The following is a 57339-nucleotide window of genomic DNA, read 5'->3' as shown; positions in this document are numbered from 1 at the left end:
CGGGGTGCCCTCCTCGGCGCGCCGCCGCGGCTCCTCGGTTTGTTCAGAGTTCACGCACTCATTCGAACACCATCGGGGCGTGCTCGGCCACGGAATCCGGCGGCCGTAAGGAATCCACAACCTCTTCTCATGATCCTCCCCTCAGCCTCCCAGCGTCCGCTCCCGGGCCGCCCGGAACGCCTCGCACGGGTCGCGGTCCGGATACGACCAGGGTGCCGGGGTGACATGGCCGCCGATCCGCTGGAAGAGGGCCGCGGCCTCGGCGTACCGGCCGGCGCCGAAGGTGGCGTGGGCGAGGTGGTTGAGGTCGACGTACCGGCGGGGATGCTCCTCGATCCCCCACTCCAGCCACCAGTCGAACGCGGCGCCCAGGGCGCGCAGCGCGGACGGCTCGGCCCAGTGCCCGGCGGCGGCCGGGTCGGCGGGGGCCCGGCCGCCGGCGGCGAGCACCCGGTGGCGTTCGGTGTACGCGACGACCGGCAGGACGGCGAGCGGGGAGTCGGCCGGGGCCTCGGCCGCGGCGCGTTCCGCGAAGGCGCACAGCTCGTACGTCCCCCGGGTCTCGGTCTCCGCGATCCGGGCCGCCATCAGGTGGTGGGCGTGGTGGTGCTCGGGATGGCGGCGTCGCACCTCGCCGAAGACGCCGCGCGTCTCCCCGTCGGTGCCCAGGTGACGGGCGAGCAGCAGGAGGCCGAGCCACGGGGTGGGGTCCGCGGGGGCGAGCGCGGCGGCGTGGGCGCAGGCCTCGCGGGCACGCTCGGGCGCCTCCTTGCCCCGCAGGGCGCGCCGGACCAGGGTCAGGGCGTACAGGGTGGCGGCGCCGGCGGAGCCGGGCTCGGCGAGCAGCCACTCGCGGGCCCAGGCGATGGCGTAGGGCTCGCCGGCGAGGACGGTCGCCCGGTGGCCGCGGCGGTCCCAGTCGTCACCCGTGTGGAGCAACAGCGAGCGGGCGGACTGCCAGCGGCCCTGGGCCAACGCGGCTCGCGCGGAGATGAGTTCGACGTCGTCGAGGGCGTCGTCGGGACAGTGCTCGCACCGGGGATGCGCCGGCGTGCGGCTCGCACCGGGACCTTCGGCGACGGCCGGGCCCGGGCCTGCGACGGCCGGGCCTGGGCCTAAGAGGGGCGGGGTTGGGGGCACCGCGGGACTTCCTGGTTGTCGGGCTGCCATCGGCCGATCACGCACAGCAAACCCCCAGCCAAGACTTTGCGTCAAGCCGAACAGGGCTGGTACTCCGTTCAACTACCCAGTGCGAAGCGGAACTTGACGCGCGCCGCGGCCCGTTGGCGTACGGTGTCGATGGGGCTCCGGGTTCCGGCTGTGGCGTACGCCATGGCGCGGGCAGCCCGGGCGGCGCAGCATGGCCATAGGGTCGCGTTTGCCGCCCCGATCCGCCCGCCGGTGTGGCCCGGGCGGCGTGACCGAGTCAACCGCCCGGTTCCGGGTACTCCCGGAGCAATCCCTTTCCGGGAGCGCTACAGTCGGCCACTACGCACTCCGTAACCCGGCCGCAGATCGAGGTACGCAGCGTGTCCGTTCTGGTACTGATTCTCGCCGTGAGCGCGGCCTGTTGCCTGGGCTTCGGGTTCGTGCTCCAGCAGAACGTCGCCCAGAAGGCACCGCTCAGCGACTTCCTCTCGCCCCGCCTGCTGCTCGACCTGATGCGGGTGCCGCGCTGGCTCGGCGGCATCGGCCTGATGGCGGCCGGCATGATCCTCGGCGCCGTCGCCCTCGGCAAGGGCGAGATCTCCCTCGTCGAACCACTGCTCGCGACGAACCTGCTGTTCGCCCTCGCGCTCTCCCGGTACCAGACCAGGCATCGCCTCAGCCACCAGGGCTGGGCCGGCCTGATCCTGCTCGCGGGCGGGGTGACGTCGTTCATCCTGGCGGGCCAGCCACGCGGCGGCGACGCCGTCACCAACCCGCTGCGCCACTGGCTGATCATCGGCCTGATGGTGGGCATAGCCCTGCTGCTCACCACCTACGCCAAACGGTCCCGCCTCAGCGCGGGACCCACGCTGCTCGCGCTCGCCGCCGGCCTGCTCTACGGCGTCCAGGACGCCCTGACCCGGGTCACCAGCACCCGCTTCTCCGAGGGCGGCATCATGGAGGTGCTGACCGGCTGGCAGCCGTACGGCGTGCTGGTGCTCGGGGTCACCGGGCTGATCCTGGTGCAGAGCGCGTTCGAGACGGCGGAGCTGCGCAACTCGCTGCCCGCGCTCACCGCGGCCCAGCCGCTCGCCGGGATCCTGTGCGGGGTCGGCTTCCTCGGGGACCGGCTGCGCACCGACACCGGGGCGCTGGCCTGGGAGGCGGCGGGGCTCGCGGCGATCGTGGCGGGCATCGTGCTGCTCGGGCTGCACCCGGCGATGCCGCGCGGTACGGCGCCGAAGGAGCCGTCGCTGGACCTCCAGCCGCGCTGACGCCCGCGGCCGTCCACCTGCTTGGATGACGGCATGAGCGCTGCTGACGAAATCCTCGACATCGTCGACGAGAACGACCAGGTGACCGGTACCTCCCCGCGCGGCGAGGCGTACGCCCGGGGCCTGCGCCACCGCTGCGTCTTCATCCAGGCCCGCGACGCCGCCGGCCGCGTCTTCGTCCACCGCCGCACCGCGACCAAGCTGGTCTTCCCCTCCCTGTACGACATGTTCGTCGGCGGTGTGGTCGGCGCGGGCGAGTCCTACGACGACGCGGCGCTGCGGGAGGCCGAGGAGGAGCTGGGCGTGAGCGGGCTCCCCCGGCCGACGTTCCTCTTCAAGTTCCTGTACGACGACGGCGCCGGGAAGAGCTGGTGGTCGGCGGTGTACGAGGTGCGCTGCGAGCTGCCGGTGCGGCCACAGGTGGAGGAGGTGGCGTGGCACGACTTCCTGACCGACGAGGAGTTGTCCGCTCGCCTCGGGGAGTGGGAATGGGTGCCGGACGGGTTGGCGGCGTGGGAGCGGCTGCGGGGGTGGCGGGACTGAGCCGGGGGAAGCTCACCGGCACCGGCGGGGGTGCCTCCCCCGGCTGACGCGACTGCGAGGCCCCGCCAGGGGCGCTGGGGGTGCCCCCGGCCGAAGGCTGGGGGAGGAACTGCGCGGCCAGCCCTCACGCACCCGCGGCCGAACGATCACGGCGGCCCCCCGGTAGGCTGCTGGCACGTGATCGAATTCGCGCGGAACGTCCGTCTGTGGTTCGCCCCCGAAGAGGTGCGGCGGGAAGGAACGACCCCCGACTACCGCTTCTCCCTCGCCAACGAGCGGACCTTCCTCGCCTGGCTGCGGACCGCCCTCGCCCTCATCGGCGGCGGATTCGCCGTGGACCAGTTCCTGCCCGACCTCGGCCGCGGCTGGCGCGTCGGCCTCGCCCTCGCGCTCCTCGCCGCAGGCGTCCTGTGCTCGCTGCGCGCCGTGAACCACTGGATGCGCTGCGAGCGCGCGATGCGGCGCGGCGAGGACCTCCCGGTGTCCCGGTTCCCGGCACTGCTCAGCGTGGTCGTCGCGGTGGTCGCCGTCGCGATGGTCGTCGTCGTGCTCGTCGGGTGGGAGGGATGACGGAGCCGGAGCAGGCCCGCGACCCCGGGCTGCAGCCGGAGCGGACCCGGCTGGCCTGGCGCCGTACGACCCTGTCGGCGACCGTCGCCGCCGTACTCGCGGCGAAGACCGCCCTGCACGGCGGTGCCTCGGCCGCCGGGGTCGTCGCCTGCGCCGCCTGCTGCGTGTGCTGGCTCGGCTTCCTGCTGGTCGCCCACCGCCGGATCCGCGCCCTCGCGGCCGGCGGCCGCCCCGCGGCGCTGACGCCCCGGCAGGCGGCCGGAGCGGTGCTCTGCACCATCGCGATCGCCCTGTGCGCCGCCGCACTGGCGGTGTAGCCCCCTCTCGGAGCCTTCTTCTCAGAGCCCGCTCTCAGTCCCCTCTCAGCCCCCTCTCCCCCCTGTCAGCCTTCCTCGCCCTCCTCCGGCCAGTCCACGGTGACGACCAGCTTGCCCCGGGTCCGCCCCTCCTGGCTGCGGCGCTGCGCGTCGGCCGCGGCCTTCAGCGGAAACGTCTCGGTGACATGGACGGTGAGCGCACCCTGCTCCGCGAGCGCGGTGAGCCGGGTCAGGTCCCCGGCGTCGGGGCGGGTCCAGCAGTAGCGGCCGCCGAAGTCGACGACGTCCGGGTCGGCGATCGAGGCCATGCGACCCTCGGGGGCGAGCAGGTTGGCCGAGACGGTCAGGGCCTCCCCGCCGATGGTGTCGAAGACGGCGGCGACGCCCTCGGGCGCCAGTCCCCGCACGCGTTCGGCCAGGCCCGCGCCATAGCTCACCGGCTCGCCGCCGAGGCCGCGGACGAAGTCGTGGTTGCGCTCGCTCGCCGTGCCGATGACCCGGGCGCCGAGGTGGGCCGCGATCTGGACGGCGAGCGAGCCGACCCCGCCGGCGGCGGCGTGCACCAGGACCGTCTCGCCGCGCTTGACCTCCAGGGCGTGGACCAGCACCTGGTAGGCGGTGAGGCCGGCCAGCGGCAGCCCGGAGGCCTGCTCGAAGGTGAGGTTGCGCGGCTTGCGGGCGAGGGTGCGCACCGGGGCGGCGACGTACTCGGCGAACGTGCCCCGGGAGAGGAAGTCCTCGCGGACGTAACCGATCACCTCGTCGCCGACCGCGAACTCGGTGACGGCGGGGCCCGGCTGGACGACGACGCCGGAGACGTCCCAGCCGGGGATCACCGGGAAGACGGCGTCCAGGATGCCGTGCAGGTGGCCCTCGCGGCACTTCCAGTCGACCGGGTTGACGGCCGCCGCCCGGACCTTCACCAGCACCGAGTCGGGGCCGACCTTCGGGTCCTTGACCTCGCCGTACTCCAGTACCTCGGGGCCGCCGTACCGGCTGTAGCTGATGCCTTTCATGCAACCGACCCTCAGGGGTACTCGGACGCCACGCAACCGGGATGCCCGCATATGCGCGGTTTGCGTGACAGCCTGTCCGTCGGCATCAGGCCACACTCCTGACCGCCTCGTCCTGCACCCTTGCACACCCCGCACCCCCTGAAGGCGAGCACCATGACCACCACCCTTCATCAGGAACACACCGCGCACGGCCACAGCCACGGTCCGGACTGCGGGCACGACCAGGTGCCGCACGGCGACCACGTCGACTACGCGCACAACGGGCATCTGCACCGCGAGCACGGCGGCCACTGGGACGAGTGCGAGCCGGACGGTCACATCACCCACGAGGCGCACGAGCACCGGCACGGCGACGGCTGCGGGCACACCGGCGTGCTGCACGGCGACCACATCGACTACCTGCACGACGGCCACCGGCACGCCGAGCACGACGGCCACTGGGACGACCACTGAGCCGCCCCCGGCCGTGACGGCCCCCCGCGCCGCGCGCGCGGGGAGCCGTCTCCCGCCGTTCGGGCCGTAGGGTGGTCCCGGTCACGTTTGGCTCACGCGCTGGACGACATACCGACTGGTCGGCATCATGAGTCGGGTCCTGTTCGTTCGTTCGTAGGAGCGATGCATGAGCCCCGACCACCCGCCCGGACTCGATCTCGACCGGCTGCGCGGCCTGCTGGACCGCGAGCACCCCGGCCTGGTGACCGGTCCGCTCACCGGAAGGCTGATCGAGGGCGGACGGTCGAACCTCACCTACGCGGTCTCCGACTCCGCGTCGAAGTGGGTCGTACGGCGGCCGCCGCTCGGCCATGTCCTGGCCACCGCGCACGACATGCGGCGCGAGCACCGGGTGATCAGCGCGCTCTACCCGACCGAGGTCCCGGTGCCGCGCCCGGTGCTGCTGTGCGAGGACGAGGACGTCCTCGGGGCGCCGTTCTACGTGATGGAGTTCGTGGACGGCACTCCGTACCGCACCTCCGAGCAGCTCGCCCCGCTCGGCCCCGAGCGCACCCGCAACGCCGTGCTGTCCCTGGTGGACACGCTCGTCGAACTGCACGCCGTGGACCCCGCGGAGGTCGGCCTCGCCGACTTCGGCCGCCCGGAGGGCTTCCTGGACCGCCAGCTGCGCCGCTGGGGCAAGCAGCTGGACGCCTCCCGCAACCGTGAGCTGGCCGGCATCGACGAGCTGCACGCGACCCTGGGCCGCCGCCTGCCCGAGTCCCCCGCGCCCACGGTGATCCACGGCGACTACCGCCTCGACAACGTCCTGATCGGCGACGACGACCGGATCAGGGCGATCCTCGACTGGGAGATGTCCACGCTCGGCGACCCGCTGACCGACCTGGGCCTGCTGGTGATGTACAGCCTGCCGCTGGGCGCGCCGGACTCGCCGGTGTCGACGACCGCCGAGGCGCCGGGCCATCCGGAGCCGCGGGAACTGGTGGAGCGGTACGCGGCCCGCTCGGGGCGGGACGTCTCGAACATCTCCTGGTACACGGCGTTCGCCTGGTTCAAGCTCGCCGTGATCCTGGAGGGCATCCACTACCGGTACACGCAGGGCCAGACGCTCGGGCAGGGCTTCGACCGGATCGGCGATCTCGTCCCCGTCTTCATCGACCACGGACTGACCACTCTTCAGGAAGGCTGACCGGCCATGGACTTCGCGTTCGACGCGCGCACCGAGGAACTGCGCGCCAAGCTGCTCGCCTTCATGGACGAGTACGTCTACCCGGCCGAGGCGGTCGCCGAGGAGCAGCGCGCGGCGCTGGACTCGCCGTGGGACACCCCGGCGGTGGTCGAGGAGCTGAAGGCCGAGGCGCGCAGGCAGGGCCTGTGGAACCTCTTCCTGCCCGACGCCGAGTACGGCGCGGGCCTCACCAACCTCCAGTACGCGCCCCTCGCCGAGATCACCGGCCGCTCCCCGCACCTGGCGCCCACCGCGCTGAACTGCGCGGCCCCGGACACCGGCAACATGGAGGTGCTGGCCCAGTTCGCCGACGACGCGCAGAAGAAGCAGTGGCTGGAGCCGCTCCTCGCCGGTGAGATCCGCTCCGCGTTCGCCATGACCGAGCCGGAGGTGGCCTCCTCCGACGCCACCAACATCACCACGTACATCGAGCGCGACGGCGACGAGTACGTGATCACCGGCCGCAAGTGGTACATCTCCGGGGCGATGAACCCGGACTGCAAGATCTTCATCGTGATGGGCAAGACCGACCCGGACGGCGCGGACATCCGGCGTCAGCAGTCCATGGTCCTGGTCCCGCGCGATACCCCGGGCGTCACCGTGAAGCGGGCGATGAAGGTCTTCGGCTACGAGGACCACTCCCACGGCGGCCACGCCGAGGTGGTCTTCGACCACGCGCGCGTGCCGGTGACGAACCTGGTCGGCGAGGAGGGCGGCGGCTTCGCCATCGCCCAGGCCCGGCTCGGCCCGGGCCGGATCCACCACTGCATGCGGCTGATCGGCATGGCCGAACGGGCGATCGAGCTGATGTGCCGCCGCGCCGTCTCCCGCCAGGCCTTCGGCAAGGCGCTCGCCCAGCAGGGCGTGGTGCACAACTGGATCGCCGACGCCCGGGTGACGGTCGAGCAGCTGCGGCTGCTGGTCCTCAAGACCGCCTGGCTGATGGACACCGTCGGCAACCGGGGCGCCCACACCGAGATCCAGGCCATCAAGATCGCCACGCCGCGTGCGGTCGTCGGCATCATCGACCGCGCGATCCAGCTGCACGGCGCGGGCGGCGTCAGCCAGGACTTCCCGCTGGCCGACCTGTACGCCGGGGCCCGCACCCTGATGATCGCCGACGGCCCGGACGAGGTGCACCAGCGGTCGCTGGCGCGGCGGGAGCTGAAGAAGTACCTGTAGAGCCGCAGGAGCCCCGGCGATTTCCCCGCCGGGGCTCCTCGGATCCGCGGTCGAGTCCGACGACTCAGCGCACGTACGGAAGGCCGAGCCCCGCTTCACCCAGGGCCGTCTCGTAGACCGCCAGCATCGACGAGAGCTGCTCGCGGATCTCCCCCAGGGAGAACTTCGCGTCCTCGAGCTCCCCCGAGGCCAGATCGGCTGCCAGACCCTCGACCGCTTCCTGGAGAACCTTCAGCGAGTCCCCCTGGACCGCCAGCGCCGGATACCGGCGACCCTGCACGTGGACCACGGAGAAGTTGCCCTGGACGGCGAGGACCGTGGCCGGATGTTCCTGGTCAGTCATCAGTTCCCCTGAGGGTAGAAGGTGATGTGCGGCCTGTTCGTGTCGAGCGGACCGGTGAATATGTCCTGCTGGCGGCCGATACCCACCGTGATGTCGGCCTTCGGCAGCGAACTCGACACGGAGTGCTTGGTACGGCTGTTGATCCCCGTGATCACGTAGTCCCAGTCCGACTCATGTCCCCACCCGTCCGGGTTGCCCGCCGCGCGCGGCCCCAGCGTCCGGCTCCCGACAACCGAGATGGGCCTGCCGATACGGTTGGCCGCGTTCTGGATCCGCTTGATCTCCGAACCGCTGAGGTTCGTCAGATCGGCACCGGCTCCGACTGAGGGTCCGCACGGAGTCGCGTTGTGCACCAGGACCGGCGTGGCTCCCGCCAGCACATAGTACGTGTGCAGATCGGCCACGGTGAGGTTGTGGACCGTGGCCTGCTTGGTCCAGCGCTGGATCGCGGTGATGCGTACCTCGGTGCCCGTGACGGTGCGCAGTGACTCGCTCGTGGTGAGGTCGGTGGCGTCGATCCACCTGCGCAGCTCCGGGACCCAGAAGGGGTGGCCGTCCGTCGCGGTGACCGAGACGGTTCGCTTCTCGCCCTTCTTGTCCTTGACGGTCAGGGTGATGCGGACCAGGTGCTTGAGCCCCTTGCCGAGGATCTCCGCGGTGACCGTCTTGACCTCGGTGCGGCCGGTCTTCGGGTCGGTGGCGAGGACCTTGTCGCCGGTCTTCACGTCCTCGATCGGCTTGGTCGTGCCGTCGGCCATGAGGACCGCCGTACCCGGGACGAAGCTGTTGCAGGGGCGTGGGCGTTCCGCACCGGCCGCGCCGCCGATGTAGGCGAGCAGGGCGTCGTTGACCATGCCCTCGATGACCTTGCCGCGCGCCACCTCCTTGGCCTCGTCCGCGCACTGGTCGGCGTTGTACACGCAGTAGGTGGCCGCGATCTCCTTCGCGGTCGCCGCGTCGGCGTCGTCGCCGTTGTGGAGGACGTAGAGGTAGGCCTGACGGCAGCCTTCGCGCCCGTAGCAGGCGGAGCCGGCCTTCTTGGACTCGTAGACGGGGTTGTCCCAGAAGTCGTCCGTGAACTCCCCGTCCATCATGCTCGCCCAGTAGTTCTGGAGCTTGTCGATGTCGTTGGTGACGGGGGTGTTGTCGGCCGTCCAGGCCTTCTGCCGGGCGTGGGCGCGCTTGTAGATGTTGCCGCGGTGGTAGTCGCTCGTGCCGGTCTTCGGGTCGTAGCCGACTTCCTGCTGCTCGTGCTTGCTGCAGTACTTGAGGTCGTACTGGCAGGAGTTGGGCTTGGAGCCGATCTCCGTGCCCGCCGGGTCGGAGTAGGTCAGCGGGTTGTTGTCGGCGTAGGTGTAGCCGTGCATCTGCTGCGGGTCGGTGGCCGTGAAGACCGGGTCGACCGACAGGAAGCGGCCGGTCGCCGGGTCGTACTCGCGCGCGCCGAGATGGGTCAGGCCGGTCGCCTTGTCCGCGGTGCCGCCGACGAAGCCCTTGGTGCCGGGCCAGTTGCCCGGCGCGGTGCCGCGGGTGTCGCCGAAGGGCTCGGTGCGGCGCTGGGTGAGGGCCTGGGTGTCGGCGTTGACGGAGAGCTGGGCCGTGCCGTGGTGGTCGGCCAGGGTGAAGGAGATCGTCCCGTCGTCCTGCTGGACGGCCTGGTGGCCGCCGCCGAGGTCGAAGTACCGGGTGCCCTTCGCCGCGCTCGCGCCCTTGGCCAGGGTGATCTCGGACCCGCCGAGGTAGAGCGTGGTCTCGGTCGGGCTGCGGCCGATCAGCCGGTCGCCGTCGGCGTCGTACAGGTATTCGGTGACCTTGTCGCTGCCGCCCGCCACCGGCTGGGTCACCTTGGCCAGATGGCCTTCCGCGTCCCAGTCGAGGGTCTGGGAGGTGCCGTCACCGAGCAGCCGGGTGTGGGTGTCGCCGATGTCGTCGTAGGTGAAGCTGTCGGTGGACTTGACCGTGCCGGTCGTGGTGTCCACCGAGTCCAGCTTGTGGGAGCCGGGCTTCGGGTAGTGGTAGACGCGCTGGGTGTCCGAGGCCCCGGAGGCCGTGGCGTGCCGGGTCTCGGTGAGCCGGTTGCCGACGACGTCGTAGGAGTACGACGTCCAGTACGGCGCCGGGCCGCCCAGGACCCCGGAGGACGGGTCGGTGGCGCAGCCGGTGGTCGGCTGGGTCCACGCCTCGGTCAGTCGGCCGAGGTAGTCGTAGGTGAAGCACTGGTTGTCGGTGCCGGAGCGTGAGGTGTCCGAGACGGACAGCACGTTGCCGGCCTCGTCGTACCTGTACGTGTTGTGCTGGTCGACCCCGGCGATGTCCTGCCGGCTCACGTCCGAGGTCTCGAGCCGCCGGGTTCCCCACTGGTAGGTGTTGGTCTCGATCGTCTCCTTGCCGCCGTTCGCAGAGAAGACGTACTGCAGCGGCTTGCCGGTGTCGCTGTAGGCCGTCGAGCCCTTCAGGTTCTTCGGGCCGCTGACGGCGATCGGCCGCTGGGTGCCGTTCTCGTAGGTGTAGGTGAACGTGTCGGCCGCCAGCGAACCGGCCTTGGGGTAGCCGACGCCCTGCACGGTCCCGGAGGCGTTGTAGGTGGTGGTCGACAGATAGGTGCCGGCCAGGGCGCCCTCGTTGGAGGGGATCGTCACCTGGGTGCGCTGCGGGCGGTACAGACGGTCGTACGCGAGGACCTTGGTGCTGTACGCCTGCCCGCCGCTGTAGCGGACGGACTCGGCCAGTTGGCCCTTGGCGCCGCTGACGGTGTCGTAGACCCACTTGGCGCGCAGGGTGCCGGTGGCGGAGCCGTCGTGCAGTTCGGTCCTGCGGCCCTGGCCGTCGTAGACGTAGGCCAGGACGGTGTTGCGGGCGTCCTTGGTGGTGGTCACGAGCCCGCGGTCGTCGTACTCGGTGTGGGTGGCGCCCTTGTCCGGGTCGGTGGTGTCGGTGAGCCGGCCGAGCAGGTCGTACGTCCAGGTCCAGGAGTTGCCGCCCGGATCGGTGACCCTGGTCAGCTCGCCGCCCGGGCTGTACTGGTAGGCGGTGGTGTCATACGCGGCCTCGGGGGCGCGGGCGTGCAGTTCACGGATCTCGGTGGTCCGGCCGCGCGAGTCGTTGAGGGTGGTGGTGGCGGTGCCGCCGGCCGGCGGGATGACGGTGGTGCGGTCGCCGCCGTAGACGGTTCTGGTGATGCCGAGGACCGCGCCGCCGTCGCCGCTGCCGGCGATCTGCCGCAGCTCGGTCTGCCGGCCCAGACCGTCGTAGGTGTAGCGGTTCTGCGTCTCCACGCTCAGCGCGTTCTCGGGCTTGAACATCGTCGTGGAGGGCGCGGTGGTGTCGGTGTAGTAGGAGGCGAACTCCTTGGTCACCTGGCCGCGTTCGTCGTAGAAGGTGTCGGTGAGGAGGGTGCCGCCCCGGGGGCCGGGCGCCTGGGTCTGACGGGGGCGCAGGAAGCCGTCGTAGAAGACGTAAGAGGTGTCCTGGGCGCCGTTGTTGCCGATGACCTTGGTGCCGACGGCGACCGCCTTCTGGTCGTCGATCGTGTAGGTGAACTCGTAGCTGGGGGTCTGGCTCGTGGTCCGGTCGGCCAGCCAGACCTTGGTGGTGCGGCCCAGCGCGTCGTACGCGTACGTCGTGACCCTGCCGTTGGTGTCGGTCTGGGTCAGCGTCTGGCCGCGCAGCGCGTCGAAGGTCTGGGTGGTGGTCGTGGCGGTGCTGCCGTCGCCCGGGGTGACCGGCGGGTTGGTGAGGGTGGAGGAGGCGGCGAAGCCCGTGGTCGGGTTGTAGGCGGTGGTGGTGGTACGGCCGTCCGAACGCGCGGTGCGGGTGAGTGTGCCCGCGGCGGTGACGGTGACGTCGGCGGTCAGGTCGGTGGTGGTCAGCAGCCGGCCGTAGCCGTCGTAGCCGGAGCCGGACTCCACGTAGACGGCCGTGGTGCCGTCGTACTTCTTGAGCTTGGCGACCCGGGTGGCGTCGCCCTTGGTGGCCGCCGCCCCGTAGGCGCCGCCGTCGTAGGCGGTGCGGGTGTCGGAGACGACGTCGGCGGGCCGGCTGGTGGCGGCGTCGCACGCCTTGGCGACGGTCTCGACGCGCACCGGGGTGTTGAGGACGACGCTGCCGGCGACGTAGGTGGAGCGGGTGCACTGGTCGTCGTCCGTGGTGGACGTGTCACCGGCGTCGTCGATCCGGGTGATCAGGCCGGTCGCCGGGTCCAAGGTGTTGGTGAGGGAGGTGGTGCGCCACTTGGCGCCCGCGCCGTCGTCCAGGGAGGTCCAGGTCCTGGTGTTCTCGGTGCCGGTGAGGTCGGCGGTGACGGTGCCCCAGTTGCGGACCTTCTTCGCGGTCTCGTTGTGCCAGGGGCGGTTCACCGTCTTGGCGAGGACCTTGCCGTCGGGTCCCGAGTAGGTGACGGTCTTGTAGCCGAACCCGGCCGTCGAGGCGTGGTCGGTGATCGGGTCGCCCTCGCCGGGGTCCAGGGTGACGGTGACGTCCTTGGTACCACCTGAGGTGTTCTTGCGGTCGCCGTCCATGCCGCGCAGGAAGTAGCTGTCGGTCTGCGTCTTCATGGCCGCGGCGCCGCCCTGGCCGCCGGTGCGCACCCGGACGTGGCCGTAGCCGCGCCAGTCGGACCAGGTCTTGAACTTGTCCTCGGTCATGCCGTCGGTGTCGTCGTAGTGCCAGGCGGCGCCGTCCAGGTAGTCGTACATGGTGACCTGGTCGGGGGCTCCGCCGGTACGGTCGGTCGAGGTGACCGTGGAGACGACGTACTTGTTGAACCACTGCCGCTCGGGGTCGGTGGTGGCGTCACCGCCGATGTACTGCGGGAAACAGCGGGTGGTGTTGGTCTCCGGGGTCGGCAGCGCGTCGAAGTCGCAGGCCGGGGCGGAGTAGCCGACGTCGATCTGGCCGCCGGACTCGTCGTCGATCGTGGACAGCCGGGCCTTGATGAAGGGCGCCCAGCCGTCGCCGGTCTTGTCGAGCCGGTTGGCGAGCTGGGTGTAGGCGAAGGTGACCTTCGGCAGGGTGACGGAGCTGGTGCCGTCGTGCCCGGTGCGCTGGATGGAGTCGAGCAGCAGCTGGTAGTCGATGTCGGCCTGGCCCCAGCGGTGGGTGAGCTTCCAGTCGTCGACCTTGCTGTAGGAGCCGGACGCGAGCACCTCGGTGGTGACGCCGGTGAGCCGCTTACGGGTGAAGAACGCCGGGGAGACCCGGCCCTTGTCGCAGTCGGTCCCTGCGTCGCAGTTCATGTCCCACGGGGTGTCGTACCAGTGGAAGGCGTCCTTGGAGATCGAGGAGCAGTCCGTGGAGCTGTCCGGGATGCACCGCTCGGAGCTGGTGAAGTCGACCTTGGCCAGGGCCTTCGCCGAGTACACGGAGGTGGACTTCAGGCCGTACTCGATATGGTCCAGGGTGCCGCCGCGCACGTAGGGGGTGTCGTCGGCCGGCTTGAGGTTGCGGCCGTAGGCGTTGGTCTCCTTGTCGTAGTAGTAGGCGACGGCGTTGCCGTGGGTGTCCACGACGTAGTCCAGGTTCCAGCGCCAGCCCTGCCGGCACCAGGAGTCGGCGAAGGCGGCCGCGTGGCAGGGTTCACCGGAGTCGTCGCCGTAGACGGGGACGGTCCAGGTGGAGTCGGTGGTCGCGTTGCCGCCGGCCCAGCCGGGCAGCCGGTTGTAGCCGAAGTAGTACTGGGTGCCGTCGGGGGTGGTCACCCGCCAGTACTCGTCGTTGCGGGCGCCGTTGGAGCGCACGTCGGAGGTGGAGCCGTAGATCCGCTCGACCTTGGTGCCGTCGTCGTCCTTCAGCTTCCAGGTGTTGGTGCCGCTCGGCACCAACTCGCCTCCGGTTCCGTTGAGTTGGAGCACCGCGTTGTCGTAGCCCCAGCACAGGTCGCCGGGCACGTTGCCGTCGGCGTTCTTGACGTCGTCGTCGGAGCAGCCCTTGTAGCGGCGCTCGATGTACCCGGGTGACAGGTCGAAGCCGTCGCCTACCCAGGAGGACTGGTTGTTGGTGTTGCCGGTACGGCCGTCGACGGCGCCGGAGGAGTACGACAGGGAGAGCTTGGGGACCAGCCCGCCGGGCACCTGGGGCACCGCCAGGGGGTACGACCAGGCGAACGAGCCGCTGTTGAGGTCGGTGCTCCAGGTGGCGGAGGCGGACAGGGAGGTGGCCTTGTAGTCGCCGAGACCGCTGCTGGAGCCGGCGACCGCGGCGAGCACGGTGGCCGACGAGGCGCTGAGGGTGACGGCCTTCGCGGTGAGGGTACGGGTCTCGGGGTCGTTGACCGTGTCCACCGGCTCGGTGGTGCGGCACTGCGGCTTCTGCGGGCTGGTCAGCACACAGGCGGGCAGTTCGACGAGGCGGAGCCGGTCGGCATAGCCACCGCCGTAGGCGCCGGCGAAGGAGGAGTAGTCGAGCCCGGCGCGGACCCGGCCGGCGTCCTTCGCGCTGCCGGCACGCAGGGTGAAGACGGGGCCGTTCAGGCCGGCTTTCCGGGCGAAGGCGCGGTCGAGGACACGGGCGGCGACCTTGCCGCCGGCGCCCCCGGCGGTGGCGACCTTGGCGGCCAGGGTGAGCGGCAGGCCCTTCGCCCGGGCCGGCTTCGAGCCGAGCGTGACCGTCGCCGCGCCCGGCTTCGGCCAGGCGGTCGCCGGCGGCTGCTGCGGGGTGCGCGGGATCTTCATGACCTTGCGCGGCAGCGCCTTGCCAGCCGGGCCACCGGCGACCGGCGGCTCGGAGGCGGGCAGCGCGGGCCGGTGCCAGCCCTCGGCGACGGCCGGTGCGGTGACGCCCTGGAGCAGGGTGGCGGTCAGCACCGAGGCGGTGGCCAGGGCGATTCTGCGTCGTGGTGTGCGGAACAGGCGGGCAAGCCTGCGTGCTTCGGGTCTCATGGTCATCCCTCGGGGTCCCCTGTGCGCCCCACCGGGTGCCGTACCGCACTGTGCGATACGGCACCCGGTGGGGCGTGTCGAACGAGCCTGGTCCGGATGGGCCGGACGGGGTCAGTCGCCGCTGGGTACGGCGGTCTCGACGCCCGGCATGCCGACGGCGAGATGGCTGATCTGCGTGTCGTTCAGTGCGCCCTGGAAGGTCCACAGGTCCGACACCGTGCCGGGGAAGTACTCGCTCCCGGTGGTGGGGCCGGTCTGGACGCGGCCGAGCTGGAGGTTCTGGACTGCCTTGAAGGTCACGACGTTCTCGCCGGAGGAGTCGATGTCCGTGCAGCCGGCCACGTCCGGATCGCCGTCCCCGTCGGTGTCCGCGCAGGCCACGTCCTGGAGTTCGCCGTTGACGTAGAGCTTGAGGTCGTGGGCGAATCCGTCGTAGACGACCGCGAGGTGGGTCCAGTCCTGGACGCTGAAGAACTGTCCGTTCTCCACCTGGGTGGTGGCGGCGCTCGTGGTGTCCGTGTCCGCGGTCTCGATACGCCAGCGTCCCGGATCGGTGTCCGAAGCCGGCACGTACCGCACGGCGAACGCGTTCTTGTTGGTGCCGGGCGCGCTGACCAGGGTGACGTTCCCGGCGGGCTGGGCGGCGGCCTGCACGAACGCGCTGATGGTGAAGCTGGCGCTGGTGTCGATGGTCGGGACCCCGCTCGCGGTGGCCGCGTAGTCGTTGACGCCGTCCAGGGTCAGTCCGCCGTCGACCCAGCCGGAGCCGGTCGCGGCACCGTTGTAGAGGGTCATGCCGGCGCCGGTCGCGGAGGCGTCCGGGGTGACCGGCGGGGTGCCGGGGGCCGACTCGAACTTCCAGCGGGCGCCGATCAGCGGGCGCTGCTTGAACAGCTGCCGCACCTCGTCGCCGGAGACGGCACGGTCGTACAGCCGTACGTCGTCCACGTCGCCCTTGAGCGGGGAGGTGACCCCGCCGGCGGTGGTGAGTCCGGTACCGATGGTCAGCGGGCCCTCGGAGGACCAGCGGTAGGTGTAGGGCGTGCTGGCCTGCAGGACGCCGTTGACGTAGAGCTGGAGCTGGGCGGCGTCGGCGTCGTAGACGCCCACCACGTGGTTCCACTCGCCGAACCGGCCGGCCGCGCAGTCGGTGTTCGCCGGGCAGGCGGTCTGGGTGGCGCGGACCAGGGCCCCGTCCGCGGTGTCGGACTCGGGCCGGGTGAAGACCCAGCCGCCCAGCGCGGAGGAGTGGTAGAGCTCGAAGCTGCGCCGCACGGACCCGAGCTGGGAGACAGCGATCATGGACCTGGCCTCCTTGTCCTTGGGCAGCCGGACCCAGGCGGAGACCGCGAAACTCTGGTAGGTGTCCAGGGCGGGGCGGCCTGCGGTGGCGTAGTCGTCGACGCCGTCGAAGGTCAGGGCCCGTCCGTTCACCCCTGTGGTGCCCGCCGTGGCGCCGCCCTTGAGGACGGCGCCGACGGGCTGGCCGCGGCCGGTCACCTCGGTGGCGCCGGCGGGCTCGTCCAGCGGCCAGACCAGCTTGGCGGGCCGGCCGGTGTCGACCGGCTGCCGGGCTGCCAGCTCGGTCACCTGGGCGTCGGTGAGCTGGTAGTCGAAGAGCTGGACCTCGTCGAGCGAGCCGGGGAAGTAGTTGGACAGGGTGCCGTAGAGGCGGGTCGCGCCGAGGACGGTGCCGCCCCGGGCGTCCCACGGGGTGGTGAAGGGCGCGCTGCCGACGAGCTTGCCGGCCACGTACAGCTTGACGACGTGGTTGGGGTTGTCGAAGACGCCGACGAGATGGGTCCAGCCGCCCAGCCGGGCGGTGGTGCACGCCGTGTCACCGGCGGCGCAGGCGGGCTGGACGGCGCGCGCGGCGTCGCCGCCGGAGGAGGCGTCGTCGGTGTGCCGCAGGAAAACCCAGCCGCCCAGTGTCGACGAGTAGTAGACCTCGAAGCCGCTGTGGTTCTGGCCGCCCTGGGACAGCGCGACGACCGGTCGGCCCGGGTCTGTGCCCGGCAGCCTGGCCCACAGGGACACCGAGAAGCTCTTGCCGGTGTTGAGGACGGGCGAGTCGGTGGCGGCGTAGTCGCTGGTGCCGTTGAAGGTCAGGCTCTGGCCGGAGACGCCGGCCGCGCCGGGCGTGGCTCCGTGCAGGTCGGCCGGCCAGTCACCGCCCGCGCCGAAGGCGCTGGTCGCCCCGGCGTTCTCGTCCAGCTGCCAGGACAGCCGGTCGGGCTGTCCGGAACGTACCCGGAAGCTGTAGGTGGTGGGTTCGGAGGGGTTGCCGGCCGCGTCGAAGGCCTGCGCGGTGATGAAGTTGACGCCCGGTTTGGTGGGCATGAACTTGATCGTCTTGGCGCCGCCGCCCGAGGTGGTCAGCGTGTTGGCGCTGGTGGGCGAGGAGTTGAGGCCGAACCAGTACTTGGTGACGTCGGTGGAGGTGGTGTCGATGGAAAAGGTGCCGTACCGTCCGACGCCGTCCCACCAGGGGTCGTTCGGGTCCTCGGAGTCGGAGGGGCCGTACTGCGCGGAGGTGATCGACGGCCCGGCCGGGATGCCCGTGTCGTACAGGAAGTGGCAGCCGTGGGAACCGGTGTAGCTCCAGGCCGACCACTGGGCGCCGTCGTAGGAGCGGACGTGCCATTCCACGTGCTTGTTCTTGGGGATGGAGCTGGACAGCGGCAGGGAGAAGTCGGAGCCGCTCTTCTTGCTGGTGGTCCGGGCCGAGGTCCAGCGGGCCTTCCAGCCGGCGCCGTCGCCCGCGTCCCAGGACGCCTGGAACTGGACGGAGACCGGATCGCCGTCGGGGTCGGTGACGTCGTTGGCGCGGATGCTCCCCGCGGAACGGATGTGCAGCATCTTGTCGGCGGCCACACAGGGGCCGCCCGGGCTCATGGTGAGCTGGGAGAGGCCGATCTTGTCGGGGGCGCGGTTGTACTGCACGCGCAGGTAGGCGTCGTCGGAGAACCGCTTCCAGGTGTAGCGGTCGCCCTCGTCGCTCGCCTTCATCCCGAAGGTGATGGTCGGCCACTTCTTGGCCGCGGCGGTGGCGACGGCGTCCTTCACGTCGAACTCCGCGTCGGCGGCGGCGCAGCCGTCGAAGCCGTAGGCGAAGCTGAGGGTCTTGAGCCGGTCGATCCAGAAGTCGGAGTTGTCCTGGCTGTTCCAGGTGGTGGACGAGGAGATGGTCTTGGTCCGCCAGAGCTGGACCTCGCGCTTCTGGCAGGAGGCCGCGTGGGTCTCGTGGACGACGAACTCGGCGGACAGGATGGAGCGGCCGGCGAACTTCGTGGTCGGGATCTGGTAGAAGAGCCGCTTCACGTCGTACGGGGCGCAGTAGTCCCAGCCGCAGTAGCCGAGGCCGGCGTCGGAGTCACCGTTGAACTTCCACTGCGGGGAGCTCGCCCAGTACCGGGACACCATGGTCCAGGAGGTGGCCTTGGGCGAGTACCACTGCGGGTCGATGTAGACGGGGTAGCGGGTGTCGTCGCCGGTCAGCAGCTTCTTGTCCGGCGTGAGGACGAGGGTGCCACCGCTGTCGGCGACGGTGACGCCGACCGGAGCGACGCGCCCGGACTCGGCGGCGGTGGGTTCGTCGCCGCCGGGCGCGGCGGTGGGGTCGGCGGCCGCGGTCACGGCGGACGAGGCCGCCCGCGCCACGGCGGGCTCGGCCTGCCCTGCGGCCTTGGCGCCGGAGGCGCCGGTCCCGGAGGCACGGGCACCGGACGTGCCCGTGCCGGAGACGCCCGTGCCGGAGGCGCCCGTGCTGGAGTCCCACATCACTGGTGTGGGCGCCTCGAAGACGACACCACCCGCCCCCTTGTCGACGGCTTGGAGGCCGCCGGTCGCGGTCTCGTCGACCGCCATGCCGTCGGCGTCCAGCTTCAGCCGCAGCTGGGCGAGGGCGTCGCTCTGGGCGGCCGCGGCCGACTTCACCACGAGGAGCTGGGTGAAGCCGTCCGCCTGGGCGCCGAGGCGCAGGTCGACGTCGGGAAGGATGTCGCGGTAGACGGCGGTGTCGCCGTCGAGGGCCGGGGCGGGCACGGTACCGGGCCAGGAGAGTTCGAGTGTGCGGCCCGCGCGCTCCAGCCGGACCAGCGGACGCCCGGTGCCGCCGCCGGAGAACTCCAGTCCGACGGTGGCCGCCTGGGGCGCCACCATGCCGTCGCCGGCCTTGGCCAGCGCGGTGTCGACCGGCCGCCAGGTGCCGTCCATCCGGGTGCGGACCGGGCGCAGGTACTCCCGGGCCTCCAGATGACCGCCCGGGGTGGCGAAGGTGTCGCTGCTCTCGCCGCGCAGCGAGAGCACCTCGACGTTCTTTCCGCTCCGCTTGGCCGCCGCGAGTGCTTCCTCCTCGGTGGTGGCGGTGGACGCGTCGGCCGTGGCCCGCGCTGCCGCACCTCCCCGGGCGCTGCTGTCCGCCACCGACGAGGTACCGGGCGCGGCCACCGCCGGAAGCGCTCCCAGGTGTAGCAGCGCGCCCGTCAGGGCCGCACTCAGGCCGAGCGCCACCCCCCGCGCGGATCTCGACCGTGGCCTACCACGACGCAACATCACTCACGCCCCCCGTTGACATGATCAGTTCACAGGAAGCGCAAAGCTATGGTCAATAAATGGCGGACCGGTAAATTCCGTTGACGGGAGGATGAACCGCTCGTGACGAACGATCTAGGGCCGCAGCGCCCGCAGCAGCAGGTCGGCCAGGTGGTCGGCGACCTCCTGGGGGGTCATGGGGCCGTCGGGGCGGTACCAGGTGGAGAGGTGGTGGACCGAGCCGAAGTGGTAGTCGACGACGAGGTCGGCCGGGGTCGCGGTGGAGAAGACGCCCGCGCGCTGGCCCTCCTCGACGAGCGCGCGGAAGCGTTCGTGGTAGCGGCGGCGCTCGGCGCGCACCTGCTTGTTCTTCTCCGGGCTCAGGTGATGCATGGAGCGGAAGAAGATCGACGCGTCGTCGAGGTTCTCGATGGTCGTGACGACCACGTCCGCCGCCGCGCCCCGCAGCCGCTTCTCGATCGGCTCGTCCGCGTTCGCGAAGGCGTCGAGCCGCTCCTGCTGGACACGCAGCACGCGCGCGTACACCTCGTGCAGGAGGTCGTCCTTGGAGCCGAAGTAGTGGTACAGCGCCCCCTTGGTGACGCCGGCCGCCTCCACGATCTCCTGCACGGAGGTGCGGTCGTACCCCTGCTCCGCGAAGAGCCGGGTGGCGGCGGCAAGAAGCCGCTGCGGAACGGGAGCCCCGTCTCCGTCCGTCGTCCTGGGCACTGCCGCCACCTGCCTTTCTCGTGGATCCACTAATCCTGTCGCGGTCGGGAACGCAGTTCCCGTCGGAGGATCTTCCCACTTGCCGTCTTCGGCAGGTCGGGCAGGATCTCCACCTGGCGCGGATACTTGTAAGCGGCCAGTCTCTCCTTGCAATAGAGGGCGAGATCGTCCGGGTCGGTTGCAGTTCCCGGGCGAAGACTGATGTAGGCCTTGACGGTCTCCCCGCGGTACCCGTCCGGCACCCCGACGACGGCCGCCTCGCGTACCGCCGGATGGGTGTACAGGACGTCCTCGACCTCGCGCGGCCAGACCTTGAAGCCGGACGCGTTGATCATGTCCTTCTTGCGGTCGACGACGTACAGCCAGCCCTGCGGGTCCATGAACCCGATGTCGCCGGTGCGCAGTTCGCCGTCCGGGAAGGTCTCGGCGGTGGCCTCGGGGCGCCGCCAGTAGCCGGGCACCACCTGCGGCCCGCGCACCGCGATCTCGCCCTGCTCGCCGAAGGGCACCTCGTTGCCCGCGTCGTCGACGATGCGGACGACCGTGTCGGGTCCTGGCACCCCGACCGCGAGGGTCCCGGAGACGGGGTCGACGGGCGCTTCCAGCTCCGGCGGCACGGAGGCGCAGGGCGCGGTGCACTCGGTCAGCCCGTAGCCGTTGCGGATGTACGGCCCGAACCCGGCGCGGAACTTCTCCACCAGGGCAGGCGGCAGCGGCGCGCCGCCGGAGGAGATGTTGACGAAGGAGGCGAAGTGCTCCGGCGTGACGTCCGGGTGGGCGGCCAGGGCCATGAAGGCGGTGGACGGGCCGACCGTGTACTGCGGGCGGTGCTCGGCGAACGTCTCCAGGACCAGGCCCGGCTCGAAGCGGTACGTCAGCACGAGCGTGCCCACGCTGGTCAGGCAGGCGCAGAGCTGGCAGACCATGCCGGTGATGTGGAACAGCGGCGCCAGGGCGTAGTAGACCGGCGCGTCGGGCAGCGCGAGCCCGGTCCGCTGCCGTTCCGCGTTGTACATGATGTTGCCGTGCAGGTTGGTGGCGCCCTTGGGGGTGCCGCTGGTGCCCGAGGTGTAGCTGATCAGCGCGATGTCGGAGGGCTCCGGGTCCCGTCCCTCGGGGGCCTTGCCGCCCTGCCGCGCGACGGCGACCAGGTCCTCGGCGTCGGCGGCCTGCGGCAGCCGCTCGAAGGCCAGCACGCGCGCGTCGTCACGCGTCTGGAAGTCCAGCTCGCTCGCGGTGAGCACGATCCGCACCGGAGAGTCGGCGGCCGTGTCGCGCAGGTACGACTCCCAGGCCCGCTGCGAGCAGACCAGTGCGGCCACCTCGGCGTCCCGCAGGACGTGCGTGACCTCCCCCGACTTGTACATCGGGTTGACCGGCACGACGGTCGCGCCCGCCTTCCAGGCGCCGAGCAGCGCGAGCACGAAGTGCGGCGAGTTCTGCAGGATCACGGCGACCCGGTCGCCGCGCTCCAGGCCGCGTCCGGCGAGATGCGCGGCGACCGAGTCGCTCAGCTCGTCGACCTCGCGGAAGCTGAGGCGGCCGTCGAAGTAGGTGAGGCAGGCGCGGTCGGGCGCCTCGGCCACGGCGGCCCGCAGGGCGTGCACCAGCGAGGCGGGCGCTTCGACCGGCCCGCGCTGGGCCTCGTTGAGCAGGCCCACCCACGGGCGGGCGGCATAGACGGACTCGGTCACCGACTCGCTCACCGGGTGGCCTCCCACTTCTGCTGGATGTGGTTCATGTTCGTCAGCCAGCGGTCCGGGTCGGTGGCCCGCGCCTGGTAGAAGCCGGCGACCTCGGGGTGCGGCAGGATCAGGAAACGGTCCTCCGTCATCCCCTTGAACAGCGCGTCGGCGACGGCCTCCGGTTCGATGGCGGTCGGCTGGAGCACGATGTCGCCGGCGCTGCCGGTGGCGGCGAGCATGTCGGTACGGACGCCCTGCGGGCAGATGGCGTGCACCTTCAGGCCCCGGTGCCGGTAGGTCAGCGACAGCCACTCGGCGAAGGCGTACGCGGCGTGCTTGGTGACGCTGTAGGGGGCGGCCCCGATCATGGTGAGCAGCCCGGCCGCGGACACGGTCGACACGAACCGCGCGCTCCCCCGCTCCAGCCACTCCGGCACCAGCTCCTGCGCGGCCCGTACGTGCGCCATCACGTTGACGTCCCAGGCGGACTCCCACACGGCCGCGTCGGCCGCCTCGGACCCGCCCGACCCGAGCCCGGCGTTGGCGCAGTAGACGTCGACGCCCCCGCCGAGCGCGTCCCGGGCGGCGCCGACGATGCCGGACGCGTCCCCCGGAAGGGCGATCCCGCCGATCTCCGCCGCGACCGCGGCCGCCTTGTCCCCGTCCAGGTCGTTCACGACGACCCGGGCGCCCTCGGCGGCGAACCGCCGGGCGAGCGCGGCGCCGATACCACCTCCCGCCCCGGTGACGACGACTCGGGCATCTTGCACGGCTCCCACCATCGGTCTCCTTCGACACGACGCGACCAGACTCGGCTCAGCACGGACACACTAACCGGTCGGTATGTTCCAGGAAAGGGCCCACCTCACCGCGTCCCGAAAGGGGCGCGGGGAACCGCGCGACCCGCCGCATCCGGACCGCGGCCTGCCAGACTTCACGCGGGAGCACTCGACGTGGAGGTCACACCCATGCGCCTGTCCAGAAGAGCTCTGCTCGCCGCTGCCACGGCCACCGCCTCGCTCACCGCGGTGCCGGCCACCACGGCCGACGCCCACGGCACCCTCGAGACCGGTTTCGACCACCTCTCCGCCGACGGCTACTCCCTCCTCGCCGCCCAGAAGGTCGGCATCGTCACCAACCCCACCGGCATCACCCCCGACGCCCGCCACATCGTCGACGTCATGCACGCCGACCCCCGGGTCCGGCTGACGGCGGTCTTCGGTCCGGAGCACGGTTTCCGCGGCACCGCCCAGGCCGGCGGCTCCGAGGGCCGCTACGACGACCCGGCGACCGGCCTCCCCGTCTACGACACGTACCTCAAGAGCGGACAGCCCCTCGCCGACGTCTTCACCGCCTCCGGCGTGGACACGATCGTCTTCGACATCCAGGACGTCGGCGCCCGCTTCTACACCTACATCTGGACGCTGTACGACTGCATGGCGGCCGCCCGGCTGGCCGGCAAGCGCTTCGTCGTCCTCGACCGCCCGAACCCGGTGACCGGCCGCACCGCCGAGGGCCCGGTCCTGCACCGGGAGTTCGCCAGTTTCGTCGGCAGGCAGCCGATCGCGCAGGCGCACGGGATGACGGTCGGCGAGCTCGCGCGGCTGTTCAACGCGGAGTTCCTGGACCCGCCGGTCGCGCTGGACGTCGTACCGATGACGGGCTGGCGGCGCTCCCGCTTCTACGACGCGTACGGCCTGCCCTGGGTGCCGCCGAGTCCCAACATGCCCACCCCGGACACCGCCCTCGTCTACTCGGGGACCTGCCTCTTCGAGGGCACGAACCTGTCGGAGGGCCGCGGCACCACCCGTCCCTTCGAACTGCTGGGCGCGGAGGGCATCGACGCGCGCTGGGCGGCCGCCGCCAACGAACTCGCGCTGCCGGGCGTGCGGTTCCGGGAGGCGTACTTCGCGCCCACCTTCTCCAAGTTCCAGGGCAGGACCGTCGGCGGGGTGCAGATCCACGTGCACGACCGGGCCGCCTACGACCCCGTGCGCACCGGAATCGGCCTCCTGGTCACCGCGAAGAGGGCGTGGAGCGGCTTCGCCTGGCGCGAGGACGACTGGATCGACAAGCTCACCGGGTCGACGCGCGTGCGCACGATGACCGACGCCGGCGCGGGCCCGGACGAGATCGTCGGCGCCTGGCAGGACGAACTCGCCGCGTTCCGCCGGGTCCGAAAGGAATTTCTCCTCTACAGGTGAGGCGCGTTGTATGGCCAACCTTGCCCCGTGGCGGGACGATGCGCGCACATCGCACCTGTTCGGGGGACGAGGAGCCTGGTATGGCGGATCCTGGGATGAGCGTGGCTCCCTACTGGGAACTGACCTTCGACGCGGACGGGGACCCGGACGGCGCCGAACGCGACCGGCTGCTGGACGAGATCGGCGGCCACGGCCTGCGCGACCTGATCGTCTTCGCGCACGGCTGGAACAACGACCGTTCCGGGGCGACCCGCCTGTACCGGCGGTTCTTCGCGCCGGTCCCGAAGCTCGCGCCGAAGGCACGCATTGGGTACGCCGGGGTGATCTGGCCTTCGATGCGGTTCTGCGACGAGCCGATCCCCGACTTCCCCAAGTCCGTGGTGGCCATGGAGGCCGAGGAGTCGCAGGCACCCGTCCTCGACAAGGACACCCGGCACGCGCTGCTTGAGACGTTCCCGGGGCGGGCCACCGTGGTCGACCAGATCGCGCGGATGCTGGACCAGCGGCCGGCGAACGAGCTGGAGGAGTTCGGACGCCTTGTCCGGGTGCTGGTCGAGGTCCTCCCCGGCGGCCCGCAGCCGCTGTTCGCGGCGGACACGCTCGCGGAGGGCGTCCCGCAGAGCGAGCCGGTGCTGTTCAGCGGGGACGTCACCGCTCTGTGCGAGGAGTTCGCGGCGGCGCTGGCCGCCCGGCGGGGCAGCGGCGGCGCGGCCGGGTTCACGGTGCCGAACCCCTGGGACGGCGCGAAGGAACTGCTGCGGCAGGCGACGTACTACGCGATGAAGCGGCGCGCGGGGACCGTCGGGGAGCGGGGGCTCGGGCGGGTGATCGGGCAGCTGGCCGGGGCGGCACCGGAGCTGCGGGTGCACCTGGTGGGGCACAGCTTCGGCGGCCGGCTGGTGTCGTTCGCGCTACGCGGGCTGCCGGACGGGGTGCGCACGGTGAAGTCCGTGACCCTGCTGCAAGGGGCGTTCTCGCACTACGCGTTCGCCGCCCGGCTGCCGCACGACCCGCGCGCCGGCGGGGTGCTCCAGGGGCAGCAGAACCGGATCGACGGCCCGCTGGTGTGCTGCTACTCCCACTTCGACGAGTCGCTGGGCACGCTGTACCCGCTGGCCTCGCGGATGGCGGACGACTGCGAGTCGGCGCTGGGCGAGGACGTCGCGCGGATGCTGGGCGCCAGATGGGGCGCGATGGGCCACGACGGTGTCCAGGAGGTGCCGGGCACCCGGTCGCTGGACCTGGCGGCGGCGCTGCGCGGCCCGCTCGCCGCGCCGGGCTGTGTGAACGTCGACGCGGCGGCGGTCGTGAAGCGGGGCGGGCCGCCGTCCGGGGCGCACAGCGACATCGTGCACCCCGAACTGGCGCGGGTGGTGCTGGCGGCGGGGCACATCACGTGACCCCGCCGCCGTGCGGCATCAGCCGACCGGCGTGCTGCTCACCGGCGTTCGGCTGACCTGCGTTCGGCTGACCTGCGTTCGGCTCACCGGTGTGACGTGAACTCGACGACCTGCTGGAAGGTCGGCCGGTTCTGCCAGCTGATGTTGTAGTGCTTGATGCCGCCCAGGGTGCGCTGCACGATCGAGTCGGCGCACCACTGGTCGCCCGCCGAGCACAGCGAGTCCCCGGGGTAGACGGTGGACGCGCCGGTGCCGGCCGCCGTCTTCAGGGTGCTGATGAGGATGTCCCGGCAGGCGCTGAGGCTGCCGCCGCCGCAGTACTGCTCGGCGAGCGGTCCCGACACGGTCTGCCCGAGCACCGACCGGATGTCCTTGTCGACATAACTCCACCAGCCGTACTGGAAGGAGCTTCCGGCATGCGCACCGGTCGGCCCGTGGGCGGCCGACGGGGTCTCGTCGATGTACAGGTTGTTGGTGAACGCGGTGTACAGGGCGTCACCGAGGCCGGGCTGGAACTCGGCCTTCACCAGCAGCGGCCACCAGGCGTCCAGGATCCGGATGGCGTCGGCGTTGGCGTACGTCTTCGAACCCGCCGAGGTCTCCGTTCTCTTGCCGCCCGCGGTCAGCCAGGTCTGGAGCTTGGTGACGGCCGCGGCGGCAGTGGAGTCGGTGACCGTACTGCTGTTGACCACCTTCAGCAGGTCCGGCAGGACGTCCTCGGCACGCAGGTCCGTGAGCGACGCGTCCGCCATGGCCTTGACGAGCGAAGAGCGGGTCACGCCCCCGGCGGCGACGAGTTTCCTGACCCGGTCCTCGAGCAGGTTGCCGCGGTGGACCGAGCCGTCGCCCCAGCTGGCGGTGGTGTAGTTCAGCGCCTGTTTGTTGTTCCAGGAGATGTAGTAGTCCTGGTCGACCGACTGGGGGTGCTGGGCGGCCGGGGTGTAGTCGGCCGTGTTGGTGGCCGGGTTCCAGTTCTGCCACTCGTAGGCGGCCCGGCCCCAGACCGGGAACTCGGCGTCGACCCCGCCGGCCCGTACCGGGTTGTTGCCGCTGTTGTAGTACGCGGTGTGGGTCGAGTCGGCGTAGAACCAGTTGAACGTGTAGTTGATGTGCTGCACCGCGCTCTGGAAGGTCTGCGGGCTCTTCACGTAGTCGGGATCGTTGAGCATCTGGAAGCCGATGATCGAGTCGGCCTCGTGCATGTAGGAGGATCTCAGGGTGGTGTAGGCGACCTTCTTCCCGCCGACGGTGGCCCGGTACTCGACCGGGCCGTACTTGGTCTTCCAGACCTTCATGGTGTACGAGCCGGCGGCCGTGCCGTCGGCCGTGGTCGGCTTCCAGGAGTTGGTCTGCTCGACCTCGTCCATGGCCGTGCAGGTGCCGTGGAACAGGTAGTGGTAGTCGTCCTGGCAGAGTTCGACCGCGTAGGAGTCGATGATGTCCTGCCCGGAGGTGGTCGCGGACCACGCGTAGTCCTGGCCGCGGCCCAGTTCGACGTACATGCTCAAGCCGGCGAAGGAGGCGCCGCGGGCACTGATGCCCGGGCCCTGGATCTCCTGGAGCATGAGCAGCTGTGGCGCGAAGTAGCCGGTCTGCGGTCCGAAGACGGCGACGGGGTGGCCGCTCGCGGTGTACTTGCCGCTGACGACCAGGGCGTTGGACATGCCGCGTCTGGCCGAGCCGAGCGCGGTCTTGGTCGCGGCCTCGGACGCGGCGGTGGCGCTCTGGCCGGCGCCGGTGCCGGTGGCGTTGTAGACGAGCGGTTCGGTGGCCACCGAACCGGCGTCGGGCAGCGCTTCGCCCTGCGGATCATCCGGTTTGGTACCGTACGGGAAGCTTTCACCGTTATGGACGGTCAGTGCGGCCTCGGGGTCGTTGCGCTCGCGGAACGACTCCCAGACCTTGGTGCCCTCCGTCACACCGTACTTCTGCTGGGCGGCGAGCAGCGATATGGCGTTGTTGACCTCACCCCCGCCGCCGGAGCCGAACAGGGCGCCAATCACGGAGGCCAGCGCCACCAGGTCGGTGATCTTGAAGTGGTCGATCGTGCCGGCGTTGGTGATCGAGTCCTTGTGCCCGGTCAGGACGTACTCGCCGGGGAAGTAGCGGCCGCTGTCGGAGGCGTCGATGTAGGAGTTGATGCCGTCGAGGTAGGCGTTGGCGTCCGCGAGGGCCTGCTGGCCGCGGGCGCCGTTGTCGGCCACGGCGTTGTCGATCTGCGCCTGGAGGTCGGCCTCGGAGTAGGGGGCGTTGCGGTAGAACTCCTGCTCGAGGCCCTGGTTGGAGGCGGCGCCGCCGGCGAAGGTGGTGAGCTGGCCGCGGCCGACGTGCCGGAACACGTCCATGAGCCACAGCCGGTCCTCGGCGGCCGCGTACCCCGCGCCGAACTCCGTGCCGTATCTGGTGGTACCGGTGATGTGCGGCACACCGGCCTTCTTGTCGCGGACGATGGTGACGTCGCCGCGGCCTGCCGGTTTCTCGGTGGAGGCGACTTGATCGGAAGCGACCCCGAACGACGAGTCGTTGAAGAACGTGTTGATCTTCGCGTCGGTGAGGGTGGAGTAGCCCGTGGCCAGGCTGTTGTAGGTGCCCAGCTGGTCCTCGGCGTGGTCGGGTTCGGTGCCGAAGATCTGGTTGAGCAGGATCTGGGCGAGGGTGGCGTTGCCGTTCTCGCCGGGCGGCAGGATGTCGGAACACTGGCCGCCGCAGTAGTCGTTGGAGGCCGTGGCCGCCCCTGCCGGGGTCGCCGCCGCCAGCGGGGAGAGCAGCCCGGCGATGAGCACGCATACGGATGCGGCTTTCAGGAACCCGGGGAGCTTGCGGGGAGTTCTCAGTCTGTCGAACAACGCGTGATGTCTGGTGCGCCGTGGCATGGCAGCTCCTCACGACGGGGGTGGTGCCGGACGTTACCGCCGGTATCCCCGGGATTGAAGATGAACATGCGTCAAGTTTTGGAGTGGTCGCCCGCGTCGGCGGTGTCACCGGCGGTCGGTCAAGGCGGGCGGCCTTATGGACGGCATCGGAAATCGGATGGAGCCGATTCGAGAGTCGATACGTCTATACGGCAACGCCGCGCGGAGCCTGTGCGGTGACGCCGAAGTGACCGAAGTACAGCCGTAGGTGTGACGGAGGTGCAGGGCGATGGCCGGTTTCCGGAGTCTGGCGAGACAGGTGCGAGACCCACGGTGCGATCTGGCGCTACGGCGCTACTCGCTGCGCAAGTGCCTGGAGCGGTTCGCTCCCTACGGGCACCGCGCGACCTGGGACCATCTCTGCTCGCGGGCCGGGTTCGGTCCCGAGGACCGCTCCCCCGATCCGGCGCGTCTCGTGGGCGCACTGGAGGAGCTGGAGGAGGCGCGGACGGTATGGCTCGGCTATGAGAGCGAGTTCGCCGAGCGCCGCAAGAAGGAGAAGCACGACGGGCTGCGCCGCCCGGGCAGCGTGGACGACTGGCACCGGCTGACCTGGGGCGGATTCGGAGTGGCCTGGTGCGACGACCCACGGGTCCATCCCGACGAACCACTCGCCGAGGTGCTGCGACGGCTGATCGCCGCCCTGGAGCGCGAGCCGGGCACGGTCTGCCCGGTGTGCGAAGGGGAGCGCCTCATCTGGAAGTACGACCTGGACCACGAGCCCTCCGCCGGTCCGGTCTGCGCGGACTGCGGGATCCTGGTGCCGCGTCCGGTGCTCACCGCCGAGGCCCTGGCCTACGCCAGGCGCGGGCGGCTTCTCATGTCGGCCTGACCACGTGGGGGTGCGCCGGGGATGCCGCACCCCCAACTGCCGGGCGGCCCGCGGTGGGCGACCGCTCAGGACAGCGCCATAGCAGCGGCTAATCCGCTGGTTCCACCCGTTTCCCGTCCGGAGAGTGGGGTCCGATGAGACCCAGCTGAGGAATCCCGCGGATTCCCTCCGAGCGAGGAGCACCGATGTCGACGCTGCGCGTCACCGCCGAAGTGCTGACCGTCCACGAGCACCCCAACGCCGACGCGCTGGAGCTGGCCCAGGTGGGCCTCTACCGCGCGGTCGTCGCCAAGGGCGTGTACCGCACCGGCGAGACCGCCCTGTACATCCCCGAACAGGCCGTCCTGCCGGCCGGGCTGATCGAGGAGCTGGGGCTGACCGGGCGGCTGGCGGGAAGCAACGCGGACCGGGTCAGGGCGGTGCGGCTGCGTGGTGAGCTGTCGCAGGGCATCGTGTGCCGCCCGAAGGCGCTGGCCGGCGTCGACCTGGCGCGGGCGGCGGCGGAGGGCGCCGACTTCGCGGAGATCCTCGGCATCACCAAGTGGGTACCACCGGTCCCGCCCACGATGGACGGGGACGTCGAGTCCGCACCCGATCTGCTGCCCTGGGTCGACATCGAGAACATCCAGCGCTACCCCGGCGTCTTCGAGCCCGGCGAGCCCGTGGTGCTCACCGAGAAGCTCCACGGTTCGGCGTGCCTGCTCACGTATGTCGCCGGCGAGGACCGCGTGTACGTCTCCTCCAAGGGCTTCGGCGCGAAGTCGCTGGCCCTCAAGGAGGATCCGCGCAACCTCTACTGGCGGGCGGTGCGCGGTCACGGCGTCGCCGACGCGGCCCGCCGACTCGCCGAACGGCTCGGCGCACGCCGGGTCGGGATCTTCGGGGAGGTGTACGGCGCCGGGGTCCAGGACCTGACGTACGGGGCCGACGGGCGGCGGGAGTCGCTCGGGTACGCCGCGTTCGACGTGTCGGCCGAGTGCGACGGGACGGTGCGGTGGCTGGACGCGGCGAGGTTCCTGGCGGGCGAGCTGCCCCTGGTGCCACGGCTGTTCGAGGGGGCGTACGACATCGAGCGGGTGCTGGAGGTCGCGAGCGGGCGGGAGACCGTGTCCGGGCGGGGACTGCACCTGCGGGAGGGTGTGGTGATCCGGCCGGTGGTGGAGCGGTACAGCGCGGTGACCGGGGGGCGGGCGATCGCGAAGGCGGTGAGCGGGGCGTACCTGACGCGGAAGGGCGGGACCGAGTTCGAGTAGGCGCGGGTGAGTGGGGGTTTGGGGTGCGGGTGGGGGCGGGGCCGCTTACCGGCGCCCTGCGGGCACGCCTGCCCGCAGTCGTGTCTTCGTCCTTCAGGGGCGCGGGGAACTGCGCGACCAGCCCCCACCGGCCCGCACCCGAACTACGGCCGCCCGCTCTCCGGCAGCAGACGCGACCCCGCGCGCCGCTCGCCGAACACGTCGTCCGGGTTGGACAGCACGCAGCTGCTCAAGGACAGGCACCCGCAGCCGATGCAGTCCGTCAGGTGGTCGCGGAGGCGGTTCAGCTGCCTGATGCGTTCGTCCAGTTCCGCCCGCCACGCCTCCGAGAGCCGCGCCCAGTCCTCGCGGTTCGGCGTGCGTTCCTGCGGCAGCTCCGAGAGGGCCTCGCGGATCGTCGCGAGAGGGATGCCGACGCGCTGTGCCGCCCGGACGAAGGCGACCCGGCGCAGGGTGTCGCGGCTGTAGCGGCGCTGGTTGCCGGAGGTCCGCCGACTGCTGATGAGGCCCTTGGACTCGTAGAAGTGCAGCGCGGAGACGGCGGCGCCGCTACGTGCGGACAACTGGCCCACGGTCAGCTCGTGGATCTTCTCGGGAATCTGCGGCACCCCGCAGAGCCTACCCACCGGGCGCGGGCCGCGGTCCGTTGACAGGGGACGCGCTCCCGACCATGCTAAGCAGTTGCTTAGACAATGCACGCGTGATCCGTGAGTGCGAGAGGGCCGGCGACATGGCAGAACCAAGGATCTTCACCTCCCCCGACGAGCTGAAGGCGGCCGTGGGCGAGCAGCTGGGCTGGACCGACTGGGTGGAGGTCGACCAGAAGCGCATAGACCTGTTCGCGGACGCGACCGGCGACCACCAGTGGATCCACGTCGACCCGGAGAAGGCGGCCGCCGGCCCGTTCGGCACGACGATCGCGCACGGCTATCTGACCCTGTCGCTGCTCCCGCTCTTCGGCCCCCAGCTGATCGCGGTCGAGGGCGTGAAGATGGGGGTGAACTACGGCACCAACAAGGTCCGCTTCCCCGCCCCCGTCCCGGTCGGCTCCCGGCTGCGTGCCACCGCGAAGATCACCGGCGTGGAGGACGTCACGGGCGGCGTGCAGGTGACGGTCGCCTTCAGCGTCGAGCGCGAGGGCGGCGACAAGCCGGTCTGCGTCGCGGAGTCGGTGTCCCGGTACTACCTCTGAGGCTCCGCGGACGGCCGGCCGCTACTTGGCCCCGACCATCCGCAGCACGAGGTCGGCGTAGAGCGCGCCGACCTCCTCGGGGGTCCGGGGGCCGTTCACGTTGAACCAGCGGGCGACGTCGATGCAGAGCGAGAGCACCGCGAGGGTGGTGCCGTGCACGTCGATGACGTCGAACTCCCCGGAGGCGAGGCCCTCCTGGATGATCCCGCGCACCTCGGCGTCGACCTGACGGCGCAGGTCGAGGATCTCGGCGCGGGCGTCGGGGCCGAGCGCGTCGAGTTCGTACTGCACGACCCGGGCGGTGGTGCGCCGCCCGGCATGCCAGCGGACGAAGGAGCTGACGGCGTCGGCGAGCCGCTCGGTGGCGGTGCCCTCGCGCCGCGCGGCCGTCTGGAGGATCTCCAGGGCCTTGTCGTGACCGATGCGGCTGATCCGGTGAAGCAGCTCTTCCTTGGTCTTGTAGTGGATGTAGAGCGCGGCGGGGCTCATGCCGGCCCGGCCCGCGATGTCGCGGGTGGTGGTGGCGTGGTAGCCGCGCTCGGCGAAGGCCTCCACGGCTGCGACCAGCAGGCGCCGGGCCGCGTCAGGGGTGACCTCTTCCCACGGCTCGACCTCGCCGCCGGTCGTCTCCTCCGCCGTACTCATCGCTCGTTCGCCCCTCTCGATACCGGAGCACCACCATACCGTCCCGGCTGAGCGGGCGCTTAGTGTGCCCGCTCAGAGCTTTTCCCGGGCGGCAGGGGTCCCCGAGCGTCCCGAGCAGTCAGAGCTTCTCGAAGGGGTCGTGTTCGGCGAGCAGTTTCTCCAGCCTGGCCTGGTCGACGCGGCTGACGATCTGCCCGGCCTCCTGGCGGTCGCGGACCACCTTCGCGAGGGTGAAGGCGGAGGTGACGAGGTAGAGCACGGCGATGCCGAGGAAGCCGCGGACCCAGGCGTCCGCGTGCAGCCGGAAGATGCCGATGGCGGTGGCCGTGAGGGCGAGGGCGAAGGAGGCGACGGCCTGTCCGTAGAAGGCGGCCGTGTTCTGGTGTCTGACCGGTGTGTCACTCATGGTCAGAGCATCGCCGGACGTGGCCCGCGCCACATCCGTCCGGATACTCCCCGGCACTCCCCCGATACTCCCCGGCTACTCAGGCCGGATACTCAGGGACGTACTCAGAACGCCGAGACGCCTGTCAGCGCCCGTCCGATGAGCAGCTTCTGGATCTGGCTGGTGCCCTCGTAGAGGGTCATCACGCGGGCGTCGCGCAGCAGTTTGCCCGCCGGGTACTCGTCGATGTAGCCGTAGCCCCCGAAGACCTGGAGGGCGTTGTTGGCGGCCCGCACGGCGGCCTCGGAGGCGAAGAGCTTGGCCTTGGAGGACTCGGTGGCGAACGGCAGCCCCCGGTCGATCAGATCGGCGACCCGCCAGGTCAGCAGGCGGGCCGCGTCCACGTCGACGGCGATGTCGCTGATGAGCTCCTGGACGAGCTGGTGCCTGGCGATCGGCGTGCCGAACTGCTCGCGCTCCCCGGCGTACCGCACGGCCGCGTCCAGCGCGGCCTGCGCTATCCCGACGCAGCCTGCGGCCACCGACATCCGCCCCTTGGCGAGCGCGGACATGGCGACCGAGAAGCCCTTGCCCTCGGGTCCGAGCATCGCCGAGGCGGGGACCCGGACGTCCTCCAGGACGAGCTCGGCGGTGGCCTGGCCACGCAGGCCGAGCTTGCCGTGCAGGGGGCGGCGGGTGAGGCCGGGGGTGTCGGCCGGCACCAGGAAGGCGGAGACGCCCTTGTGGCCGGGGGCGTCGGTGGAGCGGGCGAAGAGCAGGACGACGTCGGCCCAGGTGCCGTTGGTGATGAACATCTTGGTGCCGTTGACGACGTAGTCGTCGCCGTCGCGAACGGCGCGGGTGGTGAGGTTGCCCGCGTCGGAGCCGGTGCCGGGTTCGGTGAGGCCGAAGCAGCCGACGTACGAGCCGGAGGTGAGACCCGGCAGCCAGCGCCGCTTCTGCTCCGCGGTGCCCCAGGCGGCGACGGTCTTGGCGACCAGACCCAGGGACACGGACACGATCCCGCGGACCGAGGAGTCCCCCCGGCCTAGTTCCTCCGTCACCAGGCAGTACGCGAGATGGTCACCGCCCGAGCCGCCGTACTCCTCGTCGATCGTCAGGCCGAGGAAGCCGACCTCGCCGAGCTTCTTCACGATCCCCCGGTCGACCTCCTCGGCGCGGTCCCAGGCGATCACGTTCGGAGTGATCTCGCGGTCGACGAAGTCCCGGGCGAGCTGCCGTACGGCGGTCTGCTCCTCGCTGAGCCCCAGGTTCACCATGTGATCACCCTTTAAATTAGCACTGCTAGTTTCTTTCCCCGGGCCCTACTATGTGCGCCATGGCCCGACCGCGCAAGCCCCTCCTCAGCACCGACCGGATCGTCCGGGCGGCCCGGGAACTCGTGGACGCGGAGGGTCTTGCGGCCGTCTCCACCCGCCGGCTCGCGGCCGAGCTGGGGGTGAGCGGGCCCTCGCTCTACAACCACTTCCGCACCAAGGACGAGATCCTGGAGGCGGTCGCGGACTCGGTCAGCGCGCAGGTCGACCTGTCGATGTTCGAAGACCTCGGGCGCGACGCCGGGCGGGACTGGCGCACCGCACTGCACGACTGGGCGGTGTCCTACCGGGCGGCGCTGCGGGCCCACCCGAACATCGTCCCGGTCCTCGCCCGGGGCCCCGGCCGCCGCCCGGCGGGCCTGCGCCTCGCCGACGTGGTCTACGGCGCGATGGTGGACGCGGGGTGGCCGCCGGCGCAGGCGACGTCGATCGGGGCGCTGATGCGGTACTTCATCATGGGGTCGGCGCTGGGGTCGTTCGCCGGGGGGTTCGTGGACGACGCGAGCGCGTACGATCCGGCCGACTATCCGCATCTGGGGCAGGCGCATCTCCTTTCGGAGCGCCAGGAGAAGATCGACGAGCGGGCGTTCGAGACCGGGTTGCGGGCGTTGCTCGACGGGTTGCAGGAGCAATTTTCGAAGGTGGGGGAGACAGCGTGAGGTGCGGGATGCTCCGGCCGGGCGGCGAGCGCAGGCCGAGTAGGGGCTGGTCGCCCGGTTCCCCGCGCCCCTGAAGGGGCGCTTCGCCCGCACCCCGCCCCGGCCCCACCCACCCGTCCGAAATCCGCCAGCCCCGACGGCCCCCCACTCCCTACCCTCGACCCTATGAAGAAGCCCGACCACCGCCTCCTCCCCGTCGCCGCAGCCGCCGTCACCGTCGTGCTGTGGGCGTCGGCCTTCGTGTCGATCCGCAGTGCGGGTGGCTCCTACTCCCCCGGCGCGCTCGCGCTGGGGCGGCTGCTCTCCGGGTCGCTCGTGCTCGGGCTCCTGTGCCTCGTACGGCGCGAAGGGCTGCCGCCCAGGGCCGCCTGGCGCGGGATCGTGGTCTCGGGGCTCCTCTGGTTCGGCTTCTACAGCGTCGTGCTGAACTGGGGCGAGCAGCAGGTGGACGCGGGCACCGCCGCCCTCGTCGTGAACATCGGCCCGATCCTGATCGCCCTGCTCGGCGCCCGGCTGCTCGGCGACCCGATGCCGCCGCGGCTGCTCGCGGGGATGGCCGTGTCGTTCGCGGGCGCGGTGACCGTCGGCCTGTCGATGTCGGGCGAGGGCGGTTCCTCGGCGCTCGGCGTGGTGCTGTGCCTGCTCGCGGCCGTCGCGTACGCGGGCGGGGTGGTCGCGCAGAAGCCGGCGCTCGGGCGTGCGAGCGCGCTCCAGGTGACGACGTTCGGGTGCCTGATCGGCGCCGTCCTGTGCCTGCCGTTCTCCGGGCAGCTCGTCGGCGAGGCGGCCGGCGCCCCGCTCTCCGCGACCCTCAACATGCTGTACCTGGGCGTGTTCCCGCTCGCCCTCGCCTTCACCACCTGGGCGTACGCGCTCGCCCGTACGACGGCCAGCCGGATGGGCGCGACCACCTACGCGGTGCCCGCGCTGGTCGTCCTGATGTCGTGGCTGGCGCTCGGGGAGGTGCCCGGTGTGCTGACGCTCGCGGGCGGGGTGCTGTGCCTGGCCGGTGTCGCGGTGTCCCGGTCGCGGGCGCGGACCTCCCGGGTCGTGGCCGCCGCGCGGGAGACCCGGCCCGAGGAGACCCGGAAGCCCGCGTGACGGCACCCGCCCGCAGCGCGACCGCTCAGAACACCACCAGCGCCCGGCCGCCCTTGCCCGCCAGCATGTTCTCGAAGGCGACCGGGATGTCCTCCAGCGCGATCCGCTCCGTCACCAGCGCGGACAGGTCCAGGCGGCCCGCCCGGACGTGTTCGGCGAGCAGCGGCAGGTCGCGGGCCGGGTCCGAGTTGCCGTAGACGCAGCCGGAGAGGGTGCGGCCCCAGTGGAAGAGCTCCAGGGCGTTGAAGGTCACCTGTTCGGTCTTGGCGCCGATGCCGACCACCGTCGTACGGCCGCCCCGGCGGGTGGACTCCCAGGCCGCGCGGATGCTGACCGCGCGGCCGACGCACTCCACGGCGACGTCGACTCCCTGCTTGCCGGTGAGGGCGCGGATCGCGCGGGGCGTGGTGTCGGAGGCGACGACGTAGTCGGTGGCGCCCGCGGCCCGTGCCAGTTCCTCCTTCTCCGGCGAGACGTCCACCGCGATGATCCGGGAGGCGCCCGCGATCCGGGCCGCCTGGACGGTGGCCAGGCCCACGCCGCCCGCGCCGAACACCGCCACCGTCTCGCCCTCTCGGACGCGTGCCGAGTGGTGGACGGCGCCGTAACCGGTGAGCACCGCGCAGCCGAGCAGGGCCGCGTCGGTGAGCGGGACGCCGGCGGGCAGCGGGAGGGCGCAGGACTCGGCGACCACGGTCTCCTCGGCGAAGGCCGCCACGTTCAGGCCGGGGTGCAGGTCGGTGCCGTCCGCCGTACGGGCGTGGACGTCACCGGAGCCGTTCAGCGCGTTGGCGCAGAGCCAGACCTCGCCCAGCGCGCAGGCGTGGCAGCTGCCGCAGGAGGGCGCCCAGTTGAGGACCACCGGGTCGCCGGGTGCGAGACGGGTGACGCCCTCGCCGACGGCCACCACCGTGCCCGCGCCCTCGTGGCCGAGGACCGCCGGGACCGGCACCCGCATGGTGCCGTCGGTCAGGGAGAGGTCGGAGTGGCAGACACCGGCGGCGGCGAGCCGGACCCGGACCTGGCCGGGGCCGGGGTCCGGGAGCTCGATCGCGGTGACCGACAGCGGGGCGCCCACGGCGGGCAGTACGGCGGCTCGGACCGTGAATGTCATCGCAGCGGCCTCCTCAGAACTGCAGGGACTTGGTCTGGAGGTACTCGGCGAGACCGTGCGCGCCCAGCTCCCGGCCGACGCCCGACTGCTTGTAACCGCCGAACGGGGCAAGGGGGTTGAAGCGTCCCCCGTTGATGTCGACCTGACCGGTGTCCATGCGCCGGGCGAAGGCCACCGCCTCCGCCTCGTCCCCGGCCCACACCGCGCCCGCGAGCCCGTAGACCGTGCCGTTGGCGATGCGCAGGGCGTCGTCCTCGTCGGTGTAGCGCAGGATCGACAGGACCGGGCCGAAGATCTCCTCCTTCGCGATCGTCATCTCGGGGGTGACGTCGGCGAAGACGGTCGGGCTGACGAAGTAGCCCCGTTCGTGCGGGGATTCGGGACCGCCGGCGACCAGCCGGGCGCCCTCCGCGACGCCCTTCTCGATGTAACCCCGCACCCGGGCCTGCTGCCTGGCGCTGACGACCGGTCCGATCCGGTCGCCGTACTTGGCGGCCGCCGCGGCCGCCAGCTCCACCGCCTCCTCGTACCGGTCGGTGTGCAGCAGCATCCGGGTCCAGGCGCTGCACGTCTGCCCGGAGTTGGACATCACGTTGGCCACGCCGACGTTGACGGCCCTGGCGAGGTCGGCGCTCGGGAGGATGACGTTCGCGGACTTGCCGCCCAGTTCGAGAGCGACCTTCTTCACGGCGCCCCCGGCCACCGCCCCGATCCGCCTGCCGACCGCCGTGGAGCCCGTGAAGGAGACCAGGTCGACGCCCGGGTGCTCGGCGAGGGCCTGCCCGGCGACCGGGCCGAGGCCGGTGACCAGGTTGAAGACGCCTGCCGGGAAGCCCGCTTCGTGCACCGCCTCCGCGAACAGCTGGGCGGTGAGCGGGGTGTTCTCGGCGGGCTTCAGCACGACGGAACAGCCCGCGGCGAGCGCCGGGGCGACCTTGGCGACGATCTGGTGCAGCGGGTAGTTCCAGGGCGTGATCGCGCCGACCACGCCCACCGGCTCCTGGTAGACGACGGAGTTGCCGACCTTCTCCTCGAAGGGGTGGGTGGCCGCCAGTTCGGCGTACGAGCCGGCGACCGCGATCGGCACGCCCGCGTGCACCGTCCGGGAGAACGTGAGCGGTGCGCCCAGCTCGGCGGTGACCGTCTCGGCGATCTCGTCCTTCCGGGCCGCGAGTGCGTCGCGCAGCGCGCCGAGCCGGGCGGCCCGCTCGGCGGGCGGGGTCGCGGCCCAGACCGGGAGGGCGGCACGCGCGGCGCGTACGGCGGTGTCGACGTCCAGCGCGCCGCCCGCCGGGACCCGGCCGACGACCTGCTCGTCGACCGGGTTCACGACCTCGATCGCCTCCCGGCTCTCGGCGGCGCGCCAGGCGCCGTCGATGTACAGGCCGTCGTGTGCCTTCATGCTGTTTCCTCCCGGCGGGGCTGCGTCGTCCGAGTCACAAACTAGCGGCGATAGTTTTAGCGCGCCAGACGTGCCCGGGACCCGCTTCGGGACCATCAGAAGTCGGCCCGGGCGTGTTCGTCCACCCTGCCCACGCTCTCCTGCGCGAAGGTCTTCTCGTAGGCCCGCCGGATCTCCTCGATCTTCCGGTCGCTGTTCCTCCCCGCCGCCTCCGGATACAGCAGGACCAGCACGTACGACCGCTCCTTCTCGATCGTCCCGTGCGCGTCCCGCCACTGCCCGCGCCCGCTCTGCACGGTGAGGCCGTCCGGGAAGTCCGGGGTGACCTCCCTGTCGACGAAGGCCGTGAACTGCCGGTCGGTGACGGCGGGTCCGCCGTCCGGGCGGGCGGTGCCGAAGAGCAGCCGGGTCTCGATGTACGGCTTGCCACGCTCCGGTACGGCGGAGGGGTGGCCGGCGGCCAGGGCGGTGTACGCGGCCGGAGCGCCGGCGAGCAGGATCCCGGCCACCGCGAGAGCCGACCGGTTCCGGAGGTGTTGAGTGCGCATGCCCCCTTCCTAGAGGGATCACCCCTCCCAGGTCCGCGCTTGCGGCCGGAGTTCACCCGTCCAGGTCGAACCGCGGCGCCCCGCCGGTCACTTCGTCGCGGTCAGGTGGGCGAAGACCACCACGTTGCTGGTGTAGCCGGTCCGCCGGCTGAAGAGGCCACCGCAGGTGATCACGCGGAGTTCGGGGCGCCGGGTCGGGCCGTACACCTCCTTGTCGGGGAAGCCGGCCTTGTCGTAGACCTTCACCCGGTCCACGGTGTACACGGCGGTACGGCCGTCCGCGCGCCCGGCCTCGATCCGCTTGCCGGGCTTGATCTGGGCGAGCGCCGCGAAGACGGCCGGTCCCGTCCTGGTGTCGCGGTGGCCGACGGCGATCGCGAGGCCCGACTCGCCCGGCGTGGCGCCGCCCTGGAACCAGCCGATCAGCTTCGGGTCGTCGACCGGCGGCGTCTCCAGCTGCCGGCCCCGGTCGAGCCGGACCCCGATGACCGGCGCGTCGACACCCAGGAACGGGATGCGCATCGACGTCGGCCGGGACCGGGGCAGCGGGCGGGGCGGGGGGCCCGCCGCACCTGGGCCGGCCGCCGCAAGGGCGTCCGACCCGTCCGGCGCGGCCGACCCGTCGTGCCCCCACCACCGGACCACTGTCACCAGGAGGACCGCCAGCAGGGCCGTCCTGGCGAGGCGGTAGGCGCGGGTCCGGTACCAGGGCCTGCGTCTGCGCCTACGCGGCGCCATGGGGCCGGCGGCGGATCAGCCGGACGTACACCACACCGCTGGCCGCGACCAGGGTGACGGCCGTGGCCGCGGCCACGGGCGAGAACGCGGCCGCCGTGTCGGCGATGCCGCCGCCGCCCGCGTGCACACCGCCCTGCGGGCCGTTGTGGTCACCGCCGCCCTGCCCCCAGGACGAGTCGTTTCGCTGGTTGTCCTGGATCTGCCCGTTCGGACCGTCCTGGCCGCCCTGGTCGTTGGGACCGTTCCCACCGCCCTGGTCGTTGGGGCCGTTGGGACCCGGGCCGTTCTGCCCGTTCTGGTCCTGCGGACCGTCCTGCCTGCCGTCGTGGCAGTTGACCCGGAAGACCTTCTCCTTCCGGGCACCGTCCACGATCCACGCGAGCCTGTACTGCCCGTCCGCCAGCCCCAGCGGGTCGGTGTGACCGGCACCCCCGGCGAGCTGGATGGAGCCGGCGACGGTGGCGGCGGTGGGCAGGGGCGGCTGCGGCGTGATGGTGTAGCCGATCTGGGCGAGGATGTCGAAGTTGACGGCGTCCAGGTAGAACTTGCAGACCACCGGGTCGTCCTTCGAGACGCCGAAGGGCACGCCCACACGGTGGAGCCTGATGTCGCCGTTCTCCCCCTGGGCCACCGCGTTCGGCGCCGCCACCCACGACGCACCCGCCGCGGCGAGGGCGGAGAGGAGGACGGTGGCGCCCGCGCGGGAGCCGACGGTGCGTGGAAGTGTGAGCGTTGGCATGCAAGCTCCTCCGAGTTAGATGATTTTCATACAAATCGGCCTTTCGTCTGGACTGTCACTCATGCACTCCACGACACGCGGCATCCACGTCCGACGCGCCGTCAGATATCGCTCGTGCGGCGCAATGCCGAACCCTTTCGCCGCGCCGACGGCACCCGACCGGCCCCCTCGGCCCCGCCCGCCGCACCCGGCGAACGCACCGCCACCCCCGCCGACACCAGCAACAACACGCCCAGCATCACGAACGGCGCGGCCACCCCGGCGACTCCCGCCAGCAGCCCCGCCCCGGCGGGCGCGGCCACCTGGCCCAGCCGGTTGCCGGTCAGCCGCAGGGCGAGCGCCGTGGAGCGGGCGCCCCCGGGCGCGGCCTGGACGACCGTCGTCATCGACAGCGGCTGCCCGACCCCCAGGCAGAAACCGAGCACGGCGAGCATCAGGGCCAGCGCCCACACCGGCACCGGCACCGCGATCCCCGCGCACAGCACCGCCGCCAGGAAGCAGGTCACCGTCAGCAGCACCGGCCGTCCGAGCAGCCGCAGCAGGGGCGTGAGAACGAGGCGGCAGGCGATCGTCGCCCCCGCCCGCACGCTGAGCAGCACACCGATGACGGCCGGGGAGACGTCCCGGTGCTCGCCGACCACGGGAAGGTAGGCGGTCAGGATGTCGGTCGCGGACAGCACCGAGAGGCTGATCAGCATGCCTGCGGGCACCCCCCGGGCGCCCAGGATGCGGCCCACCGGCACCCGGTTCCCCTCCGCCGCCCGGGACGTGACCGCCGTACGGTCCTCGATGCGCCACAACGACGTGAACGCGGCCGCCGCCCCCGCACCCGCCACCAGCAGCGCGAGCGCGCTCGTGCCCGCCATGTCCGGGCCGCCGATGACCGCGCCCGCGGCGATCGGCCCGACCAGCTGGCCCAGCGACGCGCCGATGGTGAAGTGGCCGAAGTTCCGGTCCTGTTCGTGCGCCGCCGACTGACGGGCCACCAGCGACTGCGCGCCGATCACGAAGCAGAGGTGGCCGAGGCCCATCACCCCGCTCCACAGGGCCATCGCCCAGAGGGAGCCGGCCACTCCGCTGAGCGCGCAGCCGCCCGATATCAGTACGACGCCGACGGGCAGCAGGGGTGCGCAACGGCCGTGGTCGGTGCGGCGCCCCAGCGGTACGGCGGCGAAGAGCGGGAGCAGGGCGTACACACCCGCGAGGACGCCGACGGCCCGTTCGTCGGCGCCGAGGGCAAGCGCCCGGTAGGAGACGGCGGGGCGGGCCATCGAGACGGCGGCCTGCGCGAAGCCGAAGGCGACGACGAGACGGAGCAGCCAGCGGCGGTTGCTGCCGGGCGCCATGGTGAGACCTCCCAGTGGTATGTCACATACTCCCCCCGGTGGTGCAGTGCCGTGTGACATGCCACTGCACCCGGCGAGTGCCCTGTCACATGGTCCCGAACAGGATCCCCGCCCCCAGCACCACCACCGACGTCAGCGCGGCCCACTTCACGACGAACCGCGTGTGGTCGCCGAACTCGACCTTGGCCATGCCGACCAGGACGTAGACGGCGGGCACCAGCGGGCTGGACATGTGCAGCGGCTGGCCGACGATCGAGGCGCGGGCGATCTCCACCGCGGAGACGCCGTGCGCCTGGCCGGCCTCGGCGAGCACCGGGAGGATGCCGAAGTAGAAGCCGTCGTTCGACATGAAGTACGTGAGCGGGATGCTCAGCGCGCCGGTGACGAGGGCCATGTGCGGGCCCATGCCGTCGGGGATGTTGCCGACGAGCCAGGCGGCCATGTGGTCGACCATGCCGGTGCCCTGGAGGACGCCGGTGAAGACGGCGGCGGCGAAGACCATGCCGGAGACGTTGAGGACGTTCTCGGCGTGCGCGGCGATCCGGGCCCTCTGGGCGGGCATCTGGGGGTAGTTGACGGTCAGGGCCAGGGCCGCGCCGAGCAGGAACAGCACCGGGATCGGCAGCCACTCCATGATCATGGCGGTGAGCAGGGCGACCGTGAGCAGCGCGTTGAACCAGTACCGCCCGGGCCGCAGGGTCTCGCGGTGCGGGTCGAGGCCCTGGAAGCCGTCGTCCTCGGGCCCGTCGGCGAGGTCGGCGCCCGTGCCCGGGCCCTGACCGCCGCTACCGGCAGGAGCCTTGCCCGCGCCCACGAGGACCGTCTCCGGCTCCTCCACCAGCACCTCGTCCAGCGTCAGCACGCCGAGCCGTTTGCGCTCGCGGCGGCCGAGGACGTAGGCGAGGGCGAAGACGAACAGCAGGCCCGTGGCCAGCGCCGGGATCATCGGCACGAAGATGTCGCTCGCGTCCAGCTTGAGGGCGGTGGCGGCGCGAGCGGTGGGGCCGCCCCAGGGCAGGGTGTTCATCACGCCGTTGGCCATCGCCGCGACGCCGGTCATCACGACCATGCTCATCTTCAGGCGCTTGTACAGCGGGTACATCGCCGAGACGGTGATCATGAAGGTGGTGGAGCCGTCGCCGTCGAGCGAGACGATGGCGGCGAGTACGGCGGTGCCGACGACGATCCGCAGTGGGTCGGCCTTGCAGAACCTCAGGATTCCCCTGACGACCGGGTCGAAGAGGCCGACGTCGATCATCACGCCGAAGTAGACGATGGCGAACATGAGCATCGCCGCGGTGGGCGCGAGGCTGGTGACCCCGTCGATGACGTAGTCGCCGAGGTGGGCGCCCTTGCCGACGGCCACGCAGAACAGCGCGGGGATCAGCACGAGCGCCGCGATCGGCGACATCTTCTTCAGCATGATCAGGATCAGGAAGGTCGCGATCATGGCGAAGCCGAGGATGGTCAGCATGGGTGGATCACCTAACGTTCGCCCTTGAACTCCCACCAGGGCCGGCGGTGCGGACGACGTTAGGTCGCGTCAGACGTCGTTAACAAGACGTTGACGCGCGAGCAATAAGCGCGAAAGTCCAGGTCACGGGGTTGCGGTCACCTCGGCGGACACTTCGGCGCTCACTTCGGCGGTCAGCTCGGCGGTCACCTCGACGGGGAAGCCGTTGAGGACGGCGTTGCCGGACAGCGGGTCGAGCAGGCTGCCGTCGAGGAGCTGGTTGACGTTGACGCCGGGTGCGGTGGCGGCGTGGCTGAGGCGGGTGCCGGGACGGTCGTGACCCCAGCCGTGCGGGAGGCTGACGACTCCGGGGCGGATGCCGTCGGTGACCTCGGCGGGGGTGATCACCTCGCCGCCCGCGCCCTTGACGCGGACGTCGGCGCCGTCGCGCACGCCGAGCCGTGCGGCGTCCTCGGGGTGGATGTGCAGGGTGCAGCGGTTGGTGCCACCGGTCAGGGCGGGCACGTTGTGCATCCAGCTGTTGTTGGAGCGCAGGTGCCGGCGGCCGACGAGGACGAGCGCCGCGGGGCTGGTGTCCAGGGCCGCGCGCAGCCGGGGCAGGTCGTCAGCGATCGGCCGGGGCAGCAGTTCGACCTTGCCGCTGCGGGTCTTGAGCGGCTGCGGGAGGCGGGACGTGAGAGGGCCGAGGTCGATGCCGTGCGGGTGGGCGAGCAGCTGCTCCAGGGTGAGGCCGTCGGGGCGGACGCCGAAGCCGTCGCCGTAGGGGCCGAGGCGCAGCATCAGGTCGAGCCGGCGTTCGGGCCCGGTGTCCCCGGTGAGCAGCGCGGCGAGTTCCTGCGGGTCACGGCCGTGCACGGGCGAGTGGGGCTCCCTGACCGCCTTCCCCAGGGTCTGGCCGATGACCATGTCGTCCACGGCGTGGGGTTCGGTGCCGTGCATGCCGCCGGCCGCGAGGATCAGGCGGGCCAGGATCTCGGTCTCGGCCATCCGGCCGGGCTCCAGCGGGACGGCGGGGCGGGAGTAGCGGACCTGGTTGCGCACGGCGAGGGTGTTGAAGGCGAAGTCGTGGTGCGGGCTCTGGGAAGGCGGCGGCGGGGGCAGGACGACGTCGGCGTGGCGAGCGGTCTCGTTGAGGTAGGGGTCGACGCTGACCATGAAGTCGAGGGAGTCCAGGGCCTTGTCGAGGCGGTCGCCGTCCGGGGCGGAGAGCACCGGGTTGGTGGCGATGGCGATCAGCGCCCGGATCGGCTCGCCCTCGGCCGTCGCGGTGTCGATCTCCTCGGCGAGCGCGGAGAGCGGCAATTCGCCCTTGGCCTCCGGGTGTTGGCTGACCCGGGAGTGCCAGCGGCCGAGCGCGAAGCCCCGGCCGGGTCCGGCGGGCCGTGGGGTCCGGTCGGTGGCGGCCTGCGGGAAGAGCGCGCCGCCGGGCCGGTCGAGGTTGCTGGTGAGGACGTTGAGGACGTCGACGAGCCAGCTGGCGAGGGTGCCGTGCGGGACGGTGCAGCTGCCGATCCGGCCGTATACGGCGGCGGTGGGGGCGGCGGCGAGTTCGCGGGCGAGGACGCGGATCGTGGCGGCGTCGACGTCCGTGGCGCGGGCGACGGCGTCCGGGGTGAAGTCGCTGATTTCGGCGCGGAGTCCGTCGAGTCCGTCGAGGTGCGGGGCGAGGTGGCCGAGGTCCACCAGGCCCTCCTCGAAGAGGACTTGGGCCATCGCGGCGAGCAACAGGGCGTCGGCGCCGGGCCGGACGGCGATGTGCCGGTCGGCGAGCTTGGCGGTGCGGGTGCGGCGCGGGTCGATGACGGTGAGGGTGCCGCCGCGGGCCCTGAGCGCCTTGAGCTTGCCGGGGAAGTCGGGGGCGGTGCACAGACTCCCGTTGGACTCCAGGGGGTTGGCGCCGATGAGGAGAAGGTGGTCGGTGTGGTCCAGGTCGGGCACCGGTATGGCGTTGGCGTCGCCGAAGAGCAGGCCGCTGGAGACGTGCTTGGGCATCTGGTCGACCGTGGACGCGGTGAAGACGCTGCGGGTGCCGAGGGCGCCGACGAGGACCTGCGGATAGAGGCCGCCGGCCACGGTGTGGACGTTGGGGTTGCCGAGGACGATCCCGACGGAGTCCGGGCCGTACCGCTCGACGACGCCCCGGACCCCGGCGGCGACCGCGTCGAAGGCCTCCGTCCAGGTGGCCTCGCGCAGTTCGCCGTCCCTGCGGACGAGGGGGGTGCGCAGCCGGTCGGGGTCGGCGTCGACGGCGCCGAAGGAGGCGCCCTTCGGGCAGATGAACCCGTTGCTGAAGACGTCGTCGCGGTCACCGCGGGCGCCGGTGACGCGGGTGCCCTCGATGGTGAGGGTCAGGCCGCAGGTGGCCTCGCACAGGGGGCAGATGCGGAGGGCGGTGCGGGGCATGGTTCCTCCCGGGGGCGGCGGTGCCTTGCGCGGTGAGCATACCGGTCGGTATGTGGGGAGGGGAGTCCTGTTGTCGCAGAAGTTCGGGCGGCGGGGCCGAGCGCGCGCTTCCCCGCGCCTCTTTCAGGGGCGCTCCAGTCGGGCAGGGGCGCTCCAGTCGGGGCGTTTTCCGGGACGCGTCAGTCCAGCACCCGGGCCAGATACGACCGCAGCAGCTCCCGCGTCTCGGTGATGATCGACTCGTCGCCCCCCGGGGCCATCCGGAAGGACAGGTGGACCAGGGTGTCGGCCGCCTCGACCGCGACCAGGAAGGTGCGGCGCAGCGGCTCGTCGGGGGCGCGGCCGATGTACGCCGCAAGCAGGTCGGTCAGCCGGTCGGCCACGCGGTGGTTCGGTTCCGCGTCGCGGGCGCCGACCGGGATCTGGTTGCCGAAGTCGACGAGGGAGAAGCCGGGGGCGGTGCGCTTCATGGCCAGGTACTCGTCGAGCACCGCGTCCATCGCCGCCCGCCAGTCCCCCTTCGGGCCGTCCTTCAGCCGCTCGGTGACGCGCTCGGAGTAGCGCTCCAGGTTGCGCTGGGCGAGGGCGTCGGCCATCTGCCGCTTGTTGCCGAAGAAGCGGTAGACCGAGCCGATGGGCACTCCGGCGCGCACCGCGACGGCCCGGGTGCTCAGTTCCTCGTAGCCGACCTCGTCGAGAAGGTCGGCACAGGCGTCGAGGATCCGGGTCAGTCGTTCGGCACTGCGGCGCTGCACGGGCGCTTTGCGAAGCGGTGTCGCTGGTGGCACGGGCTTCATGATGCCTTTCCGCCGGGATCAGGTGAACCTCGCCCCCCAGTACGTGGACGGATGGCCCATGCACTCATCCGGCGTCCGTACTGCTCGTGCCGGTGGCGGTGCCCGTACCGGTGGCGGAAGGGGCGGCGGGCACGGCCCCCGACGCCGACGGCGACGCCGTCTCCGCGCCCGACGCCGTGACGTCCGCCGTGCTCTCCACCGGTTTGCCGTGCACGGCCCAGACCGTGCCGTCGTCCGCGTAGAGGCGGGCGGTGATGTGATGGGTACCGTGCGGGACGAGTCCGGCGGGCAGGTGGTAGGCGGGGGTGCGCAGCCGGGTCACCAGGCCGCCGTCCACGAAGAGGTAGGCGAGCCCGCGGCCGGCGACCGCCTTCGCCGCGGCGCCCGCCCGGGAGAACCGGAAGCGGTGCACGTCGAGCCGTACGTCCCAGCCGCCGGACGCGTCCGGGGTGACCACCGTGCCCACCTCGGGCGCGTGCTTCTTGTCCAGCTCGCGGTAGTGGCGTCCGCTCTCGTCCGTTTCGCCGAGGATCTTGCCCACCGGGGCAGGGGACTCCGCCCCGGGCTGCCGTTGGGCGCTCCCGGTCCCGCACCCCGCCGCGGCGACCAGCAGCAGCACGCAGACCGCGAGCGCGCCCGGCAGTCCACGCGTCCACGACATGCTCGGGAGCGTAGAACAGCGCGCCGCGGACCGGATCCCCCTGAAGTCGGGTTCTCGCCCCACAGCGCCGGGATGATCCCGGCCCTCTTGCACCCGCCCCCGCGCAATCCTACGGTGATGCATAGGAATCGATGGCACGCAGGTTCAGGGAGCGATCATGGGCGATGGGGGCACCTCCCGCGCGAGCGCGTTCGAGCGAGAGCGCGGGGAAGCGCGGAAGACCGCCGAAGGGCTGGCGTACCTCTCCGGGTTCGGCAACGAGCACTCCTCGGAGGCGGTGCCGGGTGCCCTGCCCGAGGGCCGCAACTCCCCGCAGCGCGCGCCTCTCGGCCTGTACGCGGAACAGCTCAGCGGTACGGCCTTCACCGAGCCGCGGGCCCACAACCGCCGCTCCTGGCTGTACCGGATCCGCCCCTCGGCCGCCCACCCGGCGTTCACCCGGGCCGCCGGCAACGGCGGGCTGCGCACCGCTCCCTTCACGGACATCGCCCCGGACCCGAACCGGCTGCGCTGGAACCCCCTCCCGCAGCCCGCGCCCGGCACGGACTTCCTCGCCGGCCTGTGGACCCTGGGCGGCAACGGCGACGCGACCCAGCGCACCGGCATGGCCGTGCACCTGTACCACGCCGACGCCTCCATGGGGCGGATCTTCTCCGACGCGGACGGCGAGCTGCTGATCGTCCCGGAGCGCGGCGGCCTGCTGCTGCACACGGAGTTCGGGCTGCTGCATGTGGAGCCGGGACATGTGGCGCTGATCCCCCGCGGGGTCCGCTTCCGTGTGGAGCTGCTGGATGCCACGGCCCGGGGTTATGTGTGCGAGAACTACGGCTCGCCGTTCCGCCTCCCCGACCTCGGCCCGATCGGCGCCAACGGCCTCGCCAACGCCCGGGATTTCCGGGCCCCCGTCGCCGCCTACGAGGACGTCGAGGGCCCGGTGGAGGTGGTCAACAAGTTCTGCGGCAACCTGTGGACCGCCACCTATGACCACTCCCCACTGGACGTGGTCGCCTGGCACGGCACGCATGTGCCGTACGCCTACGATCTGCGCCGTTTCAATGTGATCGGCAGCATCTCCTACGACCACCCCGACCCGTCGATCTTCACGGTGCTGACGTCGCCGTCCGACACCCCGGGTCTTGCGGGTGTCGACTTCGTGGTCTTCGCGCCGCGCTGGCTGGTGGGCGAGGACACCTTCCGGCCGCCGTACTTCCACCGGAACGTGATGAGCGAGTACATGGGGCTGATCGAGGGCGCGTACGACGCCAAGGCGGAAGGGTTCGTGCCGGGCGGCGGGTCGCTGCACAACATGATGTCGGCACACGGCCCGGACCGGGAGACGTTCGACCGGGCGAGCGCGGCCGAGCTGAGGCCCCAGAAGGTGGACGACGGACTGGCGTTCATGTTCGAGACCCGCTGGCCGGTGACGCTCACCCCGCAGGCGGCGAGCGCCGAACACCTCCAGCAGCGCTACGACGACGTGTGGCGGGGCCTGGAACGGCACTTCCGCCCCTTGCACTGAAGATCCCCCACCGGTACGGATGGCCCGTGACCTCCTTCGCCCCGGACTCGATCGTCCTCAACCGCAAGCTGCCGCTCTGGTACCAGGTGTCGCAGTCGCTGCGTGCCTCGATACTCGGCCGCTCGCCCCGGGACCCGCTCCGGCTGCCCACCGAGGAGCAGCTCGCGGAGCACTACGGCGTGAGCGTGCTGACCATGCGGCAGGCGCTGAAGGAGCTGGAGGACGAGGGTCTGATCAGCCGGCACCGCCGCCGGGGCACCTTCATCGAGCCGGACGCCCGGCGCGGCACCCCGGTACGGCTGCTCGGCTCGGTGGACGCGATCGTGGCCCAGCAGTCGGGGATGACTGCGGAGCTGCTGGACCACGGCACGGTGCCCGTCACCGGCGAACTCACCGAGTACTTCCCGGACCTCGCCGAGGTGACGGCCTACCACCGCCTCCGCAGCGACGAGCAGACCGGCGAGCCCACCAACCACGCCCGCAACCACGTCCGCCCCGAACTGGCTGCGCGCATCGACCCGGAGGACCTGGCCCGGCAACCGATGACCAAGGTGCTCAGGGACGTCGTCGGCGCGGACATCAGCCGCATCACGGACACGGTGGCGGCCCGGCTGGCCGACCCGGAGACCGCCCGGCTGCTCCAGGTCCCGCTGCTCAGCCCGATCCTGCACTACACGGGCGTCACCTACGACACCGCCGGCCGGGTCCTGGACCTCGCGGTCATCCACTACCGCGGCGACCGGTTCTCCTTCACGGTCACGCTCGACGCCACCTGAAGTCGTCGTACGATGCCGGGCGTGACGCACGACGACGCTCCGCTGCTGGCGGACCTCATGCCGTGGTCCGTCGCACCACTGCGGCTCGGCCGGGGGTGGCCGACGGCCCCCGATCCGGCGACCCTGAAGGCGCGCTGGGACGCGCTCCTCAAGGCCGAGGGCCCCGATCGCGAAACCCTGTTCGAGCCGACGCGCGCCCGCACTGTCCACTCCGCGGTCGCCCAGCTCCCGGGCCGGCCCAGCGGCACCGGACCGCTCGCCGACGTGTCGGACCCGTGCCCGGACCCGGTCCGCGTCCTGGCCGCCCCGTTCGACGAACAGTGGCTGATCCCGGACCACCGCCTGATCGACGCGGCCCGCCCGGAGTTGTGGCGGGTGGCGGACGACCACCAGGTCTTCGCGGTGGAGTCGCCGGAGGGCATGCCCCTGCTGGCCACCTCCTTCCTCCCCGCCCTGCGCGCGGGCCGCATCCGCCCGCTGTACCGCCGGCCGGGCGGCGCGGAGCCGAACCTGGCGCCGGGGCTGCCGGCGTACCTGGCCGACCGGCTGGGCCGAGGAGTCACCCCGCCGGACGTCCTCGCCTGGACCCTGACCGTGATCCGCCCGGACCGCACCGTCCCCCTCACCGGCGACCCCGGCCTCTGGGCGCAGGGCGTGGAGCTCGGCCACCGGGCGCTGTGGCTGCTGCGCCGCGACGGCGACCGCCCCAGACTCCCGGGCGGCCGCCGCCCGTACGTCCGGGCCCCGCTGCCGGCCCGCCCGCGCACGCTCCACTACGACACGGAGGAGGAGACCCTCCACCTCGACGAGGGCCGTGTCTCCCCGGTGCCCTCGGAGGCGTGGGACTTCAGGACGGGCGAGGCGCGGGTCCTGGAGGCGTGGTTCGCGGCACGGACGACTCAGACGGCGGAACCGGGCACCCTGGCGGCGATCACCCCGCCGGTCTGGCCTCAGTCATGGACATCGGAACTCCTGGAACTGATCACGGTCCTGACCTTGCTGGCGGACGTGCGCGCACAGCAGGCCGAGCTGGAGCTCAGGTCACCGATCACAGCGGCCGACCTGACGACGGCGGGCGTACTGCCACCCCCGAAGGCGTCCCGCAAACCGGCATCCGTCCTGGAACACACCGAAGAAGGCCCAGCGGGCCAACTGACGCTGCTCTGACCAACCCTGCCTTCAGGGGCGCGAAGAACTGCGCGACGGGCCTCACCGCCCCGCACCCTACGACGGCGCGAACCCGTCCAGAACCCTCTCCAACGCCCGCCGGAAAACCCCCTCCAGATCAATCGGCCCCGCATCCTCCGCGAACGCCGCCGCCATCCTCGGATACGCCCCCGAGGCGATCTGCCCTCCGAGATAGGCGATGCGCGCCGCGTTCTCCCGCTCCTCGGACCACGGCAGGTTCCGCACCCGTTCGGCCGTGTCGATCTCGTTCCGCACATAGGTCGTGACCACGCCGTTCACCATGGCGATCAGCTCGAACTTGGTGCCGTACGACACGTCCAGCGGATCCAGGCAGGCCAGGCAGTGCTCCAGATACCGCAGAGCATGGGGGCTGAACCCGTAGACCGGTGACATCAGACGCGGCAGCCACGGGTGCCGGTGCATCAGCTCCCGCGTCTGTTCGGCGACCCGCATCATGTCGGCCCGCCAGTCCCCCGTCGGCTCCCACACCTCGTGTTCCGAGCTGATCGCGTCAACCATCAGCTCGTACAGGTCCTCCTTGCGGGGGACGTAGTTGTACAGGGACATGGTCCCGCACCCCACCCCGGCCGCCACATGCCGCATCGACACGGCGTCCAGCCCCTCCGCGTCGGCGATACGCACCGCGACGGCGGCGATGTCGGCGCGGGTGAACGCCGGTTTCGGCCCTCGCCCGGCGCGCTCCGGGCGGGCCCAGATCACCTCGGGTTCGGACCCTCGGACTGTCATCGATCATCACCTCGCCCACCATGCTAGTTACGTACACCGTACGTAGTGCGCTATGGTCCTCCCATGACTACTACGTACGCTGTACTTAGTGAAGGTCTGGAGAAGCGCTTCGGCGCGGTGTCCGCGCTGCGCGGTCTCGATCTGGCCGTCCGGCAGGGCACGGTCTGCGGACTGCTCGGGCCGAACGGGGCGGGCAAGACGACGGTCGTACGGCTGCTGGCCACCCTCCTCCGGCCCGACGCGGGCTCCGCCCGCATCGCGGGGCACGACGTGGTCCGGGAGCCGGCAGCCGTGCGCCGCAGCATCGGCGTCACCGGCCAGTACGCCTCGGTCGACGGCGATCTCACCGGCCGCGAGAACCTGCGCCTGTTCGCCCGGCTGCTCCGGGTGCGCAGGGCGGACGACCGGGCGGCCGAGCTCCTTGCCCGCTTCGGCCTCGCCGAGGCCGCCGACCGCAAGGCGGCCACCTATTCCGGCGGTATGCGCCGCCGCCTCGACCTCGCCGCGAGCCTGGTCCGCCGGCCGGCCGTGCTCTTCCTCGACGAGCCCACCACCGGCCTCGACCCAGCCGGCCGGAACGACATCTGGGATGCGGTGCGCGAGCTGACGGCGGAGGGCACGACGGTGCTGCTCACCACGCAGTACCTGGAGGAGGCCGACCGACTCGCCGACGACATCGCGCTGATCGACCGGGGCCGGGTGGCCCGCACCGGATCCCCCGCCGAGCTGAAGGCGCTCATCGGCTGGTACGCGCAGGCGGTGGTGGCCGACCGGGACGCGCTGCCGAAGGCGGCCGCGGTACTCGACCGGCTCACCGGCCGGGAGCCGCAGTTCGACCACGACCGGCACACCGTCGGCGCCGTCACCACGGACCCGACCCTCACCCTCCCCCGCCTGGTGCGCGAACTCGACGCGGCGGGTGTCCCGTTGCTCGACGCGAGCCTCAGACCACCGACCCTCGACGACGTTCTCCTCCGGCTGACGGGAAGCGCCGCATGAGTGCGCTCGTGCACGACGGCGCCGCGATGACGGGCCGGCAGCTGCGCCGGGTCCGCAACAGCCCCGGCCTCGCGATCCTCACCCAGCTGATGCCGGTCAACATGCTGCTGTTCTTCGGCTACGTGTTCGGCAGCGCACTGGCGATGCCGGGTGCCGAATACCGCTCCTTCCTGGTTCCGGGGCTGCTGGTCGCGACCGCTGCCGGCGGGGTCATGACCGGCATGTTCCAGGCCGCCCAGGACACCCACCGCGGGGTGGCGGACCGCTTCAGGGCCATGCCGGTGAGCCGGGCCGCCGTACCGCTGGGACAGGCGGTGGCCGACCTGGTCGTGACCACGGCGGGTACCGTGCCGCTGCTCCTGGTGGGGCTCGCCGTGGGCTGGCGCGTCGAGGGATCGGCGGCCTCGGCGGCCGGCGCGGTGGGCCTGCTGCTCCTGTTCCGGTTCGCCTGCACGGCCGTCGGCATCTACCTCGGCCTGCTCACCCGCAGCGAGGAGGCGGCCGGTCAGCTCGGCGCGTCCACGTTCGTCCTGCCGCTGCTGTCCGACGCCTACATACCCACCGGCAACCTCCCGGGCTGGCTGCGCACGCTCGCCGAGTGGAACCCGATCAGCGCGGTGACGACCGCCCTGCGCGACCTCTTCGGCAACGCTCCCGTACCCGACGGAGCGGCCTGGCCGGTGGCGCACCCCGTCGCGGGGTCGCTCGCCTGGAGCGTGGTCCTCGTCGGCGTCTTCCTGCCGCTCGCCGTCCGCCGGTACCGGCGCTGCTGACAGACCCGCCGGTCACCGGACATGATCCAGCGCATGGACCGTCTCCCGCTGCCCCTCGAAGGCATCACCGTCGTCGCCGTCGAGCAGGCCGTCGCCGCCCCCTTCGCCACCCGCCAGCTCGCGGACCTCGGCGCGCGCGTCGTCAAGGTCGAACGCACCGACGGCGGCGACTTCGCCCGCGGCTACGACACCGCCGCGGGCGGCCTCGCCTCGCACTTCGTGTGGTGCAACCGGGGCAAGGAGTCCATCGCGCTGGATCTGAAGGACCCGCGCGGCCTGGACGTCGTCAGGCGTCTCGTCGCGGACGCGGACGTCTTCGTGCAGAACCTCGCCCACGGTGCCGCGTCCCGGCTCGGGCTCGACGCGGCCACGCTGTGCGCCGCGCATCCCCGGCTGGTCGCCGTGGACATCTCCGGGTACGGGGCGTGGGGGCCGTACGCCGACAAGCGCGCGTACGACATGCTCGTGCAGTGCGAGGCAGGGCTGGTGTCGGTCACCGGGACGCCGGAGCAGCCCGTGAAGGCGGGGATCCCGGCGGCGGATATCGCGGCGGCCATGTACGCCTTCTCCGGCGTCCTCGCGGCGCTGCTGCGGCGCGGGACCACCGGGCGGGGCGGCCCGGTGGAGGTGTCGATGCTGGAGGCGCTGGCCGAGTGGCTGGGGCATCCGCTGCACCACACCATGCACGGCGGGACGCCACCCGAGCGCACCGGCCTGGCGCATGCGGTCATCGCGCCCTACGACGCCTATCCGACCGCGGACGGCGGGCGGCTGCTGCTGTCGGTGCAGAACGACCGGGAGTGGCGGCGGCTTGCCGAACAGGTGATCGGGCGACCGGAGGTGGGTGCGGATCCGGCGTTCGCGACGAACGCGGCGCGGGTGGCGAACCGCGCGCGGACCGACGACCTGGTCGGGACGGCTCTGAAGGCACTCGACGCCGACGAGGCGGTGGCACGGCTGGAGGCCGCGGGCATCGCGTGCGCGCGGCTGCGGGACCTGCCCGAGCTGGCCGGGCATCCGCAGCTGGCGGCCCGGGACCGGTGGCGGGAAGTGGGGTCGCCGGTCGGGCCGCTGCGCGCGTTGCTGCCGCCCATCACGCTGCCGGGCGGGGACGAGGCGCGGATGGGGGATGTGCCCGCGCTCGGCCAGCACACCGGGGCGCTGCTGCGTGCCGTGGGGATGACGGACGCGGAGATCGCAGCGCTGCGCCGGGACGGTGTGGCGGCCTGGGCGCGGGCCTGAGGGTCAGACGGTCAGTGCTTGTTGCCGCCGAACAGCGAACGGCGCAGCCGGCGCAGTGGCGCGAAGAGGGAGACACGGCTGACCCGCGCACCTCGGTCGCTGCGCCGCGCGGGTTCACGCGCGGTCAGCTCACGCATCAGCGACGTCGCCTCGACCGCCTGCTGCTGCGGTATGGCGGGACCCGCCAGCACCGACAGATGGCGGTCGAGGCGCGAACTGGTCGCACCGCTCCCGCAGGTGATCGCAGGAACCCTCGCCCTGCTGCGTGTTATCTGATCCATGTCACTCCCCACCCGTACGAGTCCACCCGGCCCGGGCAGGGTAACCCTATCGCCCCGATGGGGCACTCGTGTATCGCGGTCACAGGATTCACCTTCCCCGCAAGGGTGTTGACGACCCCTCTTGAACTTCCCTTTGACTACGCTCCGAATCCAACCGATTTCAGGGCGAGTTGGACAACCGGCTGGCTGGTGGGCTGCGCTGAGCCACCGGCGGGCTCTACGGTCACCGCGAGTGACGTCGCCGATCTGCTCATACCCGTGGCGATCAGGGGCGTGTCGCCCTCGAAGAGCCCGAGGGAGCGCGGTTGCACATGGGGGCGCATGAGCCAGAGCTGGTGCACACGCCCGTTGGTCGGGATGCCGTATCCGCTCAGCGTGACGACGGCCTGCCCCTCCGATACGGAAGCCACCGCTCCGATACTTCGTCCCTGGGCGTCCTTGTAGCTGGTCGCGCGGGCGTCGGTCGCGGCCAGAACGTGGGCGATCTCACGTGACTGGGCCCGCTCGGCGTCGAGCTGGTTCTGCGTCCGGCCGGCCTGCACCGCGAACAGCGAGGCGACGACCAGCGCGGCGGCCGCGGTGGCGGTGGCGAACGGCACGAAGAGGGGGCGCGGACGGCGGCGCGGCGGCGGGGGCTGTGCGCCCCAGACGTGCGGCGGCAGGTTGGGCACGCGCTCCCGGCCGGGGGCCGGCTCCTGCGGGGTGGCGCGGACGGCGGCCAGCACCCGGTGACGCATCGCGAGCGGCGGCGGGGCCGCGGCCGAGAAGGCGAGCCGTACCGCGTCCTCGGTCAGCTCCCGGACCTCGTCGGCGCACCGGTCGCAGTCCTTCAGGTGCTTCTCGAAGCGGCGCCGCTCGCCGGGCTCCAGGGCGTCCAGGGCATAGGGCGCGGCCAGCGAGTGCAGGTCCTCGCGGTGCAGCAGGCGGTCGATCAGGCTCACGCCACACCTCCCAGGCAGTCGCGCAGCCGGGTGAGTCCGTCGCGCATCCGCGTCTTGACCGTGCCCAGCGGCAGCTTGAGCCGCTCGGCGACCTCACGGTACGTGTAGCCGTCGTAGTAGGCGAGCGTGACGGACTGGCGCTGCAGGGCGGTGAGCCGGTCAAGGCAGCGGCGCACCCACTCGCGTTCCAGGCCGGCCTCCACCGTCTCGGCGACCTGGTCGAAGGCCGGCTCGCCGGCCCGCAGCGCCTCGCGCTGCTCGCGTTCGCCGGCCGCGCGGGCGCTGCGCACCCGGTCGACGGCACGACGGTGGGCGAGGGTGAGGATCCAGGACAGGGCGCTGCCCCGGCCGGGGTCGAACCTGGCGGCGGAGCGCCAGAGTTCGAGGAGCACCTCCTGGGCTACCTCCTCGGACTGGGCGGGGTCGCGGACCACGCGGCGCACGAGACCGAACACCGGCCCGGACACCAGTCCGTAGAGGTCCTCGAACGCCTTCTGGTCGCCACCGGCGACGAGCACCAGCAGTTCGTCCGCCTCCACCCCGTCCCCCCTTCTGTGGCCGCACCCGGCCCGTCTCCCCACTCCAGGCATTCGCAACTGACGCACCTCCGGCAGAAGTACGTATGCGGGAGGCAAAAACGCGTGTCGAGCAGGAAGAAAAGATTTTTTTCTTCCGACCAATCCAAACGGCCCTCCGGCTCCGTATACCCGTCCGTCAAGCAAGTTGGGACCGAGGGACGGACGGCATGACACCTCTAAACTCCAGGAGCGGCGCGGGGCGCAAGGGCCTTGTCACGCTCATCTGTGGGGCACTGGCAACCGGTGGGATCACAGCCGCCAGCGTCGCCGCGCTGGAACCGGGGGCGGCCTCCGCCTCCTCCCACCGGGAGGCCCCGCTCATCTCGGGCACCCCCCAGTACGACAACACCGACCTGTACGCGTTCGTCAGCCCGGACAAGCCCGACACCACCACGATCGTGTCGGACTACATCCCCTTCGAGGAGCCGGCCGGCGGCCCGAACTTCTACCAGTTCGCCGACGACGCCCAGTACGACATCCACGTCGACAACAACGGTGACGCGAAGGACGACCTGATCTTCCGTTACACCTTCAAGACCAAGATCAAGAACAAGCAGACGTTCCTCTACAACACGGGCGTGGTCGACAGCCTGAACGACCCCGACCTGAACGTCACGCAGTCGTACAACCTCGACCTGATCAAGCTGAGGAACGGCAGGCCGCAGCACGCGACAAGGCTCGCCAGCGGCATCCCGGCCGCTCCGTCGGACGTCGGCAAGGCGTCGATGCCGGACTACGCGAAGCTGCGCTCCCAGGCCGTCTACAAGACGGTGGGCGGCGGCGCGACCTTCGCCGGTCAGGCCGACGACCCGTTCTTCGCCGACCTGCGCGTCTTCGACCTGCTGTACGGCGGCAACCTGAGCGAGGTCGGCAACGACACCCTCAAGGGCTACAACGTCAACACGATCGCCCTGCAGGTGCCGAACTCCCTGATCCGGCAGTCGGCGTCGCGCCCGACCGTCGGCATCTACGCGACGACCCAGCGCAGGAACGCGCAGGGCTACTACTCGCAGGTCTCGCGCCTCGGCAACCCGCTGGTCAACGAGGTCGTCAACCCGCAGAAGGACAAGGACAGGTTCAACGCGTCCGAACCCAAGGACGACGCGCAGTTCCTGAAGAACGTCACCAACCCGGAACTGCCGAAGCTGATCCAGGCGATCTACAACATCAAGGCGCCGTCCGAGCCCCGCAACGACCTCGTCAGCGTGTTCCTCACGGGCGTCAAGGGCCTCAACACACTGCAGCCGCAGGCGAAG

At 71.7% G+C, this 57339-nt stretch carries 49 protein-coding genes (2 of these 49 only partly in view); 21 read left to right on the top strand and 28 right to left on the bottom strand.

The features are described from left to right. Positions 1-54, bottom strand: the start of a protein-coding gene (locus BLW82_RS34080; protein ID WP_093505016.1) for a molybdopterin-dependent oxidoreductase. 690 nt of this gene lie to the left of the window's left edge; 54 of the gene's 744 nt are visible here — the first part of the coding sequence; it begins with the start codon at positions 52-54; its stop codon lies beyond the left edge, outside the window. 87 nt (positions 55-141) lie between these two features. Further along, entirely contained in the window at positions 142-1140 is a 999-nt protein-coding gene (locus tag BLW82_RS34075; protein ID WP_256216038.1) for a hypothetical protein, read from the bottom strand. Between the two features lie 389 nt (positions 1141-1529). Here BLW82_RS34075 and BLW82_RS34070 point away from each other — a divergent pair, with 389 nt between their 5' ends. The 4 genes from BLW82_RS34070 (at position 1530) to BLW82_RS34055 (ending at position 3853) form a co-directional block, all read left to right on the top strand. Then, on the top strand, positions 1530-2423 hold the full coding sequence (locus tag BLW82_RS34070; RefSeq protein WP_093505014.1) for a DMT family transporter: 894 nt from the start codon (positions 1530-1532) through the stop codon (positions 2421-2423). Positions 2424-2456: 33 nt separating this feature from the next. Next, entirely contained in the window at positions 2457-2966 is a 510-nt protein-coding gene (locus BLW82_RS34065; protein ID WP_093505013.1) for an NUDIX hydrolase, read from the top strand. A gap of 177 nt (positions 2967-3143) precedes the next feature. After that, positions 3144-3536 (top strand): YidH family protein, encoded by a 393-nt coding sequence (locus BLW82_RS34060; RefSeq protein ID WP_093505011.1) that lies wholly within the window; start codon positions 3144-3146, stop codon positions 3534-3536. Beyond that, positions 3533-3853, top strand: coding sequence for a DUF202 domain-containing protein (locus BLW82_RS34055; RefSeq protein ID WP_093505009.1), 321 nt, complete (start codon positions 3533-3535; stop codon positions 3851-3853). The genes BLW82_RS34060 and BLW82_RS34055 overlap by 4 nt, the downstream gene beginning before the upstream one ends. 65 nt (positions 3854-3918) lie before the next feature. On the opposite strand, the gene BLW82_RS34050 is transcribed toward BLW82_RS34055, so the two are convergent. Further along, a complete protein-coding gene (locus BLW82_RS34050) occupies positions 3919-4869 on the bottom strand; it encodes an NADP-dependent oxidoreductase (protein ID WP_093505007.1) in 951 nt (316 codons plus the stop codon). Between the two features lie 153 nt (positions 4870-5022). Between BLW82_RS34050 and BLW82_RS34045 the strand changes: the two genes are divergently transcribed. From BLW82_RS34045 to BLW82_RS34035, 3 genes are all read left to right on the top strand, one after another. Next, on the top strand, positions 5023-5322 hold the full coding sequence (locus BLW82_RS34045; protein WP_093505005.1) for a hypothetical protein: 300 nt from the start codon (positions 5023-5025) through the stop codon (positions 5320-5322). Between the two features lie 166 nt (positions 5323-5488). Beyond that, positions 5489-6511, top strand: a complete 1023-nt coding sequence (locus tag BLW82_RS34040; RefSeq protein ID WP_093505003.1) for a phosphotransferase family protein — start codon at positions 5489-5491, stop codon at positions 6509-6511. A gap of 6 nt (positions 6512-6517) precedes the next feature. After that, a complete protein-coding gene (locus BLW82_RS34035; RefSeq protein ID WP_093505001.1) occupies positions 6518-7732 on the top strand; it encodes an acyl-CoA dehydrogenase family protein in 1215 nt (404 codons plus the stop codon). A 64-nt stretch (positions 7733-7796) separates the two neighbouring features. Here BLW82_RS34035 and BLW82_RS34030 read toward each other — a convergent pair whose 3' ends face one another. From BLW82_RS34030 to BLW82_RS34005, 6 genes are all read right to left on the bottom strand, one after another. After that, a complete protein-coding gene (locus BLW82_RS34030) occupies positions 7797-8075 on the bottom strand; it encodes a DUF6959 family protein (RefSeq protein WP_093504999.1) in 279 nt (92 codons plus the stop codon). Next, the gene (locus BLW82_RS34025) at positions 8075-14950 is read right to left on the bottom strand and encodes a polymorphic toxin-type HINT domain-containing protein (protein WP_093508421.1); all 6876 of its coding nucleotides are present in this window, start codon (positions 14948-14950) and stop codon (positions 8075-8077) included. The genes BLW82_RS34030 and BLW82_RS34025 overlap by 1 nt, the downstream gene beginning before the upstream one ends. A 111-nt stretch (positions 14951-15061) precedes the next feature. Further along, complete coding sequence (locus BLW82_RS34020) at positions 15062-19399, bottom strand: LamG-like jellyroll fold domain-containing protein (protein ID WP_256216036.1); 4338 nt, start codon at positions 19397-19399, stop codon at positions 15062-15064. A gap of 219 nt (positions 19400-19618) precedes the next feature. Then, positions 19619-20212: a TetR/AcrR family transcriptional regulator gene (locus BLW82_RS34015; RefSeq protein ID WP_093504995.1), complete on the bottom strand. Its 594-nt coding sequence runs from the start codon at positions 20210-20212 to the stop codon at positions 19619-19621. 29 nt (positions 20213-20241) lie between these two features. Continuing rightward, entirely contained in the window at positions 20242-21906 is a 1665-nt protein-coding gene (locus BLW82_RS34010; RefSeq protein ID WP_093508420.1) for a class I adenylate-forming enzyme family protein, read from the bottom strand. A gap of 8 nt (positions 21907-21914) precedes the next feature. Next, positions 21915-22679, bottom strand: coding sequence for an SDR family oxidoreductase (locus tag BLW82_RS34005; protein ID WP_093504993.1), 765 nt, complete (start codon positions 22677-22679; stop codon positions 21915-21917). 186 nt (positions 22680-22865) lie between these two features. Here BLW82_RS34005 and BLW82_RS34000 point away from each other — a divergent pair, with 186 nt between their 5' ends. Then, positions 22866-24101, top strand: a complete 1236-nt coding sequence (locus tag BLW82_RS34000; RefSeq protein WP_093504991.1) for an exo-beta-N-acetylmuramidase NamZ family protein — start codon at positions 22866-22868, stop codon at positions 24099-24101. Between the two features lie 80 nt (positions 24102-24181). Next, positions 24182-25501: a serine-threonine protein kinase gene (locus BLW82_RS33995; protein ID WP_093504989.1), complete on the top strand. Its 1320-nt coding sequence runs from the start codon at positions 24182-24184 to the stop codon at positions 25499-25501. A gap of 83 nt (positions 25502-25584) precedes the next feature. Here the strand turns inward: BLW82_RS33995 and BLW82_RS33990 are convergent, their stop codons facing one another. Then, positions 25585-28374 (bottom strand): penicillin acylase family protein, encoded by a 2790-nt coding sequence (locus tag BLW82_RS33990; RefSeq protein ID WP_093504987.1) that lies wholly within the window; start codon positions 28372-28374, stop codon positions 25585-25587. A gap of 268 nt (positions 28375-28642) precedes the next feature. Here BLW82_RS33990 and BLW82_RS33985 point away from each other — a divergent pair, with 268 nt between their 5' ends. Both BLW82_RS33985 and BLW82_RS33980 read left to right on the top strand, forming a co-directional pair. After that, the gene (locus tag BLW82_RS33985) at positions 28643-29245 is read left to right on the top strand and encodes a hypothetical protein (RefSeq protein WP_093504985.1); all 603 of its coding nucleotides are present in this window, start codon (positions 28643-28645) and stop codon (positions 29243-29245) included. A gap of 185 nt (positions 29246-29430) precedes the next feature. Then, on the top strand, positions 29431-30498 hold the full coding sequence (locus tag BLW82_RS33980) for an RNA ligase (ATP) (protein WP_093504983.1): 1068 nt from the start codon (positions 29431-29433) through the stop codon (positions 30496-30498). Between the two features lie 143 nt (positions 30499-30641). On the opposite strand, the gene soxR is transcribed toward BLW82_RS33980, so the two are convergent. Beyond that, positions 30642-31106, bottom strand: coding sequence for a redox-sensitive transcriptional activator SoxR (gene soxR / locus BLW82_RS33975; protein ID WP_093504981.1), 465 nt, complete (start codon positions 31104-31106; stop codon positions 30642-30644). A 122-nt stretch (positions 31107-31228) separates the two neighbouring features. On the opposite strand from soxR, the gene BLW82_RS33970 reads away from it, so the two are divergent. Continuing rightward, positions 31229-31690, top strand: a complete 462-nt coding sequence (locus tag BLW82_RS33970; RefSeq protein WP_093504979.1) for a MaoC family dehydratase — start codon at positions 31229-31231, stop codon at positions 31688-31690. 21 nt (positions 31691-31711) lie between these two features. Here BLW82_RS33970 and BLW82_RS33965 read toward each other — a convergent pair whose 3' ends face one another. From BLW82_RS33965 to BLW82_RS33955, 3 genes are all read right to left on the bottom strand, one after another. Next, positions 31712-32335, bottom strand: coding sequence for a TetR/AcrR family transcriptional regulator (locus tag BLW82_RS33965; RefSeq protein WP_093504977.1), 624 nt, complete (start codon positions 32333-32335; stop codon positions 31712-31714). A gap of 118 nt (positions 32336-32453) precedes the next feature. Beyond that, on the bottom strand, positions 32454-32741 hold the full coding sequence (locus BLW82_RS33960) for a YiaA/YiaB family inner membrane protein (protein ID WP_093504975.1): 288 nt from the start codon (positions 32739-32741) through the stop codon (positions 32454-32456). A 104-nt stretch (positions 32742-32845) separates the two neighbouring features. Further along, positions 32846-33997, bottom strand: a complete 1152-nt coding sequence (locus BLW82_RS33955) for an acyl-CoA dehydrogenase family protein (protein ID WP_093508419.1) — start codon at positions 33995-33997, stop codon at positions 32846-32848. Between the two features lie 62 nt (positions 33998-34059). On the opposite strand from BLW82_RS33955, the gene BLW82_RS33950 reads away from it, so the two are divergent. Continuing rightward, entirely contained in the window at positions 34060-34716 is a 657-nt protein-coding gene (locus tag BLW82_RS33950) for a TetR/AcrR family transcriptional regulator (RefSeq protein ID WP_093504973.1), read from the top strand. A 165-nt stretch (positions 34717-34881) separates the two neighbouring features. Further along, positions 34882-35817, top strand: coding sequence for a DMT family transporter (locus BLW82_RS33945; protein ID WP_093504971.1), 936 nt, complete (start codon positions 34882-34884; stop codon positions 35815-35817). Between the two features lie 25 nt (positions 35818-35842). On the opposite strand, the gene BLW82_RS33940 is transcribed toward BLW82_RS33945, so the two are convergent. From BLW82_RS33940 to BLW82_RS33895, 10 genes are all read right to left on the bottom strand, one after another. Then, complete coding sequence (locus BLW82_RS33940; RefSeq protein ID WP_093504969.1) at positions 35843-36931, bottom strand: Zn-dependent alcohol dehydrogenase; 1089 nt, start codon at positions 36929-36931, stop codon at positions 35843-35845. 13 nt (positions 36932-36944) lie between these two features. After that, the gene (locus BLW82_RS33935) at positions 36945-38333 is read right to left on the bottom strand and encodes an aldehyde dehydrogenase family protein (protein ID WP_093504967.1); all 1389 of its coding nucleotides are present in this window, start codon (positions 38331-38333) and stop codon (positions 36945-36947) included. 95 nt (positions 38334-38428) lie between these two features. Further along, on the bottom strand, positions 38429-38881 hold the full coding sequence (locus BLW82_RS33930; protein WP_093504965.1) for a DUF3574 domain-containing protein: 453 nt from the start codon (positions 38879-38881) through the stop codon (positions 38429-38431). Between the two features lie 87 nt (positions 38882-38968). Further along, the gene (locus BLW82_RS33925) at positions 38969-39619 is read right to left on the bottom strand and encodes a class F sortase (protein ID WP_093504963.1); all 651 of its coding nucleotides are present in this window, start codon (positions 39617-39619) and stop codon (positions 38969-38971) included. Beyond that, positions 39606-40358 (bottom strand): hypothetical protein, encoded by a 753-nt coding sequence (locus tag BLW82_RS33920; RefSeq protein WP_093504961.1) that lies wholly within the window; start codon positions 40356-40358, stop codon positions 39606-39608. Before BLW82_RS33920 ends, BLW82_RS33925 begins: the two co-directional genes overlap by 14 nt. A gap of 101 nt (positions 40359-40459) precedes the next feature. Further along, positions 40460-41704: an MFS transporter gene (locus tag BLW82_RS33915; RefSeq protein ID WP_093504959.1), complete on the bottom strand. Its 1245-nt coding sequence runs from the start codon at positions 41702-41704 to the stop codon at positions 40460-40462. Positions 41705-41789: 85 nt separating this feature from the next. Beyond that, on the bottom strand, positions 41790-43214 hold the full coding sequence (locus BLW82_RS33910; protein WP_371131439.1) for a CitMHS family transporter: 1425 nt from the start codon (positions 43212-43214) through the stop codon (positions 41790-41792). An 87-nt stretch (positions 43215-43301) separates the two neighbouring features. Next, positions 43302-45581: a molybdopterin oxidoreductase family protein gene (locus BLW82_RS33905; protein WP_093504955.1), complete on the bottom strand. Its 2280-nt coding sequence runs from the start codon at positions 45579-45581 to the stop codon at positions 43302-43304. Positions 45582-45760: 179 nt separating this feature from the next. Continuing rightward, positions 45761-46378, bottom strand: a complete 618-nt coding sequence (locus tag BLW82_RS33900; RefSeq protein WP_093504953.1) for a TetR/AcrR family transcriptional regulator — start codon at positions 46376-46378, stop codon at positions 45761-45763. Positions 46379-46442: 64 nt separating this feature from the next. After that, positions 46443-47039: a hypothetical protein gene (locus BLW82_RS33895; RefSeq protein WP_093504951.1), complete on the bottom strand. Its 597-nt coding sequence runs from the start codon at positions 47037-47039 to the stop codon at positions 46443-46445. A 157-nt stretch (positions 47040-47196) separates the two neighbouring features. On the opposite strand from BLW82_RS33895, the gene hmgA reads away from it, so the two are divergent. The 3 genes from hmgA to BLW82_RS33880 are packed head-to-tail and all read left to right on the top strand — an operon-like array spanning position 47197 to position 50501. After that, positions 47197-48558, top strand: a complete 1362-nt coding sequence (gene hmgA, locus BLW82_RS33890; protein WP_093504949.1) for a homogentisate 1,2-dioxygenase — start codon at positions 47197-47199, stop codon at positions 48556-48558. A 26-nt stretch (positions 48559-48584) separates the two neighbouring features. Next, positions 48585-49334 (top strand): GntR family transcriptional regulator, encoded by a 750-nt coding sequence (locus BLW82_RS33885; protein WP_093504947.1) that lies wholly within the window; start codon positions 48585-48587, stop codon positions 49332-49334. Between the two features lie 12 nt (positions 49335-49346). Next, a complete protein-coding gene (locus BLW82_RS33880) occupies positions 49347-50501 on the top strand; it encodes a type ISP restriction/modification enzyme (RefSeq protein ID WP_093504945.1) in 1155 nt (384 codons plus the stop codon). Between the two features lie 57 nt (positions 50502-50558). Here BLW82_RS33880 and BLW82_RS33875 read toward each other — a convergent pair whose 3' ends face one another. After that, on the bottom strand, positions 50559-51269 hold the full coding sequence (locus BLW82_RS33875; protein ID WP_093504943.1) for a TetR/AcrR family transcriptional regulator: 711 nt from the start codon (positions 51267-51269) through the stop codon (positions 50559-50561). Between the two features lie 63 nt (positions 51270-51332). Here BLW82_RS33875 and BLW82_RS33870 point away from each other — a divergent pair, with 63 nt between their 5' ends. From BLW82_RS33870 to BLW82_RS33860, 3 genes are read left to right on the top strand one after another with little or no spacing between them, the layout of a single operon-like run. Beyond that, the gene (locus tag BLW82_RS33870; RefSeq protein WP_093504941.1) at positions 51333-52268 is read left to right on the top strand and encodes an ATP-binding cassette domain-containing protein; all 936 of its coding nucleotides are present in this window, start codon (positions 51333-51335) and stop codon (positions 52266-52268) included. Next, on the top strand, positions 52265-53041 hold the full coding sequence (locus BLW82_RS33865; RefSeq protein ID WP_093504939.1) for an ABC transporter permease: 777 nt from the start codon (positions 52265-52267) through the stop codon (positions 53039-53041). Before BLW82_RS33870 ends, BLW82_RS33865 begins: the two co-directional genes overlap by 4 nt. Before the next feature lie 33 nt (positions 53042-53074). Beyond that, positions 53075-54283: a CaiB/BaiF CoA transferase family protein gene (locus BLW82_RS33860; RefSeq protein ID WP_093504937.1), complete on the top strand. Its 1209-nt coding sequence runs from the start codon at positions 53075-53077 to the stop codon at positions 54281-54283. Positions 54284-54294: 11 nt separating this feature from the next. Here BLW82_RS33860 and BLW82_RS33855 read toward each other — a convergent pair whose 3' ends face one another. From BLW82_RS33855 to BLW82_RS33845, 3 genes are all read right to left on the bottom strand, one after another. Further along, a complete protein-coding gene (locus BLW82_RS33855; protein ID WP_093504935.1) occupies positions 54295-54564 on the bottom strand; it encodes a hypothetical protein in 270 nt (89 codons plus the stop codon). Positions 54565-54701: 137 nt separating this feature from the next. After that, the gene (locus BLW82_RS33850; RefSeq protein ID WP_093504933.1) at positions 54702-55505 is read right to left on the bottom strand and encodes an anti-sigma factor; all 804 of its coding nucleotides are present in this window, start codon (positions 55503-55505) and stop codon (positions 54702-54704) included. Next, positions 55502-56044, bottom strand: coding sequence for a sigma-70 family RNA polymerase sigma factor (locus BLW82_RS33845; RefSeq protein ID WP_093504931.1), 543 nt, complete (start codon positions 56042-56044; stop codon positions 55502-55504). The genes BLW82_RS33850 and BLW82_RS33845 overlap by 4 nt, the downstream gene beginning before the upstream one ends. A 206-nt stretch (positions 56045-56250) precedes the next feature. On the opposite strand from BLW82_RS33845, the gene BLW82_RS33840 reads away from it, so the two are divergent. Continuing rightward, positions 56251-57339, top strand: the 5' portion of a protein-coding gene (locus BLW82_RS33840) for a DUF4331 domain-containing protein (RefSeq protein ID WP_093504929.1). The gene runs 438 nt beyond the window's last position; 1089 of the gene's 1527 nt are visible here — the first part of the coding sequence; the start codon lies at positions 56251-56253; its stop codon lies off the right edge, out of view.

Source organism: Streptomyces sp. Ag109_O5-10, from assembly GCF_900105755.1.
Classification (GTDB): Bacteria; Actinomycetota; Actinomycetes; order Streptomycetales; family Streptomycetaceae; genus Streptomyces.
The sequence above is the reverse complement of the archived record's forward strand: the minus strand, read 5'-3'. Positions and strand labels throughout refer to the sequence as shown.

Coding starts and splice junctions, on each gene's coding strand:
- BLW82_RS33935 (WP_093504967.1), bottom strand. CDS start 38,333: ATGAAGGCACACGACGGCCTGTACATCGACGGCGCCTGGCGCGCCGCC.
- BLW82_RS34055 (WP_093505009.1), top strand. CDS start 3,533: ATGACGGAGCCGGAGCAGGCCCGCGACCCCGGGCTGCAGCCGGAGCGG.
- BLW82_RS34025 (WP_093508421.1), bottom strand. CDS start 14,950: ATGAGACCCGAAGCACGCAGGCTTGCCCGCCTGTTCCGCACACCACGA.
- BLW82_RS33990 (WP_093504987.1), bottom strand. CDS start 28,374: ATGCCACGGCGCACCAGACATCACGCGTTGTTCGACAGACTGAGAACT.
- BLW82_RS33950 (WP_093504973.1), top strand. CDS start 34,060: ATGGCCCGACCGCGCAAGCCCCTCCTCAGCACCGACCGGATCGTCCGG.
- BLW82_RS33900 (WP_093504953.1), bottom strand. CDS start 46,378: ATGAAGCCCGTGCCACCAGCGACACCGCTTCGCAAAGCGCCCGTGCAG.
- BLW82_RS34000 (WP_093504991.1), top strand. CDS start 22,866: ATGCGCCTGTCCAGAAGAGCTCTGCTCGCCGCTGCCACGGCCACCGCC.
- BLW82_RS33920 (WP_093504961.1), bottom strand. CDS start 40,358: ATGCCAACGCTCACACTTCCACGCACCGTCGGCTCCCGCGCGGGCGCC.
- BLW82_RS33915 (WP_093504959.1), bottom strand. CDS start 41,704: ATGGCGCCCGGCAGCAACCGCCGCTGGCTGCTCCGTCTCGTCGTCGCC.
- BLW82_RS34030 (WP_093504999.1), bottom strand. CDS start 8,075: ATGACTGACCAGGAACATCCGGCCACGGTCCTCGCCGTCCAGGGCAAC.
- BLW82_RS33860 (WP_093504937.1), top strand. CDS start 53,075: ATGGACCGTCTCCCGCTGCCCCTCGAAGGCATCACCGTCGTCGCCGTC.
- BLW82_RS33905 (WP_093504955.1), bottom strand. CDS start 45,581: ATGCCCCGCACCGCCCTCCGCATCTGCCCCCTGTGCGAGGCCACCTGC.
- BLW82_RS33855 (WP_093504935.1), bottom strand. CDS start 54,564: ATGGATCAGATAACACGCAGCAGGGCGAGGGTTCCTGCGATCACCTGC.
- BLW82_RS33970 (WP_093504979.1), top strand. CDS start 31,229: ATGGCAGAACCAAGGATCTTCACCTCCCCCGACGAGCTGAAGGCGGCC.
- BLW82_RS34005 (WP_093504993.1), bottom strand. CDS start 22,679: ATGGTGGGAGCCGTGCAAGATGCCCGAGTCGTCGTCACCGGGGCGGGA.
- BLW82_RS33925 (WP_093504963.1), bottom strand. CDS start 39,619: ATGGCGCCGCGTAGGCGCAGACGCAGGCCCTGGTACCGGACCCGCGCC.
- BLW82_RS33960 (WP_093504975.1), bottom strand. CDS start 32,741: ATGAGTGACACACCGGTCAGACACCAGAACACGGCCGCCTTCTACGGA.
- BLW82_RS33875 (WP_093504943.1), bottom strand. CDS start 51,269: ATGACAGTCCGAGGGTCCGAACCCGAGGTGATCTGGGCCCGCCCGGAG.
- BLW82_RS33895 (WP_093504951.1), bottom strand. CDS start 47,039: ATGTCGTGGACGCGTGGACTGCCGGGCGCGCTCGCGGTCTGCGTGCTG.
- BLW82_RS34045 (WP_093505005.1), top strand. CDS start 5,023: ATGACCACCACCCTTCATCAGGAACACACCGCGCACGGCCACAGCCAC.
- hmgA (WP_093504949.1), top strand. CDS start 47,197: ATGGGCGATGGGGGCACCTCCCGCGCGAGCGCGTTCGAGCGAGAGCGC.
- BLW82_RS34050 (WP_093505007.1), bottom strand. CDS start 4,869: ATGAAAGGCATCAGCTACAGCCGGTACGGCGGCCCCGAGGTACTGGAG.
- BLW82_RS34035 (WP_093505001.1), top strand. CDS start 6,518: ATGGACTTCGCGTTCGACGCGCGCACCGAGGAACTGCGCGCCAAGCTG.
- BLW82_RS34065 (WP_093505013.1), top strand. CDS start 2,457: ATGAGCGCTGCTGACGAAATCCTCGACATCGTCGACGAGAACGACCAG.
- BLW82_RS33930 (WP_093504965.1), bottom strand. CDS start 38,881: ATGCGCACTCAACACCTCCGGAACCGGTCGGCTCTCGCGGTGGCCGGG.
- BLW82_RS33945 (WP_093504971.1), top strand. CDS start 34,882: ATGAAGAAGCCCGACCACCGCCTCCTCCCCGTCGCCGCAGCCGCCGTC.
- BLW82_RS33995 (WP_093504989.1), top strand. CDS start 24,182: ATGGCGGATCCTGGGATGAGCGTGGCTCCCTACTGGGAACTGACCTTC.
- BLW82_RS33980 (WP_093504983.1), top strand. CDS start 29,431: ATGTCGACGCTGCGCGTCACCGCCGAAGTGCTGACCGTCCACGAGCAC.
- BLW82_RS33865 (WP_093504939.1), top strand. CDS start 52,265: ATGAGTGCGCTCGTGCACGACGGCGCCGCGATGACGGGCCGGCAGCTG.
- BLW82_RS33870 (WP_093504941.1), top strand. CDS start 51,333: ATGACTACTACGTACGCTGTACTTAGTGAAGGTCTGGAGAAGCGCTTC.
- BLW82_RS33965 (WP_093504977.1), bottom strand. CDS start 32,335: ATGAGTACGGCGGAGGAGACGACCGGCGGCGAGGTCGAGCCGTGGGAA.
- BLW82_RS33880 (WP_093504945.1), top strand. CDS start 49,347: ATGCCGGGCGTGACGCACGACGACGCTCCGCTGCTGGCGGACCTCATG.
- BLW82_RS33940 (WP_093504969.1), bottom strand. CDS start 36,931: ATGACATTCACGGTCCGAGCCGCCGTACTGCCCGCCGTGGGCGCCCCG.
- BLW82_RS34040 (WP_093505003.1), top strand. CDS start 5,489: ATGAGCCCCGACCACCCGCCCGGACTCGATCTCGACCGGCTGCGCGGC.
- BLW82_RS33985 (WP_093504985.1), top strand. CDS start 28,643: ATGGCCGGTTTCCGGAGTCTGGCGAGACAGGTGCGAGACCCACGGTGC.